The 57,671-nt window shown below is 59.1% G+C and carries 47 protein-coding genes and 5 tRNA genes (1 of these 52 running past the window's edge); 38 read left to right on the forward strand and 14 right to left on the reverse strand.

All coding sequences use genetic code 11. The features are described from left to right. The first annotated feature begins 254 nt into the window (after positions 1–254). The 7 genes from disA (at position 255) to ACTNBY_RS03005 (ending at position 6,040) form a co-directional block, all read left to right on the forward strand. Entirely contained in the window at positions 255–1,295 is a 1,041-nt protein-coding gene (disA, locus tag ACTNBY_RS02975; RefSeq protein WP_370450554.1) for a DNA integrity scanning diadenylate cyclase DisA, read from the forward strand. Beyond that, positions 1,295–2,023, forward strand: coding sequence for a 2-C-methyl-D-erythritol 4-phosphate cytidylyltransferase (ispD, locus tag ACTNBY_RS02980; protein ID WP_441063302.1), 729 nt, complete (start codon positions 1,295–1,297; stop codon positions 2,021–2,023). The genes disA and ispD overlap by 1 nt, the downstream gene beginning before the upstream one ends. Further along, entirely contained in the window at positions 2,013–2,507 is a 495-nt protein-coding gene (gene ispF / locus ACTNBY_RS02985; protein WP_006234975.1) for a 2-C-methyl-D-erythritol 2,4-cyclodiphosphate synthase, read from the forward strand. The genes ispD and ispF overlap by 11 nt, the downstream gene beginning before the upstream one ends. Before the next feature lie 3 nt (positions 2,508–2,510). Continuing rightward, a complete protein-coding gene (gene cysS, locus ACTNBY_RS02990; RefSeq protein WP_441038940.1) occupies positions 2,511–3,977 on the forward strand; it encodes a cysteine--tRNA ligase in 1,467 nt (488 codons plus the stop codon). Positions 3,978–4,144: 167 nt separating this feature from the next. Beyond that, positions 4,145–5,059: a 23S rRNA (guanosine(2251)-2'-O)-methyltransferase RlmB gene (gene rlmB / locus ACTNBY_RS02995; RefSeq protein ID WP_427796169.1), complete on the forward strand. Its 915-nt coding sequence runs from the start codon at positions 4,145–4,147 to the stop codon at positions 5,057–5,059. A gap of 3 nt (positions 5,060–5,062) precedes the next feature. Next, the gene (locus tag ACTNBY_RS03000; RefSeq protein ID WP_154514764.1) at positions 5,063–5,740 is read left to right on the forward strand and encodes an NYN domain-containing protein; all 678 of its coding nucleotides are present in this window, start codon (positions 5,063–5,065) and stop codon (positions 5,738–5,740) included. Positions 5,741–5,965: 225 nt separating this feature from the next. Beyond that, a tRNA-Thr gene (locus tag ACTNBY_RS03005) sits at positions 5,966–6,040 on the forward strand. Positions 6,041–6,094: 54 nt separating this feature from the next. On the opposite strand, the gene ACTNBY_RS03010 is transcribed toward ACTNBY_RS03005, so the two are convergent. After that, complete coding sequence (locus ACTNBY_RS03010) at positions 6,095–6,484, reverse strand: hypothetical protein (protein WP_441063303.1); 390 nt, start codon at positions 6,482–6,484, stop codon at positions 6,095–6,097. A 520-nt stretch (positions 6,485–7,004) separates the two neighbouring features. On the opposite strand from ACTNBY_RS03010, the gene ACTNBY_RS03015 reads away from it, so the two are divergent. The 15 genes from ACTNBY_RS03015 (at position 7,005) to leuB (ending at position 17,926) form a co-directional block, all read left to right on the forward strand. Then, complete coding sequence (locus tag ACTNBY_RS03015) at positions 7,005–7,697, forward strand: hypothetical protein (protein ID WP_427727045.1); 693 nt, start codon at positions 7,005–7,007, stop codon at positions 7,695–7,697. Between the two features lie 637 nt (positions 7,698–8,334). Then, positions 8,335–8,416: transfer RNA gene (locus ACTNBY_RS03020), tRNA-Tyr, on the forward strand. A 10-nt stretch (positions 8,417–8,426) separates the two neighbouring features. Next, positions 8,427–8,502: transfer RNA gene (locus ACTNBY_RS03025), tRNA-Thr, on the forward strand. Positions 8,503–8,505: 3 nt separating this feature from the next. Next, positions 8,506–8,582, forward strand: a tRNA-Met gene (locus ACTNBY_RS03030). A gap of 96 nt (positions 8,583–8,678) precedes the next feature. Next, on the forward strand, positions 8,679–9,869 hold the full coding sequence (tuf, locus tag ACTNBY_RS03035) for an elongation factor Tu (protein WP_154514756.1): 1,191 nt from the start codon (positions 8,679–8,681) through the stop codon (positions 9,867–9,869). Positions 9,870–10,147: 278 nt separating this feature from the next. Then, positions 10,148–10,297, forward strand: a complete 150-nt coding sequence (gene rpmG, locus ACTNBY_RS03040) for a 50S ribosomal protein L33 (protein WP_102372646.1) — start codon at positions 10,148–10,150, stop codon at positions 10,295–10,297. 13 nt (positions 10,298–10,310) lie between these two features. Continuing rightward, a tRNA-Trp gene (locus ACTNBY_RS03045) sits at positions 10,311–10,386 on the forward strand. Between the two features lie 76 nt (positions 10,387–10,462). Next, positions 10,463–10,801 (forward strand): preprotein translocase subunit SecE, encoded by a 339-nt coding sequence (gene secE, locus ACTNBY_RS03050; RefSeq protein ID WP_154514754.1) that lies wholly within the window; start codon positions 10,463–10,465, stop codon positions 10,799–10,801. 3 nt (positions 10,802–10,804) lie between these two features. Next, complete coding sequence (nusG, locus tag ACTNBY_RS03055; protein ID WP_427718370.1) at positions 10,805–11,341, forward strand: transcription termination/antitermination protein NusG; 537 nt, start codon at positions 10,805–10,807, stop codon at positions 11,339–11,341. A gap of 120 nt (positions 11,342–11,461) precedes the next feature. After that, complete coding sequence (gene rplK, locus ACTNBY_RS03060; protein WP_022093893.1) at positions 11,462–11,890, forward strand: 50S ribosomal protein L11; 429 nt, start codon at positions 11,462–11,464, stop codon at positions 11,888–11,890. 116 nt (positions 11,891–12,006) lie between these two features. Next, a complete protein-coding gene (rplA, locus tag ACTNBY_RS03065; RefSeq protein ID WP_154514750.1) occupies positions 12,007–12,714 on the forward strand; it encodes a 50S ribosomal protein L1 in 708 nt (235 codons plus the stop codon). 426 nt (positions 12,715–13,140) lie between these two features. Beyond that, positions 13,141–14,676 carry a 2-isopropylmalate synthase gene (locus tag ACTNBY_RS03070; RefSeq protein ID WP_441063305.1) on the forward strand — a complete coding sequence of 512 codons (1,536 nt, stop codon included), beginning with the start codon at positions 13,141–13,143 and terminating at the stop codon, positions 14,674–14,676. Between the two features lie 41 nt (positions 14,677–14,717). After that, positions 14,718–15,983, forward strand: a complete 1,266-nt coding sequence (gene leuC, locus ACTNBY_RS03075) for a 3-isopropylmalate dehydratase large subunit (RefSeq protein WP_441063307.1) — start codon at positions 14,718–14,720, stop codon at positions 15,981–15,983. A gap of 251 nt (positions 15,984–16,234) precedes the next feature. Beyond that, the gene (locus ACTNBY_RS03080) at positions 16,235–16,747 is read left to right on the forward strand and encodes a 3-isopropylmalate dehydratase small subunit (protein ID WP_154514746.1); all 513 of its coding nucleotides are present in this window, start codon (positions 16,235–16,237) and stop codon (positions 16,745–16,747) included. A 69-nt stretch (positions 16,748–16,816) separates the two neighbouring features. Then, positions 16,817–17,926: a 3-isopropylmalate dehydrogenase gene (gene leuB, locus ACTNBY_RS03085; RefSeq protein WP_441063308.1), complete on the forward strand. Its 1,110-nt coding sequence runs from the start codon at positions 16,817–16,819 to the stop codon at positions 17,924–17,926. A gap of 50 nt (positions 17,927–17,976) precedes the next feature. On the opposite strand, the gene ACTNBY_RS03090 is transcribed toward leuB, so the two are convergent. The 10 genes from ACTNBY_RS03090 to ACTNBY_RS03135 form a co-directional block, all read right to left on the reverse strand. Further along, a complete protein-coding gene (locus ACTNBY_RS03090; protein WP_441063309.1) occupies positions 17,977–18,687 on the reverse strand; it encodes a metallophosphoesterase family protein in 711 nt (236 codons plus the stop codon). Further along, positions 18,684–20,600, reverse strand: a complete 1,917-nt coding sequence (locus tag ACTNBY_RS03095) for a BMP family ABC transporter substrate-binding protein (RefSeq protein ID WP_441063310.1) — start codon at positions 20,598–20,600, stop codon at positions 18,684–18,686. Before ACTNBY_RS03095 ends, ACTNBY_RS03090 begins: the two co-directional genes overlap by 4 nt. Before the next feature lie 116 nt (positions 20,601–20,716). Further along, entirely contained in the window at positions 20,717–21,484 is a 768-nt protein-coding gene (locus tag ACTNBY_RS03100) for a mechanosensitive ion channel family protein (RefSeq protein WP_427718391.1), read from the reverse strand. A 128-nt stretch (positions 21,485–21,612) separates the two neighbouring features. After that, entirely contained in the window at positions 21,613–23,640 is a 2,028-nt protein-coding gene (locus ACTNBY_RS03105; RefSeq protein WP_441063311.1) for a bifunctional metallophosphatase/5'-nucleotidase, read from the reverse strand. Positions 23,641–23,756: 116 nt separating this feature from the next. Then, complete coding sequence (locus ACTNBY_RS03110) at positions 23,757–24,551, reverse strand: ABC transporter ATP-binding protein (protein ID WP_441048858.1); 795 nt, start codon at positions 24,549–24,551, stop codon at positions 23,757–23,759. After that, positions 24,544–25,467: an ABC transporter permease gene (locus ACTNBY_RS03115; RefSeq protein WP_427718394.1), complete on the reverse strand. Its 924-nt coding sequence runs from the start codon at positions 25,465–25,467 to the stop codon at positions 24,544–24,546. Before ACTNBY_RS03115 ends, ACTNBY_RS03110 begins: the two co-directional genes overlap by 8 nt. A gap of 203 nt (positions 25,468–25,670) precedes the next feature. Beyond that, the gene (locus ACTNBY_RS03120) at positions 25,671–26,651 is read right to left on the reverse strand and encodes an ABC transporter substrate-binding protein (protein WP_427718396.1); all 981 of its coding nucleotides are present in this window, start codon (positions 26,649–26,651) and stop codon (positions 25,671–25,673) included. Positions 26,652–26,809: 158 nt separating this feature from the next. Further along, positions 26,810–27,598, reverse strand: coding sequence for a hypothetical protein (locus ACTNBY_RS03125; RefSeq protein ID WP_427793561.1), 789 nt, complete (start codon positions 27,596–27,598; stop codon positions 26,810–26,812). 249 nt (positions 27,599–27,847) lie between these two features. Next, complete coding sequence (asnS, locus tag ACTNBY_RS03130; protein ID WP_427795057.1) at positions 27,848–29,251, reverse strand: asparagine--tRNA ligase; 1,404 nt, start codon at positions 29,249–29,251, stop codon at positions 27,848–27,850. Between the two features lie 179 nt (positions 29,252–29,430). Further along, complete coding sequence (locus tag ACTNBY_RS03135; RefSeq protein ID WP_154514730.1) at positions 29,431–29,994, reverse strand: PTS sugar transporter subunit IIA; 564 nt, start codon at positions 29,992–29,994, stop codon at positions 29,431–29,433. Between the two features lie 248 nt (positions 29,995–30,242). Between ACTNBY_RS03135 and ACTNBY_RS03140 the strand changes: the two genes are divergently transcribed. Continuing rightward, entirely contained in the window at positions 30,243–31,142 is a 900-nt protein-coding gene (locus ACTNBY_RS03140) for an alpha/beta hydrolase (protein ID WP_427793558.1), read from the forward strand. Between the two features lie 530 nt (positions 31,143–31,672). Here the strand turns inward: ACTNBY_RS03140 and ACTNBY_RS03145 are convergent. Continuing rightward, the gene (locus ACTNBY_RS03145) at positions 31,673–32,302 is read right to left on the reverse strand and encodes a GntR family transcriptional regulator (RefSeq protein WP_441048862.1); all 630 of its coding nucleotides are present in this window, start codon (positions 32,300–32,302) and stop codon (positions 31,673–31,675) included. Between the two features lie 276 nt (positions 32,303–32,578). Between ACTNBY_RS03145 and ACTNBY_RS03150 the strand changes: the two genes are divergently transcribed. From ACTNBY_RS03150 to ACTNBY_RS03165, 4 genes are all read left to right on the forward strand, one after another. Continuing rightward, a complete protein-coding gene (locus ACTNBY_RS03150) occupies positions 32,579–33,355 on the forward strand; it encodes a dimethylarginine dimethylaminohydrolase family protein (RefSeq protein WP_117583089.1) in 777 nt (258 codons plus the stop codon). Between the two features lie 109 nt (positions 33,356–33,464). Further along, on the forward strand, positions 33,465–34,928 hold the full coding sequence (locus ACTNBY_RS03155; RefSeq protein ID WP_441063314.1) for a basic amino acid/polyamine antiporter: 1,464 nt from the start codon (positions 33,465–33,467) through the stop codon (positions 34,926–34,928). Positions 34,929–35,629: 701 nt separating this feature from the next. Beyond that, positions 35,630–38,041, forward strand: a complete 2,412-nt coding sequence (gene feoB / locus ACTNBY_RS03160) for a ferrous iron transport protein B (RefSeq protein WP_441063315.1) — start codon at positions 35,630–35,632, stop codon at positions 38,039–38,041. A gap of 314 nt (positions 38,042–38,355) precedes the next feature. Continuing rightward, positions 38,356–40,020, forward strand: coding sequence for a PTS transporter subunit EIIC (locus ACTNBY_RS03165; protein ID WP_427727089.1), 1,665 nt, complete (start codon positions 38,356–38,358; stop codon positions 40,018–40,020). A 62-nt stretch (positions 40,021–40,082) separates the two neighbouring features. Here the strand turns inward: ACTNBY_RS03165 and ACTNBY_RS03170 are convergent, their stop codons facing one another. Beyond that, the gene (locus ACTNBY_RS03170) at positions 40,083–40,835 is read right to left on the reverse strand and encodes a MurR/RpiR family transcriptional regulator (RefSeq protein WP_441063318.1); all 753 of its coding nucleotides are present in this window, start codon (positions 40,833–40,835) and stop codon (positions 40,083–40,085) included. 174 nt (positions 40,836–41,009) lie between these two features. Between ACTNBY_RS03170 and ACTNBY_RS03175 the strand changes: the two genes are divergently transcribed. The 5 genes from ACTNBY_RS03175 (at position 41,010) to ACTNBY_RS03195 (ending at position 46,768) form a co-directional block, all read left to right on the forward strand. Continuing rightward, positions 41,010–42,383 carry a family 4 glycosyl hydrolase gene (locus ACTNBY_RS03175; RefSeq protein ID WP_441063319.1) on the forward strand — a complete coding sequence of 458 codons (1,374 nt, stop codon included), beginning with the start codon at positions 41,010–41,012 and terminating at the stop codon, positions 42,381–42,383. A gap of 165 nt (positions 42,384–42,548) precedes the next feature. After that, the gene (locus ACTNBY_RS03180; RefSeq protein WP_441063321.1) at positions 42,549–43,301 is read left to right on the forward strand and encodes a hypothetical protein; all 753 of its coding nucleotides are present in this window, start codon (positions 42,549–42,551) and stop codon (positions 43,299–43,301) included. 173 nt (positions 43,302–43,474) lie between these two features. Beyond that, a complete protein-coding gene (locus tag ACTNBY_RS03185; protein WP_441063322.1) occupies positions 43,475–44,671 on the forward strand; it encodes an MFS transporter in 1,197 nt (398 codons plus the stop codon). Positions 44,672–44,824: 153 nt separating this feature from the next. Beyond that, on the forward strand, positions 44,825–46,201 hold the full coding sequence (locus ACTNBY_RS03190) for an alpha-amylase family glycosyl hydrolase (RefSeq protein ID WP_441063324.1): 1,377 nt from the start codon (positions 44,825–44,827) through the stop codon (positions 46,199–46,201). Between the two features lie 3 nt (positions 46,202–46,204). Beyond that, positions 46,205–46,768 (forward strand): uracil-DNA glycosylase family protein, encoded by a 564-nt coding sequence (locus ACTNBY_RS03195; RefSeq protein WP_441063326.1) that lies wholly within the window; start codon positions 46,205–46,207, stop codon positions 46,766–46,768. Between the two features lie 10 nt (positions 46,769–46,778). Here the strand turns inward: ACTNBY_RS03195 and ACTNBY_RS03200 are convergent, their stop codons facing one another. Beyond that, positions 46,779–47,429 carry a hypothetical protein gene (locus ACTNBY_RS03200; RefSeq protein ID WP_441063328.1) on the reverse strand — a complete coding sequence of 217 codons (651 nt, stop codon included), beginning with the start codon at positions 47,427–47,429 and terminating at the stop codon, positions 46,779–46,781. Positions 47,430–47,522: 93 nt separating this feature from the next. On the opposite strand from ACTNBY_RS03200, the gene ACTNBY_RS03205 reads away from it, so the two are divergent. From ACTNBY_RS03205 to ACTNBY_RS03230, 6 genes are all read left to right on the forward strand, one after another. After that, positions 47,523–48,659: a pyridoxal phosphate-dependent aminotransferase gene (locus ACTNBY_RS03205; RefSeq protein WP_441063329.1), complete on the forward strand. Its 1,137-nt coding sequence runs from the start codon at positions 47,523–47,525 to the stop codon at positions 48,657–48,659. A gap of 507 nt (positions 48,660–49,166) precedes the next feature. Continuing rightward, complete coding sequence (rplJ, locus tag ACTNBY_RS03210) at positions 49,167–49,688, forward strand: 50S ribosomal protein L10 (protein ID WP_117646079.1); 522 nt, start codon at positions 49,167–49,169, stop codon at positions 49,686–49,688. A gap of 102 nt (positions 49,689–49,790) precedes the next feature. Further along, positions 49,791–50,168 (forward strand): 50S ribosomal protein L7/L12, encoded by a 378-nt coding sequence (gene rplL / locus ACTNBY_RS03215; protein WP_154514707.1) that lies wholly within the window; start codon positions 49,791–49,793, stop codon positions 50,166–50,168. 311 nt (positions 50,169–50,479) lie between these two features. After that, a complete protein-coding gene (locus ACTNBY_RS03220) occupies positions 50,480–51,388 on the forward strand; it encodes a UTP--glucose-1-phosphate uridylyltransferase (protein ID WP_441063331.1) in 909 nt (302 codons plus the stop codon). A gap of 559 nt (positions 51,389–51,947) precedes the next feature. After that, entirely contained in the window at positions 51,948–55,376 is a 3,429-nt protein-coding gene (gene rpoB / locus ACTNBY_RS03225; protein ID WP_441063382.1) for a DNA-directed RNA polymerase subunit beta, read from the forward strand. Between the two features lie 6 nt (positions 55,377–55,382). Continuing rightward, positions 55,383–57,671: the 5' portion of a DNA-directed RNA polymerase subunit beta' gene (locus ACTNBY_RS03230; protein WP_441063333.1), read on the forward strand. 2,187 nt of this gene lie beyond the right edge of the window; the window shows 2,289 of its 4,476 coding nt (coding positions 1–2,289); the start codon lies at positions 55,383–55,385; its stop codon lies off the right edge, out of view.

Below are 57,671 nucleotides of genomic sequence, written 5' to 3' on the forward strand. Positions count from 1 at the left end.
GAAGAGCCCGATCGCCGCCTTCCTGGCCTCGATGTCGTGCTTCACCCTCAAGTCGACACGCATAAAAAGCCTCCCATTTCTCATGTCCAAGAAATGGGAGGCAGTTCAAATGAGCTACCTAAGCGGTGTTCGCTCATTCTGTAAGCATCGGAATTTGCGGGCGTCACAGGGGCAAACCGTGAGAAACTTATTGACGTTTATGGAGCGTATACGATGGGAGCGATGCCTTGGATAAGAACGAGCTGCAAAAGCGTATGGAACAGGCCATCCGCCTGACGGCACCTGGTCAGCCGATCCGCACCGCCCTTGACATGATCATCGCCGGTCACCTGGGCGCCCTTATCTGCGTCGGCGACACCGAAAACGTGCTCGCTGCCGGTAACGACGGCTTCCCGCTCAACATTTCGTTTACCTCGAACCGCCTGTTCGAGCTTTCCAAGATGGACGGCGCCATCGTCATCGACGGCGACCTTACCCAGATCCTGCGCGCCAATTTCCACCTCAATCCCGACCCCTCGCTCGCCACGAGCGAGACGGGCATGCGTCACCGTACTGCCGCTCGCATGTCGGTGCTCACCGACGCCATCGTGATCTCGGTCTCGGCCCGTCGTGCCGTCGTCAACGTGTATGTGCACGGCAAGAGCTATGAGATTCAGCCCGTCACCACCATCATGAGCTCGGTCAACCAGCTCGTCGCTACGCTTCAGACCACCCGTCAGTCGCTCGACCGCTCCCTGCTGCGTCTGACGGCCCTCGAGCTGGACGACTACGTCACGCTCGCCGACATCACCGGCATTTTCTCGAGTTTCGAGATCATGCAGCAGGCAAAGACCGAGCTTAAGGATTGCATTGTCAAGCTGGGCAACCAGGGCAAGCTCGTGCAGATGCAGCTCGAGCAGCTCGCCGGCTCCAGCATGGATACCGAGTACGACTTGATGATTCGCGACTACGCAAGTGATTCCTCCGAGGCAAACGCCGAGAAGATCCGTGCCGAGCTTAGCCGCATGACGCCCAAGGACTTGTCCGACCCGCAGCATGTGGCGGCGGTTCTGGGTTACGACGACCTGGACGAGGACTCCGTCATGACGCCGCTGGGCCTGCGCACGCTTTCGCGCGTGTCCGTCGTGCGCGACGGCGTGGCCGAGAAGATCGTCGACGAGTATGGCTCGCTGCAGGAGCTCATGGACGACATCAGCAAGGATCCGGAGCGCCTGGGCGACTTTGGCGTTAACAACCCTGCCATTCTTGCGGACTCCCTGTACCGCATGAAGGGCACCAAACAGGGGAACGCATAATGGCGCCCGTATGCGCTGTGGTCGTTGCCGGTGGCAGCGGCCAGCGCTTTGGTAATCCCGGTGGCAAGCAGCTCGTCAATGTAGCGGGCCGTCCGCTTATGAGCTGGTCCATCCGCGCGTTTGACCGTAGCGATAAGGTCGGCCATATCGTCGTGGTTTGCCCTGCCGAGCGTCGTGCCGAGATGCGCCGCCTGGCCATCAGCCCGTATTCGTATAACACGCCCATCAGCTTCGCCGATGCCGGCGATACCCGCCAGGACTCCACTCGTGCCGGCGTGCATGCGGTGCCGGCAGGCTTTGAATACGTCGCCATTCACGACGGCGCTCGTCCGCTCATTACTACCGAGGCCATCGATCACGCTATCGACGTGCTCGTGAGCGACCGCTCGCTCGACGGTGTCGTGTGTGGCCAACCCGCGATCGACACGCTCAAGATCGTCGATGGGGACAACATCGTCGAGACGCCGCCACGCGAACTCTATTGGGCCGCACAGACGCCGCAGATCTTTAGTGTCGACGCCATGAAACGCGCCCATGCCGCGGCGATTGCCGAGGGCTTTATCGGTACGGACGATTCGTCACTGGTCGAGCGCATGGGTGGGCGCGTCCGCTGCGTCCAGAGCCCGCGCGACAACCTTAAGGTGACGGTGCCCGAGGACTTGCGTCCCGTAACCGCGATTTTGCTCGGTCGCATGGCCGAGGGAGAGGACCTTCCCCATGTTCAGTAACCTGCGCATTGGCCACGGCTACGACGTTCACCGTTTGGTGGAGGGGCGTCGATGTATCATCGGCGGGGTCGACATTCCCTACGAGCGCGGCCTGCTGGGCCACTCGGATGCCGATGTGCTCGCGCACGCGCTGGCCGACGCTATTCTGGGCGCCTGCCGCGGGGGAGACATTGGCAAGCTGTTCCCCGACACCGACCCCGCCTATGAGGGTGCCGACTCGATGGTGTTGCTTGCCCGCGTAATGGACTATGCGCGCGAGCTGGGCTTTGAGTTTGTCGATGCCGACTGCACCATTGCCTGCCAGCAGCCTAAGATCACCCCGCACCGCGATGCCATGCGTGCCAACTTGGCCCATGCCCTGGGCGTTGACGTCGAAAACGTGGGCGTCGCCGCCACCACGACCGAAAAGCTCGGTTGGGAAGGTCAAGGCGAGGGAATTGGCGCCTGGGCCGTCTGCCTGCTACAGAAAACCGTTAAGGAGTAACGAATGCGTATCTACAACAGCGCTACCCATAAAAAGGAAGAGTTCCAGCCCATCGAGCCCGGCAAGGTCCGCATGTACGTGTGCGGCCCCACGGTTTACGACAACATCCACATCGGCAACGCCCGCACGTTCATCAGCTTCGATGTGATTCGACGCTGGCTCATCGCGAGCGGCTACGAGGTCACGTTCGCCCAGAACCTCACCGATGTCGACGACAAGATCATCAAGCGCGCTAACGAGCAGGGCCGTACGGCCGCCGAGGTCGCGACGGAGTTCTCGGATAAGTTTATTGGCGTCATGCGCGCTGCCAACGTGCTCGATCCCGATGTGCGCCCCCGCGCCACCAAGGAGATCGGCCCCATGATTGCCATGATCAAGGCGCTCATCGAGCAGGGCCACGCTTACGCCGCCGATAACGGCGACGTGTACTTTTCCGTGCGCAGCGATCCCAACTACGGTCAGGTCTCGGGCCGCAACATCGACGACCTTATGGTGGGTGCGCGCATCGAGGAGAACGAGGACAAGAACGACCCGCTCGACTTTGCGCTGTGGAAGGCCGCCAAGCCCGGCGAGCCCAGCTGGCCGAGCCCCTGGGGCGAGGGCCGTCCCGGTTGGCACACCGAGTGCGCCGCCATGGTGCACCGCTACCTGGGTACCCCGATCGACATTCACGGCGGTGGTTCCGACCTTGCCTTCCCGCATCACGAGAACGAGTGCGCCCAGGCTGCCTGCGCCTGGCACCAGGGTTTCTCCAACACCTGGATGCACACGGGCATGCTGCTGGTCGACGGCGAGAAGATGTCCAAGTCGCTTGGTAACTTCTTTACGCTGGCCGAGGTGCTCGAGCAGCACTCCGCTGCCGCCCTGCGTCTGCTGATGCTGCAGACGAGCTATCGCTCGCCGCTCGACTTCTCCTGGGAGCGCCTGGAGGGTGCCGAGAATTCGCTCACGCGTATCGCCGGTACGGTCGAGAACCTGCGCTGGGCCGCGAACCATGCGACGGCCGATGCCGATGAGGCAGCATCTGAGGCGTTTGCCGCCAAGGCTGCCGAGACCCGTGCCACCTTTAAGGAGTGCATGGACGACGACTTTAACACCGCCGGTGCCATGGGCGCCGTCTTTGGTTTTGTCACCGAGTGCAATCAGTATCTGGAGCAGGCGGGCGACGCTGCCGACAAGGCCGCGGCTCTTGCTGCCGCCGATACGCTGGTCGAGCTGCTCGATACGTTTGGCGTTGAGCTTCCCGAGCCCAAGGTCGAGCTGCCGCTGGGCCTTTTGGGCGTTGCCGCCGGCTTGGTCGCCTACACTGGTGACGACGTGGACGAGGCCGCTGCCAAGATTCTCGAGGCTCGCGCCGAGGCCCGTGCCGCCAAGAACTGGGACTTGGCAGACGCCATCCGCGATCAACTCAAGGACCTGGGCCTGACGATTGAAGATACCGCCGCCGGCACCCGTATCAAATCCCTCTAACCCCCGCGGGTTTCCCAAGCACCCGACCGCCCGAGCCACGGCACCTTGCCTTTCAATCGTCGGGCATGACCTCAAGGTCTATGCCCTCTTCTTTCAAGGCAATCTGCCGCACCTCGGGCGGTCGGTCTATTTGTTTCGTTTGATAGTTGTATTTAGGAGGCCGTCCTATGGCCGACAATCGCAAGCGTGCGCCTCGTGGCGGCAAGCAGGCCGCTTCTGGCTCGCGTCCGATTCGCCGAAATGACCGCGCTGCCGCTTCCAAGGGCCAGCGCGATCGTACCCAAGCTGCGCGTCCGCAGCGCGATCGCAACCGCGACGCTGTCCAGGCTCCCAAGGGCGAGTTTATCGAAGGCCGTCGCGCTGCCGTCGAGGCCCTGCGCACCGGTTTTCCCATCAAGTGCGCACTTATTGCCGAGGGCGGGGAGCGCGATGCCGCCTTGTCTCGTCTGGTCGATGACCTCAACGCCGCGGGTGTCCGCATTAAGTACGTGCCGCGCGCGCAGCTCGATGCGCTGTCGAGCCATGGCGCTCACCAGGGCATTGCACTCGAGGTGGGCAACTTTCCTTATGCGGATGTCGCCGATATCCTCGACCGTGCAGGCGAGGGTCCGGCACTTGTCGTGGTGCTCGACCACGTGACCGACGACGGTAACTTTGGCGCCATCGTGCGCTCCGCTGAGGTCGTGGGCGCCGCGGGCGTCATTATTGCCAACAAGCGCGCTGCCGGCGTGACCGTGGGCAGCTACAAGACCTCAGCCGGCGCCGTCATGCATCTGCCTATCGCGCAGGTCCCCAACATTGCCCGTGCGCTCGACGATCTTAAGGCCGCTGGCTTTTGGGTGGGCGGTGCCTCCGAGCACGCCGAGGGCAGTTGCTGGGATGCTCCCTTCGAGGGCCGCGTGGCGCTTGTCATGGGCTCCGAGGGCGACGGCATCTCGCGCCTGGTACTCGAGAAATGCGACTTTTTGACCAAGCTTCCTCAGCGTGGCATGACCGAGAGCCTCAACGTTGCCCAGGCAACGACGGCACTGTGCTTTGAGTGGCTACGTCGCAACGCCGGCGAGCTCATGGGGGAGGAGTAGCGCATGTCCAAGAAGAACCGCGCCAAGTCTAAGGCCAAGCGCTTTGGCGAAGGCTCGGCCAAGCCGATTGTCTCGGCCGCGACCTACGGCGTGGGCGGCAATGCGTTTGCGCAGGCTATCGCCGACCCAGTCTCCACGGTGCACTCCAATAAGCCCGAGCTGTTGGTGGTCGACGGCTACAATGTGATCCACTGCACGCCGCGCTACGAAAAGCTCGTGTACGACCATTCCGACGATCCGTATTCCAGCGACGTTCACGATATGGCGCGCACCGCCCTTATCAACGACGTTGCCGCCTTTGCCCAGGGCCGCTACGAGGCCGTAATTGTGTTTGACGGTGCAGGCAATATCTCTAGCGAGCGTCCCAACCTGCCGGCTCGCGGCGTGCGCATCGAGTTTTCGCCGACGGGTGTATCGGCCGATACCGTGGTACAAAAGCTCTGCATTGAGGCGCGCGAGGAAGGTCGTGCGTGCTCCGTGGTATCGAGTGACGGCACAATCCAGGCCGTCGTCATGGGCAAGGGCGTTACGCGTATCTCGAGCCGTATGCTGGTGGACGAGATCAAACAGATCGATAACGACGTCCGCGAGGCAGAGGAGGCTCCGCAGATCAAGATGACTCTGGGCAGTCGCCTGAGCCCCGAGGCACTGGCCAAGCTCAAGGCCCTGCGCGGGAGGTAGGTAAACCTTCTATGGGGAGCTGCTTTCTCGATTGATCAACCAACTGGTTTGTAATCAATGGGTTGCGGCTTGGCATCGCCAAAACGAATAGTTTTTGGTTCTGGCGAACAGATAAAACTATTCGTTCTGACGAATAGTTTTGAGATATGGTCGATCAAAGGGCCTGTTGCGCCCCGTCCGCAATTCCTTTATTCTTAATTGGCTTCGCGCGAAAGCGCCAAGTGTGCCAGTGTGGCGCAACGGTAGCGCAACTGATTTGTAATCAGTGGGTTGCGGGTTCGATTCCTGTCACTGGCTCCATGAGAGTTTCGGGCTCTGTTCCCTAGTGGGACAGGGCCCGTTTCTTGTGGGCAGCTAGATTCGACTGTCCGCCGTCAGTTTAAAAGCTTTCAGGTACAAGATGCCGCCGATAACGTACATGCAGGCATCAAGCGGATCTGGGGTACTAAACTCGAGCACCATGGGCGCAAGTACTTCCCAGCAGATTGAGCATCCCACCGATAATGCCAAGCTACTTGCAAAGTTGCATATCGGCGTTTTCCCGCTCACCGTTTCGCAGAGGACGTTTACGTAGGCGGGAAAAATGATTCCTCCGCACAGATCTCCGAGCTGATAATGGGCGAAGTCGTAGGGGAGGAAAAAGTCGAAGCTCGCAATGTATCTGTTAACGAGATACACGATGCCGGCAAGCAGCGGCAGAAGATTTGCGCTGGAAATAAGCGCGGATTTGAATCGTTTAGCCACAGACCGCAAACATAGTCAGGCCAAGGCAAATGCCCAAAGCAATGATGATGATCTGGCTGCAGCCGTTACCCGAAGGGACCATGACACTCTCTTTCTCGATACATTAGTAAATTAAAGTATGCCACAGCCAGCAGCGTATTTGTTGAGCAACAACCTGTGGCTGATACCGTGTTACACGGCCTTGCGTCGGCTGAGGCATCAGCCGAATGACCTGGCACCTGTCGTGATGGCGCTCGACAATGGCGTGAGCACCGTCTACGCCCGTGACGGGCTATCGGTAGAACACATCATCTGGCTTCGAATAATGGGGGCGAGTGCGAGTATTGGCGTTCCTCGAAACGCTCGTTGCGCTCGCCGATTAATAGGCAACCCGTTGGGACTCATTACGCAGCCCGATTTAAACTGCTGACTTGGGTACCGCATGCATTTCGCATAGCCGCGGGAGGCTGCGCAACCGCCTGACGCTATTTATGAGTCATGAGCTGTTTTGGTTATGCGAGATATCGAAAGGAATTCTAGGATGTCTGTAGATCTGAAAACAGTAAAAGATGCGATGAGCCTTGCGGCGAAGGTCCTGGTTGCGGCCGCGGACGTCATTGATGGCGCAAAGCAGCTCGGCGTCGATGTCGAAGCTGTCGGCGGCGCTGTAAAGGATGCTGCGGATGGTGCCGCTAACGGTGCACGTGTCGTTGCCGATGGTATTGGCAAGGGGCTCGGTGTCGCGGCCGACGGCTTTGGCGCGGCAGTTGGCGCGCTGGGCGGCGCCGCGAAAGCGTTGCAGGACTCAAGAGAGGCCGCCGAGGCTCGCAAGAAGATCAACGCCGCAAGGCAGTCGATTTTCGAAAGTGCGTCCACGGCGATGCCCCTGCACAAGTTTGTCTGCCAGCAGAAAAAGGCTGCCGATGCCGCGTTTAACGGCTTTGATATGCCTGGCTGCTACCTTATCGCAAAGTATCAAAAAGGCGATCACGATAAGAACTACAGTGACTATCTGGGAATTTATGTGGGCTCAAGCGAGCACATGTCGGAGGATATCGTTTCCACGCCCACGCGCTTGGGCGATCCGGATGTCTATGCCGATTATAAGTACCATCAAAACGTGATGCTATTTGTGTTTCCCTGCGAGCTAAAGGACCTCGATGAACGTCGCGAGCTCCTGCTGCGCTCGTTTGAAGGCAGCAGACTCTACAACGGATCTGAGGTACTGGCTTAAGGGCTTGATTGGGGTTGGTCGACAATCTAGATCTGTAACACGAGGACGAGCGTTCAGCTCCCAGCTGTTACAGATTTAGACAATCTGGGGGCGAGCTGAGAAGTGTCTCAATCTGTAACAACTAGGGAAGGAAAACCGTTCTAACTGTTACAGAATGAGACGTAAGCTAGGGTCTCTGCGAAACATCTCAATCTGTAACAACTAGGGAAGGAAAACCGTTCTTGCTGTTACAGATTTAGATAAATGGGAGACCTCCAGGGAAACATCTCGATCTGTAACAAATAGGGGAGAAAATGTTCTCTAAATGTTACAGATCGAGACAAAGGCCGGACCGGTCCCAATCATCCTGGTTGAGCGAGGATATTCGGACGCACGAGGATCGTTATCGAAAGTCGATGCCGCAAGCGTACTCCACCACACCAAAGTGTTCCCTCGGGAAATGTCGCCAGCGCGGCCAAATCCGCCGTCCTTCATATCTAAATTCAGCAAAACCGCAGGTCAAAGGTATATAGATACGCCCGGTACCGTGTATTTAGAGGTTTTCGTTGACAGCCCCCAAGGTTGCATCGTATTATCTTTTTCGTTCGCGGGGGCGGAGGCCCAAAAGACCAAAGAACCTGCGGATACTTGAACGATTGGGAGTTTGCCCGAGTGGTTAATGGGGACGGGCTGTAAACCCGTTGGCTCTGCCTACATAGGTTCGAATCCTATAGCTCCCACCCGTCAAGTGCCTGTATAGCTCAGTCGGTAGAGCACTTCGTTGGTAACGAAGAGGTCACCAGTTCAAGTCTGGTTGCAGGCTCCATCCGGCGGTGTAGCTCAGTTGGTTAGAGCACACGGTTCATACCCGTGGCGTCACTGGTTCGAATCCAGTCACCGCTACCATAGGTAACACGGTGGCTTCTCAATAGTATGTTGAGAAGCCACTATGGTATAAAGGCATAGTCCCGTCCGGGGACGACCTGTTTAGAGGAGGGCTTTATGGCCAAAGAGAAGTTTGAGCGCACTAAGCCGCATGTTAACATCGGCACCATCGGTCACGTCGACCACGGCAAGACCACGCTGACCGCTGCCATCACCAAGGTTCTCTCCGAGACCGAGGGCTGCAAGGCTGACTTCACTGCGTTCGAGAACATCGACAAGGCTCCCGAGGAGCGCGAGCGCGGCATTACGATCTCCGTCTCCCACGTCGAGTACGAGACTGCTGCCCGTCACTACGCTCACGTTGACTGCCCGGGCCACGCTGACTACGTCAAGAACATGATCTCCGGTGCTGCTCAGATGGACGGCGCTATCCTGGTCATCGCCGCTACCGACGGCCCCATGGCTCAGACCCGCGAGCACATCCTGCTCGCCCGTCAGGTCGGCGTTCCCTACATCGTCGTCTTCCTGAACAAGTGCGACATGGTCGACGATGACGAGCTCATCGACCTCGTCGAGATGGAGACCCGTGAGCTCCTTTCCGAGTACGAATTCCCCGGCGACGACATCCCCGTCATCCGTGGTTCCGCTCTGGGCGCTCTCGAGGGCGACGCCAAGTGGATGGACGCCATTCGCGAGCTCATGTCTGCCGTCGACGAGTACATCCCGACGCCTGCTCGTGACAACGACCTCCCGTTCCTGATGGCCGTTGAGGACGTTATGACCATCTCCGGCCGTGGTACCGTTGCTACCGGCCGTGTCGAGCGCGGTGAGCTCAAGCTCAACGAGCCCGTCGAGATCGTCGGCATCAAGGATACCCAGAACACCGTCGTTACCGGTATCGAGATGTTCCGTAAGTCCATGGACTTCTGCGAGGCTGGCGACAACGTCGGTCTGCTGCTCCGCGGCATCAAGCGCGAGGACATCGAGCGCGGCCAGGTTCTCTGCAAGCCCGGTTCGGTTACCCCGCACACCAAGTTCACCGGTGAGATCTACGTTCTGACCAAGGAGGAGGGCGGCCGTCACACCCCGTTCTTCGATGGTTATCGTCCTCAGTTCTACTTCCGTACCACCGACGTTACCGGTACGGTCAAGCTCCCCGAGGGCACCGAGATGGCTATGCCTGGTGACCACATCACCATCGAGGGCGACCTCATTCACCCGATCGCTATGGAGGAGGGCCTGCGCTTCGCTATCCGCGAGGGTGGCCACACCGTCGGTTCGGGCATCGTCTCCACGATCATTGAGTAAATTAGCTCTCTGATACAGCTGACTTAGAGAACCCGGCACTTATATGGGTGCCGGGTTCTTTTCTACGTGGGTCTTTTTGCCTGATGATTACGCTTAGCTCGCTCTTAAGTTGAGCGTGAGGGATCGATTAGATCTCGTTGGCTCCATTGATGTGTTCCAAATATGAATGGATCTACCGAGAACCAATTGATGCGAGGTTTTCATTGACAGCACTTACGTAGAGCTGATAAAGTACCAACTCGTGCCCGTACGGGGCGGATATGAAAGGTTCAGGATACATGCGTACTCTAGTTACTCTTGCGTGCACTGAGTGCAAGCGCCGCAACTATACGACCACTAAGAACAAGGCGAACATGCCTGATCGTATGGAGATCAAGAAGTATTGCCCCTGGTGCCGTCACCACACGCTGCACAAAGAGACTCGCTAGTCTCTAGTCACATACGCCAGTAGTTCAATTGGTAGAGCATCGGTCTCCAAAACCGAGTGTTGAGGGTTCGAGTCCTTCCTGGCGTGCCAGTCATTATTCCGTAAGCTCCCGTTTGGGGGCTTACGGTTTACTCATGTATAAGCGCATTGCGCGGAGGTAACCCAAATGGCCAACAAGAAGAACAAGAAGAAGGCACAGCAGCAGGCGCCTGCCAACAAAGCTGCCGCCAACTCCAAGGTTGAGGCCAAGAAGGCCGTTGCCAAGAAGAGCGAGAAGGCTGCGAAGTCCAAGAAGAACGAGAAGCCCGGTTTCTTCGCCCGCACCAAGAAGTATTTTGCTTCGGTGAAGTCCGAGATGAAGCGTGTCACGTGGCCCGATAAGAAGGAGCTCGTGAACTACTCGGTCGTCGTTTGCGCTTCTCTGATCGTCGTCGGCGTCGTCATCGCTCTGCTCGATGCTGGCTTTGGCGAGGCTCTTGCTCTGTTCTCTGGATTGAGGGGCTAAACCATGTCTAAGCGTTGGTACGTCGTCCACACTTACTCTGGATACGAGAACCGCGTTAAGTCCGATCTCGAGCATCGCATCGAGACCATGGGCATGCAGGATCGTATCTTTGATATTGAGATTCCTATGGAGCGCGTCACCGAAATCAAAGAGGGTGGCAAGCGCGAGACCAAGGATTCTAAGATTTTCCCGGGTTATGTCCTGGTTCGCATGGAGATGGATGACGATGCATGGACGTGTGTTCGCAACACGCCCGGCGTCACCGGTTTCCTGGGCGGCAACGGCAAGCCCGCTCCGCTTTCCCGCGACGAGTACAATAAGATGACTCGTCGTCCCGGTAAGGGCGATTCGCCCAAGCGTACGTCGGTTGATATTGAGGTTGGTACGTCCGTCCGCGTCACCGATGGCCCGCTTACCGACTTTGATGGCAAGGTCTCCGAGGTTAACGCCGAGGCAGGCAAGCTCAAGGTCACGCTGATGATCTTTGGCCGCGAGACGCCGGTCGAGCTTGACTTTAACCAGGTCGCTGTCATCGCTTAAGTTTTCGTCCGTTCGCGCGAGCGTGCTTCTTCTGTGACTGCTCATCTCAGGAGTGCTTCTAACACGTGCGTGCTTACGATATAGCAAGTACTTCACACTCGTGATTCGAAAGGAATGACCATGGCTGAGAAGAAGGTTGCCAACGTCATTAAGCTCCAGATTCCTGCTGGTGCCGCTAACCCCGCTCCTCCCGTCGGCCCCGCCCTGGGCGCTGCTGGCGTGAACATCATGCAGTTCTGCCAGGCCTTTAACGCCGAGACGCAGGACAAGAAGGGCGACATTATCCCCGTTGAGATCTCTGTCTACGAGGATAAGTCCTTCTCCTTCATCACCAAAACTCCGCCGGCGGCTCACCTCATCAAGAAGGAGCTGAACCTCAAGTCTGGTTCCGCTAAGCCCCAGGCCGACAAGGTTGGCCAGCTCTCTCAGGAGCAGCTCACCAAGATCGCCGAGATCAAGATGCCGGACCTCAATGCCAACGACATTGACGCCGCCAAGAAGATCATCGCCGGTACCGCCCGTTCCATGGGCGTCACCATCGCTGAGTAGCGTTTTTCTAGGTAACGACGGGTGCTCCGACCGGGGCGCCCGTTAAATGTGTGCAATAGGGCACACGATACGATGTGGGAGGGCTCACGCCCGTTTAACCACAGGAGGTAATGCACATGGCTAAGCATGGTAAGAGCTATAACGCCGCTGCCGAGAAGGTCGACCGCGCCACGCTCTACACCCCCCTTCAGGCTGCCAAGCTCATCAAGGAGCTCGACACCGCCAAGTTCGACGAGACCGTCGAGGCCCACTTCCGTCTGGGCATCGATACTCGTAAGGCTGACCAGAACATCCGTGGTTCCATCTCCCTGCCCCACGGCACCGGCAAGACCGTTCGTGTTGCCGTCTTCGCCGAGGGCGAGAAGGCCCGTGAGGCCGAGGCTGCCGGTGCCGACATCATCGGTTCCGACGAGCTCGTCGCCCAGATCCAGAAGGGCGAGATCAACTTCGACGCCGCTATCGCTACGCCGAACATGATGGCCAAGGTTGGCCGCATCGGTAAGATCCTTGGTCCCCGTGGCCTCATGCCGAACCCCAAGCTCGGCACCGTGACCATGGACGTCGCCAAGATGGTCTCCGAGCTCAAGGCCGGCCGCGTTGAGTATCGCGCCGACCGTTATGGCATCTGCCACGTGCCCCTGGGCAAGAAGTCCTTCTCTGAGCAGCAGCTCGTTGAGAACTACGCTGCCCTGTACACCGAGATCCTGCGCGTCAAGCCCTCTTCTGCTAAGGGCAAGTACGTCAAGTCCATCTCTGTGTCTTCCACCATGGGCCCTGGCGTCAAGGTCGATCCCGCTGTCCAGCGTGACTTCCTGGCTGAGTAACTTCTAGTTACTGCCTGAGCAAAGCAAGCATTGCTAAAGGAACCTGGTTCTGTCTCGTGCAGGACCGGGTTCCTTGCTATTTCGGGCCAAAACCAACACGAAGGAGATAGGCGCCTTTGTGGTGGTTTTGGTTCAAAATCTCCGTTGCGCGTCGTTTTGCCTGTGTTACACTTTAGCCTAGTGTAGTGATTACCCGAGGCTGAAAGGAGCCAGACATGTTCTATAACAAACAGCAGCTCCTAGGCCTAGCGCTACTAGATTAGATAGCGCGCTAGGGTTGTAATTTCGCTATAACGATTAGTTGTACCCGGGTGCGCTATCTTCCGCCGCTTTTGGGCGTGATGAGCGACACGGGTATTATTCTATCTTGAGGCACTCCATCTCTCCTGAAAGCCATCTGTATCTTTAGCCTGTCAGGAGGAAATCATGAGCCGCAAAATCGCAATCTTTGACACAACGCTTCGTGACGGGGAGCAGTCTCCCGGCGCCAGCATGAATACCGAGGAAAAGCTCGTTATTGCACGCCAGCTGGTACGTATGAATGTCGACGTGATCGAGGCTGGATTTCCTATTTCGAGCCCCGGTGATTATCGTTCCGTACAGGAGATTGGCAAGATCGCGGGTGACCGGTGCACGGTATGCGGTCTCACCCGTGCGGTCGATAAGGATATCGAAGTGGCCGCAGAAGCCCTCAAGACGGCTCAGAGGCCCCGTATCCATACCGGTCTGGGTGTGAGTCCCAGCCATTTGCGCGACAAGCTCCATATGACCGAAGACGAGGCTATCGAGCGTGCCGTTCACGCTGTAAAGCACGCTCGTAAGTTTGTCGACGATGTCGAGTTTTATGCCGAGGATGCGGGCCGCTCCGATCAGGAGTTCCTGGTCTGCATTATCGAGGCAGCGATCAAGGCCGGCGCTACGGTCGTGAATATTCCGGACACCACGGGCTATAACATGCCTTGGGAGTTTGGTGCTCGTATTCGCGATCTGCGCGAGCGCGTGGCCGGCATCGAGGACGTTACGATTTCGGTCCACACGCATAACGATTTGGGCATGGCCACAGCCCTTGCACTCGAGGCGGTCCGCAATGGCGCGACGCAGATCGAGTGCACCATCAACGGCTTGGGCGAGCGCGCGGGCAACACGGCGCTCGAGGAGGTCGTCATGGCCATGAGGATGCACGAGCAGGATCTGGATGCACATACCGATATCGTGACGACCGAGCTCACGCGCGCATCTAAGCTCGTCAGTTCAATCACTGGTATCAACGTGCAGCCCAACAAGTCCATTGTGGGTGCTAATGCGTTTGCACACAGCTCGGGCATTCACCAGGATGGCGTGCTCAAGGCGCGTGACACCTACGAGATTATCGATCCCAAGGACGTGGGTGCAGCGGGATCCGAGATTATCCTTTCGGCACGTTCGGGCCATGCGGCACTGCGCCATCGTCTCGCCGAGCTGGGTTATACGTTTGGCGATGAGGAATTCGAGTCGATCTATCAGCGCTTCTTGGAGATTGCAGATCAAAAGAAGGAAGTATTTGACGAGGACCTGGAGTCGATGATTCAGGAGCGCCAGCGCGAGGTCAAGGCGATCTACACCCTCGACGCGCTTCAAGTTTCCTGCGGCGACCCGCTTATTCCTACGGCCACGGCAACCATCACGGACGAGAATGGCGCGACACGGGTAGTTTGCTCGACGGGTACTGGTCCGGTTGATGCGGCCTACAAGGCGGTCGACAAGGCCATCTCTGCCCATGGCGAGCTGACGGAGTTCAACGTTAAGGCCATTACGCGTGGTATCGACGCCATCGGTGAGGTGACGGTGCGCATCACCGCCGAGGATGGAAAGATTTACACCGGCCGCGGCGCGGATACCGACATTATCGTGAGCTCGGCCAAGACTTACATCAACGCTATTAACCGCATGATTCAGACCAACCGTTCCAAGGCGGGCAAGTAACGATATTCGGCAGGGCAAAGCCCGCTTGAGAGGGGAATCACATGGCACGTCCCATGACCGTAGCAGAGAAAATTTTGGCGGCACACGCAGGCCTGGATGAGGTAAAGCCGGGCCAGCTGGTCGAATGCGACCTGGACATTGTGCTCGCCAACGACATTACCGCGCCTATCGCGATCGATGTCTTTCGCGAGCTGGGTGCCACCGAGGTATTTGATCGCGATCGCGTTTGCCTGGTGCCCGATCACTATGCGCCCAACAAGGACATCAAGAGCGCCGAGCAGACCAAAAAGATGCGAGATTTTGCGCACGAGCAGCATGTGACGCACTATTACGAGCAAGGCTGCGCGGGCATTGAGCATGCCCTGCTGCCCGAGCGCGGCGTGGTGGTCCCGGGCGATCTGATTATCGGTGCCGACTCGCATACCTGCACGTATGGCGCCTTGGGTGCGTTTTCGACCGGTGTGGGCTCAACAGACGCCGGCGTGGGCATTGCCACGGGGCGCGCATGGTTTAAGGTGCCGCCGACGATTCGCTTTGAGATTAATGGCGAGCTTGAGGACGGTGCCACCGCCAAGGACATCATCCTGCACATTATCGGCATGATCGGCGTGGACGGTGCCCTGTACCAGGCCATGGAGTTTGCCGGCAGCACCATCGAGGGCCTGTCGATGGAAGGTCGCATGACAATTTCGAACATGGCGATCGAAGCGGGCGGCAAGGCGGGCATTATCGAGGTCGATGATGTTGCCCGCGCCTGGCTCAAGGGGCGCTGCGAACGTGATTACGTTGAGTATCACGCCGATCCAGACGCCGAGTATGCCCAGGTTATTGCCATTGACGCGGCCGACATTAAGCCGTGTGTATCGTGGCCGCATCTGCCCAGCAACACCCATCCGGTGAGCGAGAGCCGTCACATCATGATCGACCAGGCGGTAATCGGCTCGTGCACCAACGGACGTATCGAGGATATGCGTGCTGCGGCCGAAGTCATGCGCGGCCATAAGGTTGCCGACGGGCTGCGTTGCATCGTGATTCCGGCGACCCAGGCGGTCTTCCGCCAGTGCATGAAGGAGGGATTGACCGACATTTTCCTAGATGCCAACTGTGTGTTCTCCACGCCCACGTGCGGTCCGTGCCTGGGCGGCTACATGGGCATCTTGGCGGCGGGGGAGCGTTGCGTTTCTACGACCAACCGCAACTTTGTCGGCCGTATGGGCGACCCCACGTCCGAGGTCTATCTGGCCTCGCCGGCCGTGGCGGCTGCTTCTGCCGTGGCGGGGCACATATGCTTGCCGTCTGACCTGTAGGGGCTACGGGGTCCTTCGACCTTTGCTCGCTACTGCGGACAGTCCTGGCACTTTTTTGTTCGCCGAAGGCGAACGCTAACTTTCCATTAGCTTTTTTGTAGCCGAAACGCGAACGAGGGATTTGATATTTGCTTGCGTCGAGTTCCGCACGAGCCGGAGAGCACTTAATGTGCTCTCCGTGCGAGCAGGACTGTCCGAGTAAGTAAGTAAATATCAAATCCCCCGCATTCCATTTTTGAACGGAGAATGATATGAACTTTGAAGGTTCGGTTTTTCGATATGGTCGTGACGTTGATACTGATGTGATTATTCCTGCTCGGTATTTGAACTCGTCGGATCATGCGCACTTGGCGGCGCATGCTATGGAGGATATTGATCCCGCGTTTGCCTCTGCCGTGAGGCCTGGTGACATCATTGTGGCTGAGGAGAACTTTGGTTGCGGTTCTTCGCGTGAGCATGCCCCGGTTGCCATTAAGGCTGCAGGGGTGTCGTGTGTTATTGCCAAGAGCTTCGCACGCATCTTCTATCGCAATGCCATTAACGTGGGCCTGCCCATTATGGAGTGCCCCGAAGCTGTCGATGCGATTTGTGCCGGCGATACCGTGAAGGTCGATACCGATGCGGGTGTCATCACCAACGAGCGTACTGGCGAGACTTTTACAGCTGAGCCGTTCCCGCCATTTATTGCCGAGATTATCGAGGCCGGCGGTTTGGTTGCGCGCACGCGTGCCAAGATTGTCGCGGCAAAGGGTCAGGAGGCGTAAGCGATTATGACGGTCAAGCTGGATAATCCGTTTGCAAACGGGCCGAGTAGCGAAAGCTGGAGCTGCAACGTGAAGAAGACCTATAAGATCTGCTGTCTTCCTGGTGACGGCATTGGGCCCGAGGTTATTACCGAGGGTAAGAAGGTGCTGGCTGCCGTGGGCAAGCGCGCTGGCGTAGAGTTTGCCTTTGAGGATCACCTGATTGGTGGCGCGGCGATCGATGCGTGCGGCAATCCGCTGCCCGATGAAACCCTTGTGGCGGCAAAGGCGTCGGACGCCGTGCTGTTGGCATCCGTCGGTGGCCCAAAGTGGGATTCGACCGATCCGGCGGCCCCGCGCCCCGAGCAAGGCTTGCTGCGTATCCGCAAAGAACTCGGCCTCTATACCAACCTTCGCCCCGTAAAAATCTACGACGCACTTGCCAGCGCATCGACGCTTCGTCCCGAAGTCATCAAGGGCGTTGACATGGTACTTGTCCGCGAACTTACCGGTGGCATTTACTTTGGCAAGCACGAGCGCTTTTATGACGAGGGCGGTGCGGGCACCGACGGTGTGGCTGGCCAGCGCGCGGTTGACGTAATGGAGTACCGCGAGTACGAAGTTGAGCGCATCGCCCGCCAGGCGTTCGAGGCAGCTCGCAAGCGCCGCGGCAAGGTGACAAGCGTGGACAAGCGCAATGTATTGGAGACGAGCCGCATGTGGCGTGAGGTCGTGCATCGCGTGCATGACGAGGAGTATCCAGATGTAGAGCTTGAGGACCTGCTCGTCGACAACGCCGCCATGCAGCTCATTAACCGACCGGCCGACTTTGACGTCGTAGTTACGGAGAACATGTTCGGCGACATTCTCTCCGACGAGGCGGCGCAGATTACCGGATCGCTCGGCATGCTTGCCTCGGCTTCGCTGGGCGATGGCGTGTCGCTGTTTGAGCCGAGCGCCGGCAGCGCGCCCGACATCGCGGGGCTCGGTATCGCTAACCCGCTCGCGCAGATCCTGTCGGCGGCAATGCTGCTCACGTACGCGCTCGACATGGGTGGGCAGGCTGCTTGGATCGAAAATGCCGTGGCACGTGTGCTTGACGAAGGCTGGCGTACCCGCGACATTGCCGATGCCAGTACCCCTGCCGATAAGATCCTCGGCACGACCCAGATGGGCGATAAGGTCATCGCCGCGCTGTAGCGTCGAGATGTCCGGAACCACCACAAAGGTGCTTGTCCCCTTTGTGGTGGTTACCAGGGGGTTCTGGCGGTTGAGGACTCGATTGCCTCGTGGCGCTTGAGCTCGCGGCGCATGGTTTGCGAATTGAGCCAGGCTGCCTGCCAGCCACGGATGGGGTAGCGCGCCTCGTCCAGCTCAAGCTGCGTATAGCCGCAGGCGTTGATAATCGTCGTCCCGCATGCGTGCTGGCGTTCGCGTTGAAAGTCGCGAACATAGCATTGGTGCACATGCCCGTGCACCATGTAGTCGGGATTCCATGTCTCGAGCGCTGTGTTAAAGCATTCGAATCCCCGATGTGGCAGATCGTCCAGATCGCCCATGCCGGCGGCGGGCGCATGGGTGAGCAAGATGTCGCAGCCGCCGACCATCCTCACTTTGCGGGACAGCTTACGCATGCGCTTGGCCATCTCGCGCTCGGTGTACATGTTAGCGCCATCTCGATAGCGCATGGAGCCGCCAAGCCCCGCAATGCGGACGCCGCGATACACGTACACGGTGTCTTCGACACAGATGCAGCCGCCCGGTGCATGACGCGCGTAGCGGTCATCGTGATTGCCACGCACGTAGATGAGCGGTCTGTTGATGACCGTGACCAAAAACTCAAGATAGTCCGGGTCCAGATCGCCAGCGGACAAAATTAGGTCGACACCCTCAAAGCGTTCCTTGCGAAAGCACTCCCACAGGCATCGCTCTTCGGTATCGGCTATGGCAAGGATTTTCATAGAGCACGGACCTTCGGCTCATCGTCAGGCTGCGGAATGGTGCCCACCACGTTGTCTGCCAGCCAGTCCATCTCGACGATTTGCGTGCTCGGCAGTGGGGGAAAGCCCTCAATCTGCACCACGCCGTCTTGGCTATGGAGCTCGCCGCCAAATGGATTGATGGAGCCCTCGACGATGCCATTGCGGAGGAGCTGAACAAGCTTGCGCGTCTGATAGGGCAGACCCGGAGCGTAGCGAATATCGATAACGCCCGAGCTCATGCCATACCAGTAGTTGACGGCGCGAACCTGGCTGTCGTCACTGGTCTCGTCCCAGGTGCCATGCAGTAGACTTCGCACGATAAGCTCGTAGTATCGGCCCCAGTTCCATACCGGCATGGCAATGCCGGCAACCTTGCCATCGACCAGGCGGTGGAGTCCGTAGGCCGTGGGGTCTTCGAGCGACTTTGACATGTCGGCGCCGGTCATGACGCTCACGCCTTCGCGGCACATGGCTTCGGCAAGGCCTCCGGCGGGCACATCGCCCCAGGTCAGGATAATTTGCGCACGGGGGTCGAGCAGCGAGGCACCAATCGCAAAGGCGTTGATCTCGCTGAGTGCACCCGAGGCGAAGACCGACGCGTGGTAACCGATGCGGTGGTTGTCCGCCATGCTGGCGGCAAGGGCGCCCAGGAGAAACTTGGCTTCGTACATCTTGCCAAAGTACGAACGGACGCTTTGGTGGGGAAGGCCGATGGAGCAGTTAAGGAACCGAACCCGGGGATATTCAACGGCAGCCCTGAGCGTGTATTCCATCAGGCGGTGCGAGGTCGAGAAGATGACGTTTGCTCCATGTTTGACAGCCGTTTCCACGGCGGCGTAGAACACGTCCGGATCGTGACAGTCCTCAAACGCCTCGGTGCGCACGATACCTCCAAAGTGCTCATCGAGATACTGACGCCCTTGGTCGTGCAGGCTGTCCCAGCTCGACGTCGCACAGGTGAATTCATGGATAAAGGCGATGCGCAGGGGGTTGGCCGCCGAATAGACGGTCTTGCCCATAAAGAAGTTGAGCATACCGGAGGTGGACTTGGCGGGCGACTCCTCCTCATCGACGTTCGGCGCTTCGACAAGATCGACCTTGTCCTCATCACTTTTCCCGGCGATGACCAGCTCGCGCCAGATCTTGCACAGGCGGTTTACGACGATATCTGTCGGCGTATCCAGCAGGCGGTCCTGGTTGTACACATTGAGGTAGACGAGCATGGCGTCGGCGGGCGTAATGTCCAGGTGGTCGCCGCCCGCGCGAAGGTAGGCGCGCTTAAAGAGTAGGAAGGTGTGGCGCAGGTAATCGACCTTTTTCTGGGGCCATTTTTCGATAAGGTTCTGACCGAGCATCTTGGCGAGCGTTTCGTAGCTTCCTTCGCGCGAGAACTCGATCTCGTATAGGGGGCAGACGCGCCAAAACGCGCAGAACTCTCCGTACAGGCGGCTTTCGACGGAATCCCATTTGCCGGGATAGAGACGGGTCACCCTAGCCGAAACCGTCGGGGCGTCCAGGAATTTGAGGACACTGACGCGTTTGTTGCCCTCCTGGACATAGAACCGATGCATGAACTCGGTGACGATGATGGGGTCGCGATAGCCCTCGGTTACCTGAATGTCGTAGAGGTTGGACCACTTGCGGGCGAACTCGGTGCTAAACGGCAGCAGGGGCATAAAGTTGCATGAAAAGGCGGACTGACGGCCCTTGGTAACCGTGCCGACAACCATTTCGAGCGGAATATCCCGCAGGCCGACATTCTCTCGCTGACCTAGGGGGAGCTGGGCAACCAAACTGTCGAGGTCCGTAAGGTATGGATGATCGCTTTGGCTAATGGCGCGTCGACGTCCTTGCTCGCCGCGCTTGCGTGCTTGACGGTAGGCCTCTTCCATAGTTTGCTCCCTTAGTCGTTTAAACAACTGTATGAACTATGGTACCACGAATGAAAACCTCCCATTTTCCGATGTCAAGGAAATGGGAGGCAGTTCACTGTCCCCTTTGTGGTGCTTTAGGCGATGATGGGAGCGATAGCGCGGATGCAGGCGTCGGCAGCGGTGAGTGTGGTGCTGTCGTCACTGACGATAAAGATGATCTTGCCCTTGATGCCAAAGTCGCCGATTTCGCTAAAGAGCACGTAGGGCTCCTGGTCAAAGCCCGAGATGGGAAGCACGGCGGCCTTGGTGGCGCTGGTCAGCTCGTCTGCCAGCGCGTCAAGGGAAGCCCATTTAGACGTGTCCTTTACGGCAACGGGCACGGCCACACGTCCAAAGGGCATCAGATGCACGAGCGTGTCCTTGGAGATGTTGGAGTTGGGCACAATGATGGTCTGCCCGTAGGCATCCTCGATGGTCGTGTGGCGCCAGGTGATGTCCTGTACCACGCCCGACACGCCGCCGACCTCGATATTGTCGCCGGGCTTGATGATGCCCATAAAGGTCACCTGCATGCCGCCGATAAGGTTCGACAGCGTGTCCTGAAAGCCGAGCGAGATGGCAATGCCGCCGACGCCAAGAGCGGCGACGAGCGCGTTTGCGTTAATGCCAAAGCAGTTGTCGAGGATAAAACTGCCGCCGATCATCCAGATGACGGCGCGCGCAATGTTGATGAAGATACTCGATGCCGGAAGCGGGTTATCGTCGCGGTTGAGCAGGTGACGCAGCGTCTTGGAAACGACTTTGGCGGCGACGGCGGTGCCTATCGCCAAGATACCAGCCCAGATGATGTTGTGGACCCACCGCTGCTCAAAGAAATGAAGAATCGGCTCAAACAATTCCATGTAGGGAAAACCTCCTCAAGATCGTTCAACCATGATACCCACCAAAAAGCCCGTCCGATCAAAACGGACGGGCTTTTGCGCTCGATATAAGGTTTGTACGGCGGGGCTGCAAGGCCCGGCGGTGTAGCTTAGCGGCGGCGCTTCCAGATAATGCCGAGCATGATGACGATGACGCCGCCGATGAGGCATGCACCGACCACGGTCAGCGTACGGTCTCCCGTTGCGGCAAGCTTACCGGCCGTCTTCTTGGTGGTGATCTGCGTGGTCGTCGTGCCGGGGTTGGATGAGGGCTCAGGCGTTGGGGTCGGATGGGGTGCGGGGCTCTCGGCGGAGCCAAAGCTGATGGTGCCCGCGAGCGAGGCCATCTTGTTCTCCCAGTCGTCCTGCCCGATCAGTGCCCTCAGCGCTGCCTCGCACGTACTCCACTCGGCGCACTTCTTAGCTTTTGCAAAGGTGGGAAAGTCGGTCGTGTTGGTAATGATGTAGTTGTTGGTGGCGACGGCGTAGTTCTTGGCGGGGTCGAGCGCGCTGCCATCCTTGGTGAGTGTGGCGCTCACAATGCGCTTGCCTTCGGGCTGCGTCCAATCAATCGTCACGTTAATGCCGCCAAAGGAGAGAACGCTGCCAGAGTCATCGCGCCACTTGTACTTGTCTTGCGCCTCCTGCTCGGTATGGCCGGCTGCCACGTAGGCTTGCTGAAGCTCGTAGCTGTGATTGCAATCGTCGCTGATCTGCAGTGAGTGCTCAAGCGCTGCGAGGAAGTTTGCACCGGTCATGGTCCAGGTCTCCACGGTGTTGCCATAAGGCGAGATGGCGATGACGTTGCCGGCGGTCACATCGCCCGCCGCGATGCCGCCGCGGATGCCGCCCGCGTTTTCGATGGCGAGGTCTGCCCCCGTCAGGGCAAGATAAGAGCCGCAGATCACATGCCCGATGGTCTGGGCCTTGGTGGTGTCGCTCGCTTTGCTGGGACGCAAATCGGTGGTGCGCACCATCTCCCAGCCATGCGTACCCGCGGCGTCTTCGCCGTAGAAATAGTCAGTGGCGGATGTGCCGATCACTTTGTTCGACTCGATTTTAAAGGCGTCGTCGAGTGGCTTGATTTTGTTATTGCGAACCTCATCGAGTTGACTCTGGTAGAAGGCGCCCTTGTCGGGGTCTGCCAAAAGGTCGTTGACGTTCTTGGCGGTGTAGAGCTTCTCGTCGCTGTCGTCTGCGGGGATCGTGACCGTGTCATCGTCGGTCGTCACGGTGCCATTCGTGTCGTACTTGTACGGAATGGAAAGCAGGCCGACCTCGGCAAAGGCGCTGCCCGCCTCGACGACGCGGACCGGCTTGCCGTCGGCCCCCGTCACGTTTTCGTCTAAGTTGATGTGCTCGTGGCCCGCGACCAGTGCATCGACCCCAACGAGCCTTGCAGCAAAGGCCTTGGCGTTGAGCGTGTGCGCGATGCAGACGATAACGTTGCAGCCCTCATCCTCGCGCAGTCGCTTGGCCTCGGCATTGATGGCGGCTGCCGCATCCGAGAACGACGTGTCCTGGACAAGGCCCTCGCGCAGTGAGAATCCCAGCGACTCATCCATGGCACCCACGACGCCGACCTTGATTTTGTAGTCGAATGTGGAGTGATCTTCGCTGTCCTCCCAGGTACGGTCGAGCGTCTTGGTGATGCTCGAGCTCCATACGCCGATCGTAGACTTCGCGTTTGCGCAGAGCATGGCGAAGGGCGTGCCGGTGGTGCTGTAGCCGGTCATGGTGCGGAGCTTGTCCGCGCCGTAGCTCCAGTCGTGGTTGCCCGGCGTGGTCGCGTCGTAGCCGTTCGCATAAAAGGTGTCCATGAGCTCGGCGATGCTTTTGCCCTCGCTCATAGTGGCGAAGGACTGCCCGTGGAAGGTATCGCCCGCATCGAGCAAAAGATCGGGGGCACTGCCTTGAGCGCTATAGAGAACCGCCAGTCCGTCAAAGCCGACAGTGCCGGTACCCTTGCTTGGGTTGTAGCTGTACTTGTAGCTGCCGTGGATATCATTGGTGTGCATGACGGCCACGGAGCCGTCAATAGCGGCGGGCAGGTTCCCCGCGAAAGCGAGGCTTGGGATGCCTGTGAGCGCGCCAGCAAACAACGCGGCAGCTAACGCAAGGCGGGGGAGTCTTTTCATGGCGGCCTCCTTACTCTTTAACAAAAACCGCCGCAAAGGTGTCTGTCCCTTTGCGGCGGTTTTGACGTCTGCGCAGATAAAACCTGCCAAAATCAACCTGTCCCTTTTTGGTAGGTTTAGCTCAGCAGCATGCGGTCGTTGGCGAGCTCGCCGCCCGAGACCTCCTCGAACTTCTGAAGCAAGTCGGTCACGGTGAGCGATTTCTTCTCATCGCCCGCCACGTCGTAGATTACGTGGCCCTCGTGCATCATGATCAGGCGATTGCCCAGACGGATAGCGTCGTTCATGTTATGCGTGACCATGAGCGTGGTCAGGTGGTTCTCGTCGACGATCTCCTCGGTCAGATTGAGCACCTTAGAGGCCGTCTTGGGGTCGAGTGCCGCGGTATGCTCGTCGAGCAGCAGCAGGCGCGGCTTGGTGAGCGTGGCCATGAGCAGGGTGAGTGCCTGGCGCTGGCCGCCCGAGAGCAGGCCGACCTTGGCGTTGAGGCGCGTGTCCAGACCAAGGTCCAGACGCTTGAGCAGCTTGACGTACTCGTCCTTCTCGGCCTTGGTGACGCCCCACGAAAGGCCGCGACGCTGGCCGCGACGCTTGGCGAGTGCCAGGTTCTCGGCAATTTGCATGTCGGCTGCGGTGCCGCGCATGGGGTCCTGGAACACGCGGCCCAGGTACTTGGCACGCTGCGACTCGCTCAGACGCGAGATATCGGTGCCGTCGAGCTCGATAACGCCCGAATCGAGCGGATACACGCCGGCGATCATGTTGAGCAGCGTGGACTTGCCGGCGCCGTTGCCGCCAATCACGGTTACAAAGTCGCCATCGTTGAGGGTAAGGTCGACGCCGGTAAGAGCGCGCTTTTCGGTGACGGTGCCCTTGTTAAAGGTCTTCTTGACGTGCGAGAGCTTAAGCATCTGCCTCATCCCCCTTCGTGTAGGAGCTGCGGAGCTTATAGCGCTCCCAAACCACGGGCACGCATAGGGCCACGGCGACAATCACGGCGGAGAGCAGCTTCATGTCGTTGGCGTCCATGCCCAGCTGCAGCACGATGGCGCGGATGAGGAAGTACACCACGGAGCCAAAGACGGCGGAGGCAAGACGGACGCTAAACTGCGTGAGACCGCCGGGCAGCAGGCGGCCGAGCACCTCGCCGATAACAATGGCGGCGAGACCGATAACGATGGCGCCGGTGCCCATGCCAATGTCGGCGTACTTCTGGCTCTGGCAGATGAGCGCGCCCGAAAGGCCAATGAGGGCGTTGGAGAGCACGAGGGCGATCATCTTAGTGGAGTTGGTGTTGACGCCCAGGGCACGGATCATGTACTCGTTGTTGCCGGTGGCGCGCAGCGCCGAGCCGATCTCGGTGCCAAAGAACCAATACAGGATGGCAACGATAGCCACGGCGAGCAAGATGCCCAGGATGATGGCAACGGTGGACTGCGGCAGGCCCGTCATATTGCTGACGGCCGAGAACACGGTGCCCTTGGCAAGGATGGGCGTGTTGGATTTGCCCATGATGCGCAGGTTGATGGACCACAGGCTGATCTGGGTGAGGATTCCGGCGAGGATCGCGGGAATCTCAAAGACGGTGGTCAGAATGCCCGTGACCGCGCCCGCAATGGCGCCGGCGCACATGCCGGCCAAAACGGCGAGCAACGGGTCGGCATTGTTGTTGACGATGAGCACGGCGCAGACGCAGCCGCCGAGGGCAAAGCTGCCGTCGCAGGTCATATCGGGGATGTCGAGCAGGCGGAACGTGATAAACACGCCAAGCACCATAATGCCCCAGAGGACACCCTGCGAAACGGCGCCCTGCAATGCAATGAGCATGCTTCATACCTCCTAGGATAGGGTGGACACGTGATTTTCCATAATAGCGGTACCAATGCATAAAAGAGCAGCGGACGGACATTTTGTTTTACCAAAAACAAGCAGGGCGAACGCCGGTCTTTAGCGTTCGCCCCAATGACTCAGATATTGAATAACACAGCTATGGCGCAAGCGCGTGCCTAGCTGCGTTACCGCGCATGGCGCTACTCGTCTAGAGCGGAAAGGTCGATGCCCAGGGCCTCGGCCATCTCGTCGTTCTTGACGACGACCAGATCCTTGCTCGAGAGGTGCTTGATCGGCATATCCTCGGGCTTGGCCTCGCCCTTCAGAATCTTAACGGCCATCTCGCCCGCGGCGTAGCCCAGGTCCTCATAGTTGATGGAAAGGGTGAACAGGCCGCCGGCCATGCACATGCCCTCCTCGCCGGTCACAAAGGGAAGCTTGTTCTCCTTGCAGATCTGACCGACCTGCGAAGCGCCCGCGGCGATAGTGTTGTCAGTGGGGGAGTAGAGCGCGTCGACCTTGCCTACGGCAGACTCGACGACAGACTGGATCTCGTTGGAGCTCGAGACGGTGAAATCGGTGTACTCCAGGCCCAGCTTGTCGAGTTCCTTCTTGGCGGCCTTGATCTGGACGTCGGAGTTGGACTCGGCGGTGCAGTAGAGCAGACCGACCTTTTTAACGTCGGGCAGGACCTTCTGCATCATCTCGAGCTGCTCGGCGACCGGGGTGAGGTCGGAGGCGCCGGTGACGTTGGTGCCGGGCTTGTCGTTGTCCTGGACCAGGCCGGAGGCGGCGTAGTCGGTGATGGCGCAGCCTACGATGGGGATATCGGCCGTGGCGCCGGCGGCAGCCTGTGCGGCAGGCGTGGCGATGGCGTAGATCAAGTTGACGTTGTCGCCCACAAACTTGTCGGCGATGGACTTACACGTGGACTGGTCGTTCTGGGCGTTCTTCTGGTCGATCTTGACCTTGAGTCCGCTCTTCTTGATGGCCTTGACAAAGCCGTCGTTGGCGGCGTCGAGCGCGGAGTGCTCAGTGAGCTGCAGAACGCCGATGGTGTAGTCGGAACCGGCGGCTGCAGAGCCGGAACCAGAGTTGCCGCCGCATCCGGCGAGCGGGGCCAGTGCGAGCAGGCCGGCGGAGACCAGAAGGCTCCTGCGGCTGATGGTGATGTCGTTCATGTCATTACCCCCAGTATAGAAATTGCTGGAAACACTGCACTCAAACAAAGTGCAAGTGGGTCTATAGTAGCGCCGATGCCCATTTTTTCAACAACCTGTCGGGTTTTTTAATACTGAACCGGATGGACGGCGGGGGATTTGGCGGGCAACGGCAAGACTTAGGCGGCGGGCGCGGGCCGCTCCCCCTCGTCCAGCGCGGCAAAGAGCTTCTTGCCGTCGAGCAGGCGTGTGCTAACGTTTCTCATGCGGCCGACCTCGACGGTGCGTAGGGTGTCGTCGGAGCCGTGCCCGTCGACGACCGTTCCCAGCAGATACGAGACGCCGTCTCGCTGTTTGATGGCAAAAGGCCGAACGGTCATCCGCGTCACTTCGATCTTGTCATGTGTCGTGACGCTTGAAATGTCAAAGCTCACCGTGGTTCCGTGGTCGATGGCCCGCTCGATGAGCTCGCAGGTATCGATGCGTTTGGCGGGCGGTCGCGTGGTCTTGGCGGGTTTGCCTTCTGCGCTTGGTGCCGGCTCGGACGTATCGAGATAGCCGCGAACGTCGGCGCTTGCCATGGCGACCAGATGGCGCGCTATGCTTTTCCTGGTCGCGATGGGTGTGGAGCGGTTGCGCATGACCATGCCATGGAGTCGAATGATTTCCTCGTCGGAGAGCGGTCGGGTGAGAAGTCGGTAACCCGCGCCGCGCTTGTACTCAATCTCGTATCCGGCATGTCGCAGGGCGGAAATCGCGGTATGGATACTGCGCCGCGCTGCCGAGATGGGCATGCGAGCGGGGTCGTCGGGATGGGCGAGGCGCTCGATCAGCTCATCGGGAGGAAGCGCTTTGTCCTCACCGGTATGCTCGCTTAAGAGTTGCAGGATGCGCACAGCGCGATAGGCTGCCATGGAAGCAGCACCCCTGGTCGTGGCCTCGTAGTTCTCAACAGCGGGTTTGGCCATTGCGTTCACGTCCTTTCCGTTTTTGGGTGATGACGCTACGGAGCCTAGGACACGGGGTTTGCTTAGGGGCACAGGGCACTCTGGGTGGTCGGTAGTCGTCGGCAAGCGGCGGGTCGAGTTTTCAACAGCCCTGATCAGCTGACCAAAAGCTTGACAAAAGCTTGACGGATACTGTTGAAAAAGCGCCCCTCGGCTTGCCGAGAGGCGCTGGTGCGACACGCTGTAACGCGCGGGACGGAGCTGTGGCGATTAGAAATCGGCGTTGCCCACGGTGCGGGGGTGCGGAAGGACGTCGCGGATGTTGCCCACGCCCGTCAGGTACATGACCAAACGCTCGAAGCCCAGACCATAGCCGGCGTGCTTGCAGGAGCCATAGCGGCGCAGGTCAAGGTAGTACTTGTACTGCTCGGGGGCCATGCCAAGGTCCTTGATGCGGGCCTCGAGCAGATCCAGGCGCTCCTCGCGCTGGGAGCCGCCGATAATCTCGCCGATACCGGGAACCAGGCAGTCGGCGGCGGCGACGGTCTTGCCGTCGTCGTTCATGCGCATGTAGAAGGCCTTGATCTCGGCCGGGTAGTCGGTCACGAAGGTCGGGCGCTTAAAGTGCTCCTCGGTCAGGAAGCGCTCGTGCTCGGTCTGCAGGTCAATGCCCCAGCTGACAGGATAGTCAAACTTGTGACCGGCGGCGACGGCCTGCTCCAGGATCTCGACGGCCTCGGTGTAGGTGACGCGGGCAAAGTCGGAGTTGGCCACGTGGTTCAGGCGCTCGATCAGGCCCTTGTCCACAAACTTGTTGAGCATGTTGAGCTCGTCGGGGCAAGTGGCCATAACGTCCTTAAGAACGTACTTGAGCATGGCCTCGGCGTTATCCATGTAGTCGTTCAGGTCGGCAAAGGCCATCTCGGGCTCAATCATCCAAAACTCGGCGGCGTGGCGCGTGGTGTTGGAGTTTTCGGCGCGGAAGGTGGGGCCAAAGGTGTACACGTCGCCAAAGGCCATGGCAAAGTTCTCGGCATTGAGCTGGCCGGACACGGTAAGGCTTGCATGCTTGCCAAAGAAGTCCTGGCTCCAGTCGACCTCTCCGGACGCGGTGAGAGGCGGATTTTTGGGGTCGAGCGTGGTCACGCGGAACATCTCGCCGGCGCCCTCGCAGTCACTCGTGGTGATGATGGGGGTGTTGACGTAGACAAAGCCCTGCTCCTGGAAGAAGCGGTGGATGGCGGCAGCCGCGACAGAGCGGATGCGGAACACGGCGCGGAACAGGTTGGTGCGCGGGCGCAGGTGCTGCTGGGTACGCAGGAACTCGACGGTTGCGCGCTTCTTCTGCAGCGGGTAGTCCGGGGCGCTCGTGCCCTCGACCTCGATGGAGGTGGCAGAAAGCTCGAAAGGCTGGGGCGCATCGGGGGTCAGCTTGACGGTGCCGGTACAAATGAGTGCAGCCGAGACGTTTTGGTGGGCGATCTCGTCGTAGTTGCCGAGCGTCTCGCGGTTCATGACGACCTGCAGGTCGCGGAAGCAGCTGCCGTCGTTGAGCGTGACGAAGCCAAAGTTCTTCATGTCGCGGACGGACTTGACCCAGCCGGCGACAGTGACGGTCTTGCCGCCGAGCGACTCGGCATCGGCATAGAGCTGCGCGATTTTGGTGCGGTTCACATATCCTCCCATAGCGGTTGAATGATAGTTATCCATATAGTTCGATATTCTAGCAGCTCGGCTCATTTGGGCTATACAGATAAGGTATTGACGGGACGGTTTTCAAACGAAAAGCGCCCGCGGCCAGATGGTCGTGGGCGCTTGGCGTGTTGCCTATTGGCTGTACGGCGCAGGACTCGTTACTTGGTCTTAGCCACCAGCAGCGGGTCGCCCAGCTTGACGAGCGGGTTGCCGCCGATAAGCGTTCCAGACTCGCCGACATGGTCGATGCTCTTAAGACGATCGAGCTCGGAGATGATGACGGTCACGATGTCCTCGTGGCCAGCGGCCTTAATGGCATCGCGGTCGAAACTGATGAGCGGCTGGCCTGCCTTGACCACATCGCCCATCTCGACAAAGCGGGCAAAACCCTTGCCGTTCATTTGTACGGTGCCCAGGCCGACATGGATGAACACGCGAAGGCCGTCCTCGGTGATCATGCCAATAGAGTGGTTGGTGACGGTGGTGGCGCCGATGCGGCCGTTAGCGGGAGCATAGATGGTGCCGGTGATGGGCTCGATGCCGTAGCCCTGGCCGAGCATACCCGAGGCGATGGTCTCGTCGGGAATCTCGTTTAGATTGACGAGCACACCGTTAACGGGAGCGTAGATGACGCCTTCGCGGGTGGCGAAGCTTGCTGCGGGCGGTACGGACGCCTCGCCCGACGAGTTGAACGTGGACTTGAGCGAATCGAGCAGACCCATAGATGCCTCCAACGTATCAAGTGCGCATGTGGCGCACGCGTAGTTTTGCCGGAAACGTTTCGTGTGTGTTTACCGGCTCGGTCAGCGTCTCTATTTTACGCTGCTCAACGACGGCCCTGAGCTGGGATTATGTGATATATCAGTTGAAGGGAAACTTATTGCGGATACGTTTCGATGCCGTGCGTCCAAGTGGGGTACGCTTGAAGGCGATACATAACGTGCGCACGAATCGCGCGAAGGGAGCATATATGATCGTCGAGAGCCATGCGCTGTGGGGCGAGGAGCCGACCGAGGAATATCCGGCGACGTTTACCTATATGGGGGCCGAACCGCTGCCCGGCAAGCCCAATGGTCGTCGCCCGGCAGTGATCATCTGCGGCGGAGGCGCGTTTACGCACATCGCCCCGCATGAGCAGGATCCGGTGGCGTTTGCCTTTTTGGATCACGGGTACCAGGCCTTTGTTCTCAACTATGTCACGAGTGGCACGGGTGACGTGAGCTTTCCGCACCCCCAGGCAGATCTTGCCAAGATGGTCGCCACGGTTCGTGCGAATGCCGACGAGTGGCATGTCGATCCCAAGCGCGTGTGCGTTGTGGGCTTTTCGGCGGGCGGCATGATTTGCGCCTCGCTGGCAACGCAGTGGAAGACCGGTCCCTTCGCGGCACTTGCCGGGGCGCGTCCGGACGACATTCGTCCCGATGCCGTGGTGCTGGGATATCCATTGCTCGACTTTGCCTATGTCCGCGACATGCAGACGCGCGACCCGCGCATCGACTTGCGCGTGCCCAAGACAGGTGGCAAGACGGGGCGCGATTTGCTCAACGACTACCTGTCGATGGTGACGGGTGGCGAGGCCACCGAAGAGCACCTGGCCGATATCTGCCCTACCACGCATGTTTCGCGCCAGATGCCGCCGACCTTTGTGTGGGGCGTGTCCGATGACAAAACGGCGCCGATCGCGCAGGTCTATCCGTTTGCTCAGCGCATGGCCGAGGAGGGCGTCGCTTGCGAGATGCACGTCTTTGACCAAGGCGGTCACGGCCTTTCGCTCGGCAATGCCAATACCGCGGTCGACAACGAGGACAAGCAGGTGGCAGTCCGCCCTTGGATTCGCCTAGCCTTCCGCTTCCTGGAGCGCCATCTGTAAGAGTAAGAGGGCCAGCCCCATCCCGTTCCTCATAACTTGCGGTGAAATAGTTCCTGTTTTTGCTGGTTAAAGCCCCAAACAGGAACTATTCCATCGCAACTTCGTTTTGATGCCTGGGCCGGAAACCGCGTCCCAGTTTTGCCCCTCAAGGTGGGATACAGTTTCCCGCAGAGGGTCGATCGGGAAAATGCGTCCCGGTCTGAGCGACGATTCTGGGATGCATTTTCCGCAAGATGCCTCAACCGGAAAACGCATCCCGTTTCGGGCGTGAATTCCGGGATGCGATTTCCCCAAGGGGCCCCATTGGGAAGCTGCATCCCAGAATTCGCCCGGATAGTGGGACACGGTTTCCGGAAGGGTGTCGTTTGAGAAGCTGCGGCCCGGAGTCCCGCCGTTTGGTTGCTCCGCATCCTACTTATTGGCGCAAAGTAACCTGCTCCCATTGCACCAATGATCCCTTGGTGACGGAGGGAAATGAATCATTTTGAGCGGCGGTGCCAAGAATTGGTCCGCTACCGCCCGCTGCTTTCCTACCAAACGGTGAACTGGGCGTTCTCCGTGTTCCAATGGACATCGCGTACGTAATCGCGCACGCCCGCCGCGTCCCGCGCTTCGAACAGTTCAAGAATATGGGCATGTTCGGCATTGGCTTTATCGAGCAGCTTGCACGCCGTCTCTTGATCGACAGTCTCGTAATCGCGTTTGATAAAGCAGCGCTCGAGCTGCGCAATCATATCGCGTAGACGATCGTTGCCGCAGCGGTTGAAGTACGTCAGATGAAAGTCTCGCTGAATGTCGTCGTACTTTCGGATAAGACCGCCTTGGATCGCAAGGTCCATGGACCCAACCAAAAACTTCAGCTGCATGATGTCCTCTTTGGTCAGGAGGGGACAGGCGAGGTATGCCGCCTGCCCATCGAGCGGCCCCATAATCTCAAAGACTTCAACGGCGTTTTGTTGATCGAACCCACGGACACGGAATCCGCGACGGGGGAGATTGTCCAGGTAGCCATCGCTTGCCAGCTGAATGAGCGCCTCGCGAACCGGCGTGCGCGACACGCCCATGGCATCGCAGATCGCTTGCTCGCTCACGCGGTCGCCAGCCGAAAGCTCGCCGGCATCTATGCGGCTCGAAATATAGTCGTATACATGATCCTTCAAGGGTCTTCTGAGCGTTTCCATGAGCTTGTGTTCCTCAACTGTATATTTTCAAAATTAAATACGTTTCGCTTGAATAGCTCAGTTGAATTATAGAACGACCAGTTAAATCGCGCTACTTTGCGCCGATAGGTGAGAATACGCTTACCGATGAATACCTACCGTTCAGGATTGTATACAATATACAAAATAGGAAAACCGCCTTAAGATAAAGCCATCGAAAGGAAGGCGGGCGCAAAGAAGTCCCGCTCTCTGCTAAGAGATCCAAGGAGGATCATCATGACCAAGTTCAGCCACGTCATCATCCGTCGTCCCGGCAAGTCCCTGAGCAATGGCATCACGAGTGCCCCCGAGCTTGGCCAGCCCATCTACGAGCGTGCCATCGAGGAGCACTACGATTACGAGCATGCGCTCGAGCAGTGCGGCGTTGACGTGTCGGTGCTGCCGGCGCTCGAGCAGTATCCCGACAGCTGCTTTGTCGAGGATCCGGCCGTCATCACTCGCTGCGGCGCCATCATTACCAACCCCGGTGCCGACAGCCGCAACGGCGAGAAGGACGAGATCGAACCAGCCGTCCGTCGCTTCTTTGACGACGAGCATGTCAAGCACATCGTTTCTCCGGGTACGCTCGACGGCGGCGACGTCATGATGGTCGGCGACCATTTCTACGTCGGTCGCTCCGCTCGCACCAACGAAGAGGGCATCCGCCAGTTCTGTGAGATTCTCGAGGGCTGGGGTCTCGAGGGTTCCGAGGTTCCGCTGGAGGAGGTCCTACACCTCAAGACGGGCGTCAACTACATCGAGGACAACAACATGCTCGTTTCCGGTGAGTTTATCGATAAACCCGACTTTGCCCAGTACAACAAGATCGTCGTGCCCGAGGACGAGGCTTACGGCGCCAACTGCATCTGGGTCAACGGTACGGTCATCGTCGCCGAGGGCTATCCGACCGTGCTCAAGGCCGTGCAGGATCTGGGCTACAAGACGCTCGTCGTCGATACCTCCGAGTATCGCAAGGTCGACGGCGGCCTTTCTTGCCTGTCGCTGCGCTTCTAACGCGATAGCTGTAACAGTCTGATGATCGCTTGACCGATGGCCCGGCACCCGATTCGGGACGTCCGGGTCATCTTTCGTTCGATCACATGATGAAGGGGGTGCACATACAATGGCCTCTAAAGTTCAAAACGACGAGATTATCGACCCTAATGGCCTCGATCTCTTTCGTCTGACCATGATGGTCATTACCGCCAGTATTTGTGGCGGTATCTTTTCGCTTGCCGGCGATATGGCAGCAGGCGGGGCAAATACCGGTGCGGTTATCGTCTCGTGGGGAATTTGCTTTATCGGCGTCTTTGCGCTGATGATGGTGTTCAACGGTTTGTCTCAGGCTCGTCCCGACCTGACCGGCGGCATCTATGCATACGCTGCGGCCGGTTTTGGCGATTACATTGGATTCAACTCCGCCTGGGGTTACTGGATCAGCGCATGTCTTTCCAACGTGAGCTTTGCGCTCTTGCTGTTTAGCGCGCTGGGCTATTTCTTCCCTGCGTTTGGCGCGGGTAACAACCTGCTTTCCATCGTCTGCGCCAGCGTGTTTTTGTGGTTCCTTACCGTCCTTGTGCTTCGTGGCGTTAAGGAGGCTGCGGGCATTAACACTATCGTCACGTTGGCGAAGCTGGTGCCGCTGGGGCTCTTTGTGCTGAGCATCGTGCTCCTGGGTAAGTTCAACGTCGATATCTTTATGGACAACTTCTGGGGAGAGCCGGCTGGTCCTGGCTTTGGCGAGCAGGTTGTCTCGACCATGATCGCCCTTGTCTGGGTCTTCACGGGCATCGAGGGCGCTGTCGTTATCTCGGGCCGTGCAAAGTACGTGCGTGACGTCGGCCGCTCGACGGCGCTCGGATTTGCGGCTGTATTTACGCTGTATCTGATCATCTCGATGCTGTCACTCGGCATTATGCCGCGCGAGGAGATGGCGCAGCTCGCAACGCCCTCCATGGCGGGAATTCTCGAGTGCGCAATCGGTCCGGTTGGCGCTGCCATCGTAAACCTTGGCGTTATCCTTTCGCTGGTCGGCGCGCTGCTGGGCTATGTCATCATTGCGTCCGAGACGCCGTTCGAGGCGGCGCGCCAGGGATCCTTCCCTCTGGCGTTTGCCAAGACGAACAAGCACGACGCCCCGGTGGTAACGGTTCTTGTGAGCTCCGGCATCACGCAGCTCTTCTTGATCGTGTCGTATGTGGCGGCGAGCACCTACCAGTTCTTCTATAGCTGCGCAGTCAACACGATTCTGGTTCCGTATGTCTGCTCGGCTGCCTATTACATGGTGATTGGCTGGAAGAACGAGCGTCTGGACGGGCCGCATGCGCCCAGCGTCGGCAAAGCCCGCTTCTTCGGTACGCTCGGCTTCATCTACACATTGTTCCTGGTGTGGTCGACGGGTCTTCAGGGCGTTATGATCACGACGATTCTTTTTGCTCCGGCCATTCCCGTCTATATGCTGGGCGAGCGAGGTCGCGGTAAGCCGGTGCTTCCGCATCTGCACGACAAGCTGATTGCAGCGGTGGTCATTGTCGTAGCAATCATTTCGCTGTATCTGCACTTTGCCGGCATTGCGCCGATTGTCTAGGACTGCGGTAAGCTTCATCGCTTGGTAAGCCGACTGAGGCATCGCGTGCCGGTGCCGTTCGGTAATCCATAACTGACGTGGGCCTCTGTAACGTACCTTTGTGAGCGCCCACTAAACCCGCGCAGGTGACTACGGTTGCCTGCGCGGGTTTTTGCAGTTACGGTGAAATGCTGCCGGCAGCTGGGGACGTTCCTATTGCCGGCACTCTGGGACACTCCTTGGATGATCCGCATACAACGGAGGAAAGCGGATGATTTTGACGAGGGGCGGGCGGCTGTTTCGGTCCTCGGGGAAACCACGTCCCGTTTCGGGCACAGATTCCGGGTCGCAGTTTCCCCGAGGGGCTCGATCGGGAAAATACGTCCCAGTCTGAGCGCCTATTCCGGGACGCAGTTTCCGCTAGAGACCTCAGTCGGAAAGCCCATCCCGTTTTAGCGTTTCGGAGTGGGATGCAGTTTCCCCAGGAGCCCCCATCGGGAAACTGCATCCCGGAATTCGCCTGAATAGTGGGGTGCGGTTTCCGAAAGGGTGCCGTCTGGGAAACCGTGTCCCGGAATCCCCTCCCGCGCCTGGTTGTTCCGCATCGCATCTATTGGGCAAAGCGATCTGTCCCCATTGCAACAATCTGTTGATTGAACGTCGCTGCATGTTCGCGCTATCATGCATGGTTAAAATTGGTTAGCCATGGCAAACGGTTAGCAATGGTGAACATAAATGCAACGCCCTGTGGGCGTCGGGGGAGGAACACGGACGTGAAGCTCGATACACTCGAGATTGGAAAGGACGCCGTTGTCGCATCGGTGGCATCGGACGATCAGGCACTCCGACAGCATATTTTGGACATGGGCTTAACGCCGGGCACCGAAGTCACCATGATGAAGTACGCCCCCATGGGCGACCCGCTCGAGATTCGCCTGCGTGGCTACGAGTTGACGCTGCGCAAAGACGATGCTGCTCGCATTGAGCTCGTGGGTATTCACGACACCGATACGAGCCCGCGCGTTAACGCCGCAATCGGCACGACGGAGCACCCGGCGCTCGGTGAGGGGACGTATTCGCCCCGCGCGGCAAAAACGGCCGTGCCCGAGGGCGCGCCGCTGCACTTTGCCCTCGCCGGCAACCAAAATTGCGGCAAGACCACGCTGTTCAACCAGCTGACGGGTTCCAACCAACATGTTGGTAACTTTCCCGGCGTGACGGTCGACCGCAAGGACGGTACTGTCCGTAACCACCCCGAGGCGAGCGTTACCGACCTGCCCGGTATTTATTCGTTGTCGCCGTACACGGGCGAGGAGATTGTCAGCCGTCAATTTATCCTTGACGAGCATCCCGACGCCATCATCGACATCATCGATGCTACCAATATCGAGCGCAACCTCTACCTGACGCTGCAGCTTATGGAGCTCGACTGCCCCATGGTCATCGCGCTCAACATGATGGACGAGGTGACGGCCAACGGCGGCGCCGTGGACGTCAACCTGCTCGAGAGCCTGTTGGGCGTGCCTGTTGTCCCCATTAGCGCTGCCCGCAACGAGGGTATCGGCGAGCTGGTGGATCACGCTCTGCATGTGGCGCGGTTCCGCGAGCGCCCGGGTCGCCTGGACTTCTGCGCGCCCGATGGCCCGGACGGCGGTGCGCTGCATCGCTGCATCCACGGCATTGCCAACCTGATCGAGGACCATGCCGTGACGGCCCGCATTCCGGTGCGTTTTGCGGCGACCAAGCTGGTTGAGGGCGACGAGCTGGTGACCGAGGCACTTCACCTGGATCGCAACGAACTTGACGCTATCGAGCACATCATTACCCAGATGGAGGGCGAGGCTGGCACCGACCGCCTGTCCGCGCTGGCCGATATGCGCTTTAGCTTTATCGGCGACGTGTGCGGGCGCTGCGTGGTGAAGCCGCACGAGAGCCGCGAGCACGTGCGCTCCGTTAAGATCGACCGCATCCTGACGGGTCGCTACACGGCCATCCCGGCGTTTCTGGTGATCATGGGCCTCGTCTTTTGGCTGACGTTTGGCGTGATCGGCGCGGCGTTGCAGGGACTTATGGAGGACGGCATCGCTGCCATCATCGCCTCGGCCGATGCGGGTCTCAAGGCGTTTGGAACCAACGACGTGGTGCGCTCGCTGGCTGTCGACGGCGTGCTTACGGGCGTGGGCAGCGTGCTGACCTTCCTGCCGATTATCGTCGTGCTCTTCTTGTTCCTCTCCATTCTGGAAGACTCCGGCTACATGGCGCGCGTGGCCTTTGTCATGGATAAGGTGCTGCGTCGCTTTGGACTGTCGGGCCGCAGCTTTGTGCCCATGCTCGTCGGTTTTGGCTGCACCGTGCCGGCTATCATGTCGACCCGTACACTCCCATCCGAGCATGATCGCAAGATGACGGTCATGCTCACGCCGTTCATGAGCTGCTCGGCCAAGTTGCCGGTTTACGGCTTGCTGTGCGGAGCATTCTTCCCGCAGGCGACGGTCCCAGCCATGGTCTCGCTCTATCTGATTGGCATTGCGGTCGGTTGCATCGCGGCTTTGGTGCTCAACCGCACGGCATTTAAGGGCGACCCGGTGCCGTTTATCATGGAGCTTCCCAATTACCGCCTGCCGAGCATCAAGACGACGGTGATGCTGGCGTGGGATAAGGCCAAGGACTTTATTACCAAGGCCTTTACCATCATCTTTGCCGCCACCGTGGTCATCTGGTTCCTCCAGACGTTTGACATCCGCTTTAATGTGGTCGCCGATCAGTCGCAGAGTCTACTTGCCGGTCTGGGTAGCATCATCGCGCCGGCGTTGGCACCGCTTGGCTTTGGCGACTGGCGTGCATCCACGGCGCTCGTCACCGGACTTATCGCCAAGGAGAGCGTCATCTCGACCCTCACCGTGCTTTTGGATGCAACGTCACCCGCGGCGCTGTCGACCATGTTTTCGCCGTTTACCGCCTACGTGTTCTTGGTCTTTACGCTGCTGTACCCGCCCTGCGTGGCGGCAATCGGTGCCGTCAAGAGCGAGTTGGGCGCGCGCTATGCCGTTGCCGTGTTCGCGTTTCAGGTGACGGTCGCCTGGATCGTGGCGTTTGTCGTGCATTCGGCGGGCATATTGCTGGGGTTGGCTTAGGGGTGCGTTGATGCTCCGCGCTTTTGGGCGAGCAACAATTCAATAAATATGAGCCAAAATTCCGGCAATTGTCGGCCCGCGGGGACTGTCCTACGCTGCAGATTGCCGTTCGCTGCCGATTTGCTGCCGTTTACGGATTCGTAAATACTTGCAATCGTCGGTCGATTTAACCGTATTGCGCGATGTCGATGCGCATTTTGTGTACCCCTTTCTACAATCACCTTGCTTCTATTGCCGAACATGTCTTCCGTTTCGCCTGTGTGGGGACGTGGGGCGCGATAGTCGTTTATAGAGGATCATTGAGGAGGGAATTGATGAAAGAAAAATTCCAATCGTTCGGAAAGGCAATGCTCGTTCCGATTACGCTCATTGCCATTTCCGGTCTCTTTTTGGGTATCGGTAGCGTTTTTACGACCGAACTGACCCTTGTGTCCCTTGGCGTTAATTGGGATTGGTATGCCGCTTCGCCGCTCTTTACGTTCTTCTCGGTATTTAAGGGTCTCGGCGAGGTAATCATTGGAAACCTCGGTGTTTTGTTTGCCGTCGGCTGCGCCTTCTCCTTGTCTCGCAAAGAGAAGGGCTGGGCTGCCTTTTCTGCCCTTGTTTGTTATCTCACCATGCTCAAGACGGTTGAGATTCTGCTTGGAGCAGCTGGCTTGGCTGCCGACAATACAACGGTGGAAGCTCTTCAGGCCGTCGGCCTTACGTCCATTCAGGCGAGTGAGCAGTCCGCACTCTACACTACCTCGCTCGGCTTTTTTGGCTACAGCTCTGGTGTCTTTGGCGGCATTATCGTGGGCTGCCTGGTCGCCTGGATCACCGGCCGTTTTTACAAGACCAAGCTTCCAACGGCGCTAGCGTTTTTTGCGGGTAGTCGAACGGTCCCCATTGTATCGCTGATCGCCGGTGGCATCCTGGGCGGCATCATGTACTTCGTCTGGCCCGTCATCGGTGGATGCTTTTCGGGTATTGCGACGTTCGTGAAAGGCTCCGGTCTGTTCGGTACGTTTGTCTATCGCTGGGTGCTCGAGAGCCTTGTGCCGTTTGGCTTGCATCCGCTGCTCGAGACGCCCATGTATTGGACTGAGCTTGGCGGCTCCATGGTCGTCGATGGAACGCGCGTGGTGGGCAATAGCGCCATTCAGCTTGCACAGCTCGCTTCTCCCAGCAGCGACAAGCTCTTGGTTAGGGCTTTCATGGCTGGCTATGGCATTAACGATTACGCATTGTTCCCGGGTATCGCTCTTGCTATGTGGTCTTGTGCCAAGCCCCAGAACCGTAAGAAGGTTGCCGGTCTTTTAATCCCCACAGTGATTTCGACTGTTTTCTTTGGCGTTACGGAGCCGATTCTCTTTACGTTCCTGTTTGCCGCCCCCTGGCTCTACTTTGGCGTTTATGCTCCGCTTTCTGGACTGGGTGAAGTTCTCTCGGAGGCAATGGGCGTTTCGGTGTACCAGGGAAATATCAAGGACCTGATCCCATTCTTATTCCGCCCCGAGAAGCTTAATCTGCTTCCGTACCTTATTCTGCTTCCCGCCTTTTTCCTGGCAGCTTTCTTCCTCTTCCGGTTCTTTATTACTAAGTTCGATATCAAGACGCCCGGTCGAGATGATGGTGACGATATTGAGTTGATCAACAGCAGAGCCGAGTTCGAGGCAAAGGCCGCTGAGGCAAAGGGCGAGTCTGGTAGCACTCCCAAGAAGGCAGTCCAGGGCCATGCGACCAAGGACAGCGCGCTTGCTGTTGGCATTGTCGAAGCGCTTGGTGGAGCCGACAACATTGATGATCTTGACAACTGCATCTCACGTCTTCGCGTGATTGTCAAGGATGGTTCTAAGGTTGCAGACGACGAGGTGTTCACCAAGAATCTTGAAGCTATGGGCGTTATCCGCCTGAGCGACAAGGCAATCCAGGTCATTTACGGTCCTCGTGTCGGCGAAGTCGCTTCTGAGGTGCACGACGTTCTCGGTGACGAGTAAAACGCGCAAGTGGTTTGCAATTGCATAGCGCAATTCCAGGGCTTGGCTTCCTATCGCATGATTTAGGGGGCCAAGCCTTCTTGTTTTAGATTGTCAAGGCAGATACTCAATAGTTCTTCGAATGCGAGAATACAACTTCCGGTAAAGCAGTTAGGCTTAACGTTCTTAAGGTCCATTGGGTGATCGTCGTGTATCGTAAAGATCGCGTCTGCCGTCTTGGCGAGCTCGCTGTCTTCGTTGCAGGTAAACGCGAGGGTCGTAATGCCCGCGTCGTGGCATGCCCTTGCGGTTTCCAGGATGGCTTCTGTCTGGCCCGATTTGGATATGAGCATCATGCAGCTGAGCGTATTTCGGTTGGATTCGACAAACTGATCGGTTTCTAGGAAGTCCTGTATGACGGCCAAAAAGCCAAGTCCAACGAGCTTGGTCGCCATGTACTGCGCAACGATGCGTGAGAAGCCCTCTCCGTTTACTCCGATCATTCTGTTGCGATGCAGGGCGGCGATGAATACGTCTACATCTCCGGTGTGGCATACGAAGTGGACGCTACTGTCTTTGAGTGATTGATTCATTTCGCGGGAGACATGATGAAGGTGCTTGAGATCGTACATCATTTCGCGGTAGCCACGGTAGCCGAGCTTTTTCGAAAGCCTGATGACTGTCGTCATGCTGGTAAAGCATGCCATAGCGACGGGTTTTATACCAATATCATCGAGGGTGTCGATATTGTTGAGCAGGTATTCGAGTACGCTTTGCTCGGTTTCGGATAGCTTTGCGGCTGAGTAGAGCTTGGAAATCTGCTTTTTATCAACCATCGGTGCCCCTTCCCGCCGGACGTGTGTGGCCGCTTCCGTTGCGTAAATAATAACTCCTTGGGGAATTCCTTTCCCGCCTTGCAGCCGGGGCGGGAAGCGGCCCTCCATGCTGGATACAATATCCAAACACAGGCGAACCATGCAATATTGAATGTGCTAATTGGGGGTTTCGATATGAAACTTACGGTCATAGGCGGCGGTGGCGTCCGCTCCATGTTTTTGGCAAAGAGCATAGCCCAGCAGGCGTCATCGCTTGGAATCGACGAACTTGTGTTTATGGACAATGATCCCGAGAAGCTGCGCATCTACGGTGGCCTTGCCGCCCATGTCTCGGGCATGCTTTGCCCCGCGCTTAATTTTTCACTGACGGGCGATGCAGTCGAGGCCGTTAAGGACGCCGATTACGTGATCACGACGATTCGCGTCGGAGGGGACCATATGCGCGTTCGCGATGAGCGCATTGCCCTTTCACATGGGGTTCTTGGCCAAGAGACGACTGGCGCAGCCGGCGTGTCTTTTGCCATGCGTTCCATCCCTGCGCTTGCTTCGTATTGCGAGTTGATCAAGAAGTACGCAAAGCCGGACGTCAAGGTGTTTAACTTTACTAATCCCGCTGGCGTCGTATCTCAGGCCCTACGTGATATGGGCTATGATTTTACATATGGCATTTGCGATGCCCCCTCGGGCATGTTGCATCAGTTTGCCGAGTATAAAGGCGTTGATCCTGCATCGGTTCAGGGCGAGTGCTATGGACTCAATCACCTCTCGTTCTTCCGCAATGTGACGGTTGACGGCGAGGACATCATGCCCGACTTGATCCACGACGACGGGGCATATGCTCATACAGATCTTAGGTTCTTCGAGAAGGACCTCGTCCTAAATCGCGAAAGCGTGCCAAATGAGTACTTATACTATTTCTACTATCGCGAGCGCGCCGTTGCCAACGTTCTCTCTTCGCCCCAGACGCGCGGCGAACTAATCGAAGAAATTAATCGAGAAATGACGAGCGAGCTTGCATCTATCGATATTGAGAACGACTTCGAAAAAGGCCTCGCGTGCTTTGAGAAGTGGTATGGAATGCGAGAAAACAACTACATGGCGGCCGAGACAGGTATTCATCGCGACAAGCCGTGGACGTTTGACGTGTACGGCAAAGATGCTGGCGGATACGCAGGTGTCGCGCTCCGTTTCATGGATATTGCCCGCTCTGGCAAGACGCAGCAGATGATCCTGTGCACCCCCAACAATGGCGCCATCCCCGGTCTTCTCGATACAGATGTCATTGAGTCAACGTGCGATATCTCCACCGATGGCTGCGTACCGCATCGCGTCGAAGCCGATTCTGTGCCCGCGGGAAACCTCGAATTGATTCGTCGCGTCAAGTACTACGAGCGCACCGTGGCGCGTGGCATCGTTAACCGATCGAAGCGCGACATTGTCGAGGGCCTCGCGATGCACCCGCTCGTTAATTCGTACTCCTTGGCGAAAGATATCGCCGCGCAGTACTTTGAGCTTAACCGCGACTACATCGACGGCTGGACAGACTAGTCTGGACGTTAAAACTAGAAATTTTGGATGGGCGGACCGGCGTTTATATTGGCGCCCGTTCGCCCTGCCTAGTAAGAAAACGGGTATAGAGTGAACTTGCGAGAGAACTTCAATGTCTTTCTGGAATCGGGCGATCGGGCGAAGGGATGCCGGAGTGGCTGCACGATGGCGTTATATATCCCCTTGTTTGTTATGAGCGCGCTTCAACTTGGTGTATCAAACGTTGCAACTGAGCTCGCCTATATCAATCCGTCCATTACGCTTATTTGCACTGTGGTCGCAGCCTTTTTAAACCTGCTTCTATCGAATGTGGCTTTTTCGTTTTTTGCCGTCGACCGGTCCAAAGAGACGCTGCAACCGGCTCGAACCCCTTCGGTTTACCTCTTAGCCTCGACGGTTCCCCTCCAGATTTCTGGGGCGCTGCTAATTTATTTGGTTCACTTGATTTTATCGGCAATTGTAGTCTTTGCCTCGCTTGCGAGCAGTCAGCTCGGGGTGTTGTGCTCGCTGGTGGTGGCAGTAATCGTGACGCTTCTTTCCGCGTCGTTCGTATTCGTGTTAATTGAAGATGCGGACGTGGGGCAGAGGGGGCTACGAGGCATTCGGTTTGCACCACGCTACGTCATGCGTTCGATCACGGCACTTCGTTCCTCCTGCAGAGAAATCGCGCGTCCCGCAATGCTGCTGGTGACATGGAATCTGGTTGCAAGTTGCGCTATCCCTGTTCTTGTCGGATGGGTAGTTTCGAGTGCGGCGCTGCCGTCGGCACTTTCAGTGACGTCGCTTGTACATGAGGGACTTTATTATGGGGCGTTTGCTTATATGCTGCTTTTGCTAGTTCATTGTGCGGTTGCGAGTTGGCTCGAAATTGACGTGCTCATGGGGGTGTCCTTGTGCGTATCCGAGCAGGCGCGATAGCCCGAAGATGAAGCCGCGTTTTCGACATTGAGTTCCTGCACACCTTACTTTCTAGGCGGAATTGGCGCGCCGTCTGTTAACGATCGTTTTCCAAGAATTCTTTTATTGCGCATTTATAGACTTCTCATTGCTATAATCGCCCACCGCCCAAGACAATCGGAGAGGTTTCCTACATGACTCAGGCAAGACAAGATGGCATCTCGCTCAAGCAGTGGCTCCCGCTTATCGGGCTCGCCTGCTGCGCGTTCGTGTTCAACACATCGGAGTTCATGCCCATCGGCCTTCTGACTGATATTGCCGTATCGTTCTCGCTCACCGAGGCCCAGGCAGGCATCATGATTTCGGTCTACGCCTGGGGCGTCATGCTGCTGTCGCTGCCGCTTATGGTGTTTGCCTCGCGCTTTGAGTTCAAGCGTATGCTGCTCGGCGTGCTCGCCGTGTTCTCTCTGGGTCAGTTCCTGTCCGCCGTGGCGCCCACCTATCCTATTTTAGTCTGCGCACGCCTGGTGGTCGCTTGCGCACATGCCGTGTTCTGGTCGGTCGCCTCGATTATGGCCTCGCGCCTGGTCGACGCCCGTCACGGGGCGCTCGCCATCAGCATGATCGCCACGGGCTCGTCCATCGCACAGATCTTTGGCCTGCCGATCGGCCGCGCCATCGGCCTGGCCGTGGGCTGGCGCATGACGTTTGCCGTGGTCGGGGCCTTTTCTGCCGCCGCGGTGGTGTACCAGGCCGCGGTGTTCCCGGCCATGCCGGCGGGTGAGCGGTTTGCGGTTAAACAGCTGCCCGAGCTGCTCAAGAACCCGTTCCTCATCGCGCTCTACGCGGTCACGGTTTTTATGGCGACCGGCTATTACACAGGCTACAGCTATATCGAGCCCTTCCTGGCGCAGGTCGCGCACGTCGACGCGGGCGCCATTACCATGACGCTGACGGCGTTTGGCTGCTCCGGTCTGGTGGGCAGCTGGCTGTTTGGTCGCCTGTTCGACGGGCACCGCTTCCCGTTTTTGGCTATTACGCTCTCCGGCGTGCCAGCGGCCCTGCTACTCATAGGTTCGGCCGCATCGTCGCTCGCAGCAGTGCTTGCCGTCTGCGTGCTGTGGGGCTGCTGCGCCACGGCCTTTAACGTGGCATTTCAGGCCGAGCTTATCAAGTACACGCCCGCGGATTCGTCGGCTGTCGCCATGTCGATCTTCTCGGGCCTGTTTAATCTGGGTATTGGCACGGGCACCGCGATCGGCGGCGCCGTGGTTTCGGGCCCCGGTATCGCCTGGATCGGCTCCGTGGGCGGGGCGATTGCCGTCGTGGGCGTCATCCTCGCCATCACGGTGATGTTCCCGGCTATCCGCCGCGCCAAGCCCGTCGCCTAATCACGTTTCCTCATCAGTTGCGGTGGAATAGTTCCTGTTTAAGGCCTCTAAAGGCCCAAGCAGGAACTATTCCACCGCAACTTATTTTGGGGAAGAGGATGCAAGCCGGGCATACAATGGATGTCGTTGTGTTGAGCTTACCGGGAGGCTGTTATGTGGGCATACGAGACGACGTTCTATCAAATCTATCCGCTGGGCTTTTGTGGAGCTCCGCGCGAAAACGCCGCGCCCGTTGCCGAGGATGAGCTTGCCCAGGCTGCCAACGATGCGCCCAACCCCGATGCCCCCATCATGAAAATCGCCCAATGGGCCGACTACCTGCAAAAACTCGGTATTGGCGCTGTGCTCATCAACCCACCGCTCGAGTCCGATAGCCATGGCTACGACACGCGCAGCCTGCGCCACATCGACCGTCGCCTGGGTGGGGATGCCGACTTTGCCGCCGTGTGCGAGACGCTGCATGCCCACGGCATCCGTGTGGTGCTCGACGCCGTCTTCAACCACGTCGGTCGCGGCTTTTGGGCCTTCCGCGATGTGCAGGAGCGCAAGTGGGACTCGCCCTACAAGGACTGGTTCCACATCAGCTTTGACGGCGACTCGTGCTACGGCGACGGCTTTTGGTACGAGGGCTGGGAAGGCCATTTTGAGCTCGTGAAGCTTAACCTGCAAAACCCCGCCGTGGTCGATTACCTGCTCGAGTCCGTGCGCCGTTGGGCCGAGGTCTTTGGCGTCGACGGTCTGCGCCTGGACGTCGCCTATATGCTCGACCGCGACTTTATGCGCCGCCTGCACGCCTTTGCCCGTGAGCTCAAGCCCGACTTTGTGCTGATCGGCGAGACGCTCCACGGCGACTACAACCAGATCGTCAACGACGAGATGCTCGACTCCTGCACCAACTACGAGTGTTACAAGGGACTGTACTCCAGCTTTAACTCGATCAACATGTTCGAGATCGCCCACTCGCTGCACCGTCAGTTTGGCGGCGACCCGTGGTGCATCTACCGCGGCAAGCACCTGCTGTCGTTTGTCGACAACCACGACGTACCGCGCCTGGCGAGCATCCTCACCGACAAGTCCTGTCTGCGTCCCGCCTATGGCATGCTCTTTGGTATGCCGGGCATCCCGTGCATCTACTATGGCAGCGAGTGGGGAATTGCTGGCGAAAAGGGCGGCCCCGATGGCGACTGGGCGCTGCGCCCTGCGCTCGATGAGCCTGCGCCCAACGAGCTGACGGCCTTCATCACACAGCTTGCGCACCTGCGCTCGGCCGATGACGCGGCGGCACGCGCTCTCAGCTACGGTGCGTATCGCAACGTGATGATTCAGAACAAGCAGCTGCTGTTCGAGCGCGCCTGCGACGACGCGACGGTGCTCGTGGCGGTCAATGCCGTGAACGAGCCTTATACCTTTGGAGCCGGCGAACTCAACGGCTCCTTCGTCGACCTACTTGCCGACGATGCACCCACGGTCGAGCTGACGGGCTCCCTTGAACTTGCGCCCTACGAGGTGCGCTATCTGTTGAGGGCCTAGGTCATGGCGGCGTCAGACGAGGGCTATCAACATATTGAGCATGGGTTTGAGCCCGTGTTTGACCAGCACTCGCGCGTTTTGGTGCTGGGATCGTTTCCCTCGGTGCTTTCGCGCACCAATGCCTTTTATTACGGCAACCCTCAGAATCGCTTTTGGCGCGTGATGGCCGCATGCCTTGGTGTGCCTGTACCACCCAACGAGGGCGACCCTTTGGTGGGCGGCGAGCCCGCGACGCTCGACGCCTCTATTGCCGCCAAGCGATCCATGCTGCTGAACGGTGGCGTGGCCCTGTGGGATGTGATCGAGAGCTGCGACATTAAGGGGTCGAGCGACGCGAGCATCAAAAACGCTGTGCCGGCATATATCGAACGCATCACTGGAGCTGCGCCCATCGAGCGGGTGGTATGCAACGGAGGTACGGCGGGGCGCCTCTATAAGCGCTATCTACAGGAGCGGACGGGTCTGTCCGCTGTCGTATTGCCGTCAACTAGTCCCGCTAACGCGGCCTGGCGCCTGGAGCGGCTTATCGAGCGCTGGCGCGAGGCAGTTGACTGGACCACACGGTAATCTAGATCCTTTATTGAGCATGGGCGCCGAGGCGTTTGATGATGGCATGCCAGATTGGTGCGGGCACGGCGGGCTTGACGCGCACCATGCCGTCGACATCGACGCTATCGGCCTCGCCGCCGCCAAGCAGCTGCGCATGCTCTATGGAGCAGCCCATGCGCACGGCGCCTACAAGCTTATCCATCGCTTCGGAAAATGGCCGGCGTAAGAGGCCCATACGCGGGGAGTGGCGAAGCGCCGCAATACCGCTGCCGGCGCAGATGACAACGCCACCGCACCATGGCAGGTCGCGTAGAATACATGCCCGGTACAGGTGGTCGAGGACTTCGTCCGCCTGCTTGTTGTTTTTTGACAGGGCCTGGACGACGACATAGACGCGTGTCTCTGTATCCCCGAAGCGATCGAGTATCTGCTCGACAGCGATCATCGCCTCATCATCAAATGCATCATCAACAGCGAACACCATGCCATCGACTACACCGGCATCATCCGCCTCCAAATCGACCGGACGGGGGAGCGCGGTGCCGGAAAGCTGAGCATAGGCGGCGATGGCATCCTGCAGGTCCCAAAGCAAAAACTCAAGATCGGCGCTCTCGGGAATACTGATATATGCAATGGTTTGCAGCGTTTTTGGTACATCGCCGCGCGCGGTCGTCTCCATGCCATCTCCTTTCCGGTTGGTTTCCGTTTAGGTTACACCGTCTGGTGGCGCGCGGGCGCGCTATCCTAGTGCAACCCTTACGAAAGGAATGCCATGCGACTGCCCATGAACACCTCGCTTGCCACGCTCAAGCCCTCCGGCATTCGCCGGATCAACGCGCTCGCCGCCCAGCACCCGGGGTGCATCGCGCTTGCGCTTGGCGAGCCCGATTTTCCCACGCCCGATGTGATTGGCGCCGAGGTGACCGCCGCGCTGGGCCGCGGTGACACGCACTATCCGCCCAACAACGGCCGTCCCGCCCTGCGCGAGGCGCTGTCTACCTACATGGGAGACGCGGGCCTTACGTTTTCGGCCGACGAGGTCATCCTGACCGACGGCGCGACCGAGGCCCTGTCGGCAACATTTATGGCCATGCTCAACCCCGGCGACGAGGTTATTATCCCCACGCCGGCCTTTGGCCTGTACGAGAGCATCGTCGTGGCCAACCACGCCAAAGCGGTCTTTTTGGATACGGAGCCCGCGCAATTTCAGATTGACGAGGAAGCGCTTCGCGCCTGCGTGACGCCGGCGACTAAGGCCATCGTCATCTGCACGCCCAACAATCCTACGGGCTGTATCCTCGACGCGGCATCGCTCGACGCCGTGGCACACGTGGCAGAGCAAGCGGGCATCTACGTAATCTGCGACGACGTATATAACCGCCTGGTCTATGTGGATGGCTATGAGCGCTTTGCCCAGCGCCACCCGGAGCTACGCGAGCAAACGGTGGTCATCGAGAGCTTCTCCAAGCCATGGGCTATGACCGGCTGGCGCTTGGGCTGGCTCGCAGCTGCAGCCCCCGTCATCGCCGAGATCGCAAAGGCCCACCAATACTTAGTATCGAGCGCCGTCTCCTTTGAGATGGACGCCGCAGCCCGAGCCCTGACCGTCGACCCAACCCCTATGCTCAAAGTCTACCGAGCTCGCCGCGAACGCGTGCTCGCAGCCTTAGACACCATGGGCCTCGACGTAGTGGAACCAGCCGGCGCCTTCTACGCTTTCCCCAGCATCAAACAATTCGGCCTAACAAGCGAAGACTTCTGCATCAAAGCCATCAAAGAAGCCAACGTAGCCCTAGTCCCCGGAGACTGCTTCGGCACCGAAGGCCACGTCCGCTTAAGCTACTGCGTCTCCGACCAAGATCTGGACGAAGGCCTCCGCCGCCTGTCCACCTTCATTTCGACTTTGTAGTCCTCAGGGATGCAACACATCAGCCCACCGACATAAGGATTGTGAGTGGGGCGCGTCGGCCAACGGCAACCCTGGCCGCCCCAAAGTCAACACAGGTCGCGCCGCCAAAGGCCAGGCGCAAGCTTTTCGTAGATTCCGCACGAGCCGAAGAGCACTAAATGTGCTCTTCGTGCGAGCCCAGGACCTGACCGAGCGAAAAGCTTGCGCCTGGCCTTTGGCGGCACGACCGAGATGGTGGAATTGTGTGCAGCCAGGGTTGCCGTTGACCGAAGCCGGGGTCCCCGCCATAATACTTTCGGTTCACGCACGAATCCGCTGCCAGAGACAGCCGGTGCAAACGGGCATTGCCCGCGAGCTCAATGGGATATCCCGCCAGCCGAGGTGGTCGAGTAGATATGTCTTCTCGCCCCCGTCGCTCATGCAGCGCGGGGGCTTTCTTTTTGGACATGCCCCCGTCACGTCCTTGTGGCGGACCGTGCCCGGAAAGAATTCGAGGAGGTGTAATTCATGCCCCAGCAGTACAAAATCGACAAGGTTGCAGAGATCGAGTCCCGTATCGCCGAGAATGCCGGTCTGTTCGTCGTCAACTACAACGGTCTGACGGTTAAGCAGGCTCAGGAGCTGCGTCATCAGCTTCGCGAGTGCGGCGCCGAGATGAAGGTCTACAAGAACAACCTGGTCAAGATCGCTCTCAAGAACCAGGAGCAGCCCGAGCTCGACGAGATCCTCGCCGGCCCCGTCGCTTATGTGTTCTACGAGACCGAGCCGGTCGAGGCCGCTAAGACCCTTAAGGACTTCTCCGCTAAGTCCAAGGGCGTCCTTGAGATCAAGGGCGGTATCTCCGACGGCAAGGCCGTTTCCGCTGATGATGTTAAGGCTATCGCCGAGCTGCCCACCAAGGACCAGCTTCTCGGCCAGATCGCCGGTCTCATCTCCGGTTTCGCTCGCGACATCGCTGTCTGCGTCAACGGCGTTTCCTCTGGTCTCGCTCGTTCGATCCAGCAGGTCTCCGAGCAGAAGGCAGCCTAGTCGCTGTTTTCACCCGCGGCGGCAACGCCGCACCCCTGGCGCATTCGCGCCGTGTTTTAACTGATCTCCGTGCACAGACACGGAAACCGAAAGGACTTAGAAATGGCTAAGCTTACCACCGATGAGATCATCGATGCTCTTAAGGAAATGACCCTTCTCGAGGCTTCCGAGCTCGTTAAGGCTATCGAGGACACCTTCGGCGTTTCCGCCGCTGCTCCTGCCGCTGTTGTCGCCGCTCCCGCTGCTGGCGCTGCTGAGGCCGAGGAGAAGACCGAGTTTGACGTCGTGCTCGAGGGCTTCGGCGACAACAAGATCCAGGTCATCAAGGCCGTCCGTGAGCTCACCAACCTTGGCCTGAAGGAGGCCAAGGAGGTCGTCGAGAGCGCTCCCAAGGCTGTTCTCGAGGGCGCCAAGAAGGAGGACGCCGAGGCTGCCAAGGAGAAGCTCGAGGCCGCTGGCGCTGCTGTCACCCTCAAGTAATCAGGCTTTCTCGCCAGATTTCTTTGCAGACGGGGTTCGCATTGCGAGCCCCGTCTTTTTTGTTTTGGCCCCTCATTCCCATTGCTCGGCACGCAGAACACTGCTGTCTTCGCCGTGCCAATCCCGTTACCGCTGGGGCATAAAATTGCACCATTCGAGCAATAATTTGCGTTGACCTGCTGAAGAATTGCGTTTGCCTTACGGCGACGTATGTCTCCGGCGGTAAGATACTTCGGTATCGCAATTTGGTCTGCGGCCGCCGTGCCGCACGCTTGGGGCGCTTTGCGCCTGCGAAAGGATCCTTGAATAATATGAAGGCAATCATCCCCGCCGCCGGTCTAGGCACGCGTTTTCTGCCTGGCACTAAGTGCACGCCCAAAGAGATGCTGCCGGTGCTCGACAAGCCGGTCATTCAGTATGTCGTTGAGGAGGCACTCGACCCCGAGGAGGTCGACGACGCCATCATCGTTACCTCTCCCGGTAAGCCCGAGCTGCTGAGCTACTTCCAGCCCGACCGTTCGCTCGAGAACCTGCTGCGCGAGCGCGGCAAGAACGCCTATGCCGATGCCGTCGCCCACGCTGGCGGTATGCCGGTCGACTTCCGCTATCAGTACGAGCCCAAGGGTCTCGGCCATGCCATTCGCTCGGCGGCCGATGCTGTGGCGGGGGAGAACTTCCTGGTTCTTCTGGGCGACTATGTTGTGCCCAACCATGACATTTGCGACAAGATGCTTGCCGTCTCCAAGGAGCATGGCGGCGCTTCGGTTATCGCTGTTGCCGCGTGTGCTCCCGAGGAGGTCAGCCGCTATGGCGTTATCGCCGGCGAGCGCGTGGGCTCCCTCGAGGGCGCTGAGGGCGTTGGCGATGCCGAGCCTGGCGCCGTGTGGCGCATCGGCGGCTTGGTGGAGAAGCCTGCTCCCGAGGCTGCGCCTTCTAACCTTTACATCGTCGGACGCTATCTGCTGAGCCCGCTGGTCATGGAGCTGCTTGCCGACCAGCAGGCCGGCAAGGGCGGCGAGATTCAGCTCACTGACGCCATGGCCCGCTCGCTCGACCGCGAGGCTATGTACGCCGTCGTCATCGATCCTCTGTCGGGCTACGACACCGGTACCCCGTCTGGCTGGATGGCCACCAACGCCCTCATGGCTGCAAGCGATCCTCGCTTTGCCGGCGCCTTCTGGGACGCCATCGACGAGCGCGGCGGCTTGATGCGCAAGTAAACAGCGCTTACGGGTGCGGACTTCGGTCTGCACCCGTTTTTTTGCGAACTGCCGCTTAGCTCCGGAAAGTGCGACCCACAATTTGGTTGAATTCTGGGATGCGCTTTCCGGCTGAGGACCCTAGCGGAAAGCGCATCCTAGAATATCGGCTCAGGACGGGATACAGTTTCCCAAACAGGGCTCAATCGGAAACTACGACCCAGTTTGAGGCCTCAAAACGGGACGCAGTTTCCGCCCGATCAGCCTTCGCCGCCATTCCGCCATTCAGCGACGCGCATCAGCAACTCTGTTCACAGAAAATATATGAACATATGTTCGATATACGCACATCTACCTGCGTATTTTCTGTCGAAAAACTTTGCTACTCCAAAAACACAATCGCGTCAAGGCTTTTCTTGCCCAACGGTCGGTACCTGATAAACTATTAGGTTGCGATAACTGGCGAAGCTATGCCTCGCCAACCCACCGAGCATTTCCGTGAAGGAGGAAAAACCTGGTGACCTACGCATACACTGCCACTGAGCGCAAGCGCGTCAGCTTCGGGAAAATCCCGGAGGCCATGGAGCTCCCCAACCTTATCTCTGTTCAAAGGGAATCCTTTGAGCGTTTTAAGGACGAGGGCCTTCGTGAGGCGTTTAAGGAATCCAGCCCCATCCAGAGCCAGAACCATGTTCTCGAGGTTACTTTCGGCGAGCATCAGTTTGGCGACCCCGCGCATACCGTCGAGGAGTGCCGCGAGAAGGATATGACCTATCAGGCTCCGCTTCTGACCGACGTCCGTCTCACCAACAAGGAGACCGGCGAGATCAAGGAGCAGCTCGTCTTTATGGGCGACTTCCCCATGATGACCGATCAGGGCACCTTCATCATCAACGGTACCGAGCGTATCGTCGTCTCGCAGCTCGTCCGTTCCCCGGGCGTGTACTTCAGCTCCGAGATGGATTCGGGCAAGCAGATCTACAAGGCTCAGATCATCCCGTCCCGCGGTGCCTGGCTTGAGTTTGAGGTCGATAAGCGCGACCAGCTCATGGTCTCCATCGACCGTAAGCGCAAGCAGAGCGCCACGATGTTCCTGCGCGCCCTTGGCATCGCCGTCACCAACGACGACATCATCGAGCTGCTCGGCAACTCCGATGTGATCAAGCGCACCCTCGAGCGCGATACCGCCCTTACCCGCGAGGATGCTCTTATCGAGATCTACCGTCGCCTGCGCCCGGGCGAGCCTCCCACCGTGGATGCTTCCCGCAGCCTGCTCGAGGGCCTGCTCTTCAACCCGCAGCGCTACGACCTGGCCCGCGTCGGTCGCTACAAGGTCAACAAGAAGCTCAACCTCACCACCGAGGAAGAGGTCACGGTGCTCACCGACGAGGATATCGTCGCTACGCTGCGCTACCTTCTGTCCCTCGCTGCCGGCGAGCAGGGCTTCAAGGTTGACGACATCGACCACTTTGGCAACCGCCGTATCCGCACCGTCGGCGAGCTCGTCGCCAACCAGTTCCGTATCGGCATGAGCCGTATGGAGCGCGTCGTCCGTGAGCGCATGAGCTCCCAGGACATCGACGAGATTACCCCGCAGTCGCTCATCAACATCCGCCCGATCGTGGCCTCCATCAAGGAGTTCTTCGGTTCCTCGCAGCTCTCGCAGTTCATGGACCAGGCGAACCCTCTGACCGGTCTGACCCACAAGCGCCGTCTGTCCGCACTCGGCCCTGGCGGTCTTGCCGGCCACAAGTCGGGCTCCAGCCGCCGCACCAACGTGCCGACGGCCGTCCGCGACGTTCACAACTCGCACTACAGCCGTATGTGCCCGATCGAGACCCCCGAAGGCCCCAACATCGGCCTGATCGGCTCGCTTGCCCTCTACGCCCGCGTCAACGAGTATGGCTTCATCGAGGCCCCGTTCCGCCGCGTCGAGAACGGCGTTGCCACCGACCAGATCGACTGGATGACCGCTGACGAGGAAGAGAAGCACGTTATCGCGCCGGCCAACACGCCGCTCGATCCCAAGACCAACGAGTTCATCACGACCGATGCCGAGGGCAAGATCGTCCGTCCGCATTCCGTGATCGCCCGTACCCGCGACTTCGACGGCTCCTTCGGCGCTCCCGCCGACGTGCCTGTCGAGGACGTCGACTACATGGACGTCTCGCCGCGCCAGATGCTCTCCGTCGCAGCCACGCTGATCCCGTTCCTCGAGCACGACGACGCTAAGCGTACGCTCATGGGCGCCAACATGCAGCGTCAGGCCGTGCCGCTGGTTCACCCCGCCGCTCCCTATGTCGGTACCGGCATGGAGCGTCGCGCCGCCCTGGACTCTGGCGAGGTCACCCTGGCCAAGAACGCCGGCGAGGTCATCTTTGCCGACGCCTCCAAGATTATCGTCAAGCATGCCGGCGGCATGGACGAGTATCACCTGGCCAAGTACCAGCGCTCCAACCAGTCCACCTGCATCAACCACCGCCCGCTCGTGCGCGTCGGCGACACCGTTGAGCAGGGTGAGCCTCTGGCCGACGGTCCTTCGACCGATCACGGCGAGCTCGCACTGGGCCAGAACCTCACCGTGGCCTACATGCCGTGGGAAGGCTTCAACTACGAGGACGGTATCGTCGTGTCCGAGCGCCTGGTGGCCGAGGACCTGCTGACGACCATCAACATCACCCGTCACGAGATCGACGCCCGCGATACCAAGCTCGGCCCCGAGGAGATCACTCGCGAGATCCCGAACCTCTCCGAGGACATGCTTGCCAACCTCGACGAGGACGGCATCATCCGCATCGGCGCTGAGGTCGGCCCTGGCGACATCCTGGTCGGCAAGGTTACCCCTAAGGGCGAGAGCGCTCTGACTGCCGAGGAGCGCCTGCTGCGCGCCATCTTCGGTGCCAAGGCTCACGACGTTCGCGACACTTCCCTTAAGATGCCTCACGGCGCTTACGGCCGCGTCATCGACGTCGTCCGCTTTAGCCGCGAGAACGGCGACGACCTGGCCCCCGGCGTCAACGAGCAGGTGCGCGTCTACGTCGCCCAGCGTCGTAAGATCCAGCAGGGCGATAAGATTGCCGGCCGCCACGGCAACAAGGGTGTTATCTGTAACGTTCTGCCGGTCGAGGACATGCCCTACATGGCTGACGGTACCCCGATCGACGTTATCCTCAACCCGCTGGGCGTTCCTTCGCGTATGAACGTCGGCCAGCTGCTCGAGTGCCACCTTGGCTGGGCTGCTGCCTGCGGTTGGGATACCGAGGATGCCGATTCCGACAAGTACGTCCCCGGTCCGTTCTTTACCGCGACGCCCGTCTTCGACGGCGCCAAGGAGGACGAGATCGCCGAGGTCATCCGTCGTGCCAACAAGAATATGCTCAACAAGGCCACCGCTGCCTTTGGCGATCACATGCGCCCCGAGTTTGTCACCCAGCTTGACGAGCGCGGAAAGACCCGCCTGTTTGACGGCCGCACCGGCGAGGAGTTCCGCGAGCCCATTACCGTGGGCACGTCCTACATCCTCAAGCTTGGTCACATGGTCGACGACAAGATCCACGCCCGTTCGACTGGCCCTTACAGCCTGGTTACTCAGCAGCCGCTGGGTGGCAAGGCCCAGTTCGGCGGCCAGCGCTTCGGCGAGATGGAAGTTTGGGCACTGTACGCATACGGTGCTTCCAACGTCCTGCAGGAGATCCTGACCGTCAAGTCCGACGATACCGTGGGCCGCGTCAAGACCTACGAGTCCATCGTCAAGGGCGAGAACGTCCCGGTTCCGGGTATCCCCGAGTCCTTCAAGGTTCTCGTCAAGGAGATCCGTTCCCTCGCACTGGATATCGAGCCCATGCACGATGCCGACGAGGACGCCTCCGCCCCCGTGACCGCCGAGGAGACCTCTGCCCTCGATGACCTGGCTGCGCTCGCCGGCGTTGACCCCGACGTCGAGGCCCAGGATGCCGAGACCGCCGAGGCACCCGAGGCTGTCGCCGCCACGACCACTGATAAGGAGTAGTTGACTGTGGCAGATTTCGAAGCTACTGAATTTGACTCGGTAAAGATCTCCCTTGCCTCCGCCGACCAGATCCGTTCCTGGTCGCACGGTGAGGTCAAGAAGCCGGAGACCATCAATTACCGTACCCTCAAGCCCGAGAAGGACGGCCTGTTCTGCGAGAAGATCTTCGGTCCCGCCAAGGACTGGGAGTGCTCCTGCGGCAAGTACAAGGGCATCCGCTTTAAGGGCATCGTCTGCGAGCGCTGCGGCGTCGAGGTCACCTCGGCCAAGGTGCGTCGCGACCGCATGGGCCATATCGAGCTCGCCGCTCCCGTGTCCCACATCTGGTACTTCAAGAGCCCCACGAGCTTCCCGATGAGCCGTATGCTCGACATCAAGTCCAAGGACCTCGAGAAGGTTCTGTACTTTGCCAGCTACATCATCACCGAGGTCGACTACGAGGCTCGCGAGGCCGACGCTGACGACCTGAGCGAGGAGCTCGCCGCCGATCTGGAAGAGATCGATGCCGAGTGCGCCCGCCAGATCGAGTCCCTCAAGGAGCAGGGCAACCCCGAGAACTTTGACGAGTTCTCCGACGAGGAGCCGCTGACCCCCGAGGAGATCGCCTCCGGCATCGTCGACATCGAGGAAGAGTGCAAGGACGAGAAGCAGCTCCGCACGGACGCCTTCAACGCCTTCATGAAGCTCACCGAGCGCGACCTCATCTCCGATGAGCCGCTGTTCCGCGAGATGACCCGTTACTACTCCATGTACTTCAAGGGTGGCATGGGTGCCGAGGCCGTCCGCGACCTGCTCGCTGCCATCGACCTCCCCTCCGAGGCCGAGAAGCTCAAGGCCATCATCGCCGACGAGGACTCTCAGAAGCAGAAGCGCGAGAAGGCCGTTAAGCGCCTCGAGGTCGTTGACGCCTTCCTGAAGGGCGGCAACAGCCCCGCGAACATGATTCTGGATGTCATCCCGGTCATTCCGCCCGATCTGCGCCCGATGGTCCAGCTCGACGGCGGCCGCTTTGCCGCGTCCGACCTCAACGACCTGTATCGTCGCGTGATCAACCGTAACAACCGACTCAAGCGCCTGCTCGACCTGGACGCCCCTGCGATCATCGTGAACAACGAGAAGCGCATGCTCCAGGAGTCCGTGGACGCCCTGTTCGACAACGGCCGCCGTGGGCGCCCGGTCTCTGGCCGTGGTGGTCGCCCGCTCAAGTCGCTCGCCGAGGCCCTCAAGGGCAAGCAGGGTCGTTTCCGCCAGAACCTGCTGGGCAAGCGTGTCGACTACTCTGGCCGTTCGGTTATCGTTACCGACCCCAAGCTGCTGCTGCACCAGTGCGGTCTGCCCAAGACCATGGCGCTGGAGCTCTTCAAGCCCTTCGTCATGAAGCGCCTGGTCGAGCTTGGCAAGGTCGAGAACATCAAGGGCGCCAAGCGCGCTATCGACCGCGGTGCCACCTTTGTGTGGGACATCCTCGAAGAGGTCATCGACGGCCGTGTCGTGCTGCTCAACCGTGCACCGACCCTGCACCGTCTGTCCATCCAGGCCTTTGAGCCGGTGCTGGTCGAGGGCAAGGCTATCCACCTGCACCCGCTGGTCTGCGCGCCCTTCAACGCCGACTTCGACGGCGACCAGATGTCTGTCCACGTGCCGCTGTCCAGCCAGGCTCAGGCCGAGGCCCGCGTGCTCATGCTCTCTGCGAACAACCTGCGCTCGCCGGCGTCTGGCAAGCCGGTCAACATCCCCTCGCAGGACATGATCATTGGTGTGTACTACCTGACCCAGGTCCGCGACGGTCTGCCGGGCGAGAACCACGTGTTCTCGAGCTTCGACGACGCGCTGCACGCCTATGACTGCCGCTCCGAGGTCGACATGCAGGCCAAGATTCAGGTCCGCGTGTCCGCCGAGAACGCCAACGTCATCAACGAGGACGGCACCCGTATCTTCCGCGTCAAGAACGGCAAGAACGAGTTCGTCGACTACGATGTCACCGGTAACAAGACCGCACGCTTCGAGACTTCTATCGGCCGCATCATCTTCAACCGCCAGTGCCTGCCCGAAGACTACGAGTTCATGAACTACAAGATGGTCAAGGGCGATGTGGCCAAGCTGGTTGCCGACTGCTGCGATCGTTACCCCGAGGCCAAGGTCGGCCCGATCCTCGACTCTATCAAGTACTCCGGCTTCCACTACGCTACCCGCGCCGGCCTCACCATCTCGGTGTGGGACGCTCTCATCCCTGCCGAGAAGCAGGAGCTGCTCGACCGCGCCCAGGCCAACGTCGACCAGATCAACGAGTACTTC

This window comes from Collinsella sp. HCP28S3_E12 (assembly GCF_052065595.1).
Taxonomy (GTDB): Bacteria; Actinomycetota; Coriobacteriia; order Coriobacteriales; family Coriobacteriaceae; genus Collinsella.

Coding starts and splice junctions, on each gene's coding strand:
- rlmB (WP_427796169.1), top strand. CDS start 4,145: ATGGCCGACAATCGCAAGCGTGCGCCTCGTGGCGGCAAGCAGGCCGCT.
- rpoB (WP_441063382.1), top strand. CDS start 51,948: ATGGAGCTCCCCAACCTTATCTCTGTTCAAAGGGAATCCTTTGAGCGT.
- ACTNBY_RS03150 (WP_117583089.1), top strand. CDS start 32,579: ATGACCAAGTTCAGCCACGTCATCATCCGTCGTCCCGGCAAGTCCCTG.
- ACTNBY_RS03080 (WP_154514746.1), top strand. CDS start 16,235: ATGAACTTTGAAGGTTCGGTTTTTCGATATGGTCGTGACGTTGATACT.
- ispD (WP_441063302.1), top strand. CDS start 1,295: ATGGCGCCCGTATGCGCTGTGGTCGTTGCCGGTGGCAGCGGCCAGCGC.
- rplA (WP_154514750.1), top strand. CDS start 12,007: ATGGCTAAGCATGGTAAGAGCTATAACGCCGCTGCCGAGAAGGTCGAC.
- ACTNBY_RS03115 (WP_427718394.1), bottom strand. CDS start 25,467: ATGCTCATTGCATTGCAGGGCGCCGTTTCGCAGGGTGTCCTCTGGGGC.
- ACTNBY_RS03095 (WP_441063310.1), bottom strand. CDS start 20,600: ATGGAAGAGGCCTACCGTCAAGCACGCAAGCGCGGCGAGCAAGGACGT.
- ACTNBY_RS03165 (WP_427727089.1), top strand. CDS start 38,356: ATGAAAGAAAAATTCCAATCGTTCGGAAAGGCAATGCTCGTTCCGATT.
- rpmG (WP_102372646.1), top strand. CDS start 10,148: ATGCGTACTCTAGTTACTCTTGCGTGCACTGAGTGCAAGCGCCGCAAC.
- ACTNBY_RS03175 (WP_441063319.1), top strand. CDS start 41,010: ATGAAACTTACGGTCATAGGCGGCGGTGGCGTCCGCTCCATGTTTTTG.
- ACTNBY_RS03220 (WP_441063331.1), top strand. CDS start 50,480: ATGAAGGCAATCATCCCCGCCGCCGGTCTAGGCACGCGTTTTCTGCCT.
- ACTNBY_RS03110 (WP_441048858.1), bottom strand. CDS start 24,551: ATGCTTAAGCTCTCGCACGTCAAGAAGACCTTTAACAAGGGCACCGTC.
- ACTNBY_RS03195 (WP_441063326.1), top strand. CDS start 46,205: ATGGCGGCGTCAGACGAGGGCTATCAACATATTGAGCATGGGTTTGAG.
- rplL (WP_154514707.1), top strand. CDS start 49,791: ATGGCTAAGCTTACCACCGATGAGATCATCGATGCTCTTAAGGAAATG.
- ACTNBY_RS03105 (WP_441063311.1), bottom strand. CDS start 23,640: ATGAAAAGACTCCCCCGCCTTGCGTTAGCTGCCGCGTTGTTTGCTGGC.
- ACTNBY_RS03015 (WP_427727045.1), top strand. CDS start 7,005: ATGTCTGTAGATCTGAAAACAGTAAAAGATGCGATGAGCCTTGCGGCG.
- ACTNBY_RS03180 (WP_441063321.1), top strand. CDS start 42,549: ATGGCGTTATATATCCCCTTGTTTGTTATGAGCGCGCTTCAACTTGGT.
- leuC (WP_441063307.1), top strand. CDS start 14,718: ATGGCACGTCCCATGACCGTAGCAGAGAAAATTTTGGCGGCACACGCA.
- cysS (WP_441038940.1), top strand. CDS start 2,511: ATGCGTATCTACAACAGCGCTACCCATAAAAAGGAAGAGTTCCAGCCC.
- ACTNBY_RS03140 (WP_427793558.1), top strand. CDS start 30,243: ATGATCGTCGAGAGCCATGCGCTGTGGGGCGAGGAGCCGACCGAGGAA.
- ACTNBY_RS03100 (WP_427718391.1), bottom strand. CDS start 21,484: ATGGAATTGTTTGAGCCGATTCTTCATTTCTTTGAGCAGCGGTGGGTC.
- ACTNBY_RS03125 (WP_427793561.1), bottom strand. CDS start 27,598: ATGGCCAAACCCGCTGTTGAGAACTACGAGGCCACGACCAGGGGTGCT.
- ACTNBY_RS03135 (WP_154514730.1), bottom strand. CDS start 29,994: ATGGGTCTGCTCGATTCGCTCAAGTCCACGTTCAACTCGTCGGGCGAG.
- tuf (WP_154514756.1), top strand. CDS start 8,679: ATGGCCAAAGAGAAGTTTGAGCGCACTAAGCCGCATGTTAACATCGGC.
- ACTNBY_RS03090 (WP_441063309.1), bottom strand. CDS start 18,687: ATGAAAATCCTTGCCATAGCCGATACCGAAGAGCGATGCCTGTGGGAG.
- rplJ (WP_117646079.1), top strand. CDS start 49,167: ATGCCCCAGCAGTACAAAATCGACAAGGTTGCAGAGATCGAGTCCCGT.
- ACTNBY_RS03185 (WP_441063322.1), top strand. CDS start 43,475: ATGACTCAGGCAAGACAAGATGGCATCTCGCTCAAGCAGTGGCTCCCG.
- ispF (WP_006234975.1), top strand. CDS start 2,013: ATGTTCAGTAACCTGCGCATTGGCCACGGCTACGACGTTCACCGTTTG.
- ACTNBY_RS03190 (WP_441063324.1), top strand. CDS start 44,825: ATGTGGGCATACGAGACGACGTTCTATCAAATCTATCCGCTGGGCTTT.
- secE (WP_154514754.1), top strand. CDS start 10,463: ATGGCCAACAAGAAGAACAAGAAGAAGGCACAGCAGCAGGCGCCTGCC.
- disA (WP_370450554.1), top strand. CDS start 255: ATGGAACAGGCCATCCGCCTGACGGCACCTGGTCAGCCGATCCGCACC.
- ACTNBY_RS03205 (WP_441063329.1), top strand. CDS start 47,523: ATGCGACTGCCCATGAACACCTCGCTTGCCACGCTCAAGCCCTCCGGC.
- ACTNBY_RS03155 (WP_441063314.1), top strand. CDS start 33,465: ATGGCCTCTAAAGTTCAAAACGACGAGATTATCGACCCTAATGGCCTC.
- ACTNBY_RS03170 (WP_441063318.1), bottom strand. CDS start 40,835: ATGGTTGATAAAAAGCAGATTTCCAAGCTCTACTCAGCCGCAAAGCTA.
- ACTNBY_RS03070 (WP_441063305.1), top strand. CDS start 13,141: ATGAGCCGCAAAATCGCAATCTTTGACACAACGCTTCGTGACGGGGAG.
- nusG (WP_427718370.1), top strand. CDS start 10,805: ATGTCTAAGCGTTGGTACGTCGTCCACACTTACTCTGGATACGAGAAC.
- ACTNBY_RS03120 (WP_427718396.1), bottom strand. CDS start 26,651: ATGAACGACATCACCATCAGCCGCAGGAGCCTTCTGGTCTCCGCCGGC.
- rplK (WP_022093893.1), top strand. CDS start 11,462: ATGGCTGAGAAGAAGGTTGCCAACGTCATTAAGCTCCAGATTCCTGCT.
- ACTNBY_RS03000 (WP_154514764.1), top strand. CDS start 5,063: ATGTCCAAGAAGAACCGCGCCAAGTCTAAGGCCAAGCGCTTTGGCGAA.
- feoB (WP_441063315.1), top strand. CDS start 35,630: ATGGTGAACATAAATGCAACGCCCTGTGGGCGTCGGGGGAGGAACACG.
- ACTNBY_RS03200 (WP_441063328.1), bottom strand. CDS start 47,429: ATGGAGACGACCGCGCGCGGCGATGTACCAAAAACGCTGCAAACCATT.